Source organism: Mitsuaria sp. CC2 (assembly GCF_048957715.1).
Classification (GTDB): domain Bacteria; phylum Pseudomonadota; class Gammaproteobacteria; order Burkholderiales; family Burkholderiaceae_C; genus Roseateles.
Genome location: NZ_JARVXN010000024.1, coordinates 114,375 through 160,592, shown reverse-complemented (window position 1 = coordinate 160,592; position 46,218 = coordinate 114,375). Strand labels below are relative to the sequence as shown.

Sequence of the window (46,218 nt, the reverse complement as noted above, 5' to 3'; positions counted from 1 at the left end):
GGCGATCGAGAGCTCCGTCTCGTTGGAGCGGAAGAGCACGCGTTCGCCCAAGCGCCCATCGTCGGCACGGTAGACGACGGTGACGGCGTTATCCCCCAGCGGGTCCGCGCTCACGATGCGGGCGACCTTCCCCGGCTCAATGCCGGAGACGAGCGCGCCTTTGGCGATCTCTTCAAGCTTCATATCTTTTCCGTTTCCCGCTCAGCCGATGACGGCCGATTCGAGGACCTCCCTTTGGCCGGGAGCGAGAGCCGCGCTCTCCACCCCATAGAGCGTCTGAGGATTGCGCAGCCACAGGTGATGAATCGAATGATCCAGCCGGTGGTCCGGGCTCGCGTCTACGTTCCATCTCCGCAGCACATAGCCCGCCAGGGCCGCGCGCGCCTTGATTCGCAACACCCCGTCGTGCATGCCGTAATCGGCTTCGATGGCCTTCGGGTGCTCGATGCCGGGATGCGGCGCGAGCTCCATCTCCACCATCCGCGCCCACTGTTCATCGGCTCCCAAGAGCTCTCGCTCCTCGGCCTCGCCCTCGATATCCTGCACCCTGGAGATCCGCGTCAGCACGAAGTCGCCGAAGCGGCCCCGCTCGCGGTCGAACGCCCGCACATGCCAGCGCAGCCCGTTGTCGGCCAGAGCCACCGGCACGATCTCGCGGCGCTTCGAGCCCGACGACAGAGACATGTAGGTGATCCGCGTGGCGCGCTTGGCGCACATGCTGCGCGTGATGGAGCCAAGCACTTGCATGTCCGGCCGCGTGAGCTGGCCTGGGCCCTCGCAAGGCGCCGCCTGCTTCAAGCTCAGGTCCAGCCCATCGCCGAAGCCTTGCAGCAGCCAAGCGAGCACGCGGTCCGGGTTGAACTCGAACACCGGAGCGAAAGACGACGACGGCCGGTAGCACCGGCCCACAGCGTCGTATTCCAGGTTGTCCGGCGCGATCTCGCGATACAGCGCCAGGTCGCGCGACGAGGCCGCCGGCTTGATCCCGAAGCGAGCTTCGATGTCGGAGCGCCTCAGTTCGCCCGTGAAGAACGCGCGCAGCTCCAAGAACGCCAGCCGTTCACGCTGCGCCTGCGAAGCATCTAGTGGTTCTGCCAAGGGCCCTTTCCCGGGCCACCGGCCCGCGCGCGAAGCAAGTGTCGCGCCTTATGAGAAAGATATTATCATGCTCATCAAATTGATAATGACACCTACGCAGCGTCGGACTGCATCTTGGCAGGCTGCCTCACACACGGGAGAAGTGCCTTGTATTTGGGCATCGACACGAACACCGGCCTCGTTTACGAGGGCCTCGGCGCGCCGGATATGCCGGCTATCCCAACGCCCAGCATCGCGCAGGCGAAGCTGATCGAAAAGGATTCCGACTGGGACGACCTGCCTCGCGGCCTTTGGTCGTCTCCCTTGGCTTGGGTCTTCAGGGAGGACTCGTTTGATCCGGTGACGCGCACGCGCCGGGGGCGGCTGTATGAGCCTCAGCCTGGCCAGGGACAGCCCAATGAGCAGGCTGTGTCGCCGCATCCTTACGAAGACCCGCTCGTGCGACAGCTTGGGCGCGAAGGCCGCGCCATCAAGAGGATGAACACATTCACCGCCTGCAACCCGTTGCTCCTACTCACGCAACAGGGCCAGGGCATGACGTTGGCGCTTGGCTCCTCGCGAGCGGCCTCCGGCTGGCGCATCTTGCAAACCGAAGCCCTTGCCAACGGCTGCGTGATGGTGACGCTCAAATCGCTCTCGGCCTTCGGCATCCTTCCGGCCATCGACTACGCGAAGATCGACGAGCCATTTCGGCCCGCAGTGCGGGAGGCAATCGAGCGCGTTCTGAACTCGGCTTTTCGCGAGTCGGGCATCTCGGTCGTCGACCACTGCCGCGCGGCTTTGACCGTGTTGCTGTCGCGTTGGCTGGTGCAAAGCGGCCACGAGGATGCGAAGACTCTGGCGACGGATCTGGGCGAGCTCGCCAAGAAGACCGAAGGGCGAGCCATGGATTGCGTGGGGAAGGCTGCGCAGATCGTGGCTAGGCTGCACGTACGCGGCAAGCCCAATGAGCAGCATGCCAAGGGACTGCGCGCGCCACTCGAAGGCGATGCCGAATTCGCATTGCACGCCGTTGGGCTGGCAATCCGAGATTTCGGTTGGGCCGTCTGAGCGCGATCCTAGGAAACCAATAGAGCGCTGCCGTCGATCGCGACGAGTCTTAGAAATCGTAGCTTCCATCGCAATCTGACCAAGGCCCATTCCAAGATTTGTCCGGCAGTGCTAGCCCTAAGCTTCTTCTATCGCTAAGGAATCAGAACACTGGCACGGTGATATTCGATGTAGCGCAAGTGCGGTGCTAGCGAGATCCTTGAGCGCTGGACGAGATGGAGCCCCATTGCGCCACGGTCAACATCAGCCAATGTGCTTGACACGATTAGTGAACCGTCGTCGTTGAAGGAAATCAGTCCTCTGTCAAACATCTGATCCAAGTTGGGAGCTAGAAGCAGACCGTTTTGCGGGTCCAACCGCTCTGTTGACGTTTCGCAAAGTCGCCAAGGTTTGATATGGCTTGCGCGAAGCAGGCGCGGATCACCTATTCCGCTGACGACGCAACTCCCATGTAGTGCGATTACCCGTTCCCGAAAGACCCCTTGACCCTTCCGAGCGAGAACAAGAGCCTCGCGTTCCGACTGCGACAGAGCTGGGTTCCGATCAATTTCGCCGCACTCCTTCTCTTCGATCAACTCCAGAAGAGCTGCACTGTCGCACGAAGGCTGTACCGCGTCTGTCGTCCCATTCGTCCAGCTTTTGACCAGAGACATGAGGCCCGAATCGATCTCTGACAGGTAGGCGTTCTGATTCCCCTTCCCAGTTGAAGTATTCAATGGCGAGTACTTCTCAGGAAGGACGGGAAGGAGCTCGGCCAGATGATCAGCGGGGCGTGGCTCGGCGTTCACGCGCTGCCATTGAACCGGGAGAAGCCATCCCCAATCCGACCATTTGGATCCAACAGTCCGAAAAGTTGCGGGCTTCGGAGCTGTGGTGGCAGTGTCGGTGACCTCGCCCAAAGCACGAATGCGGCCATCGGCATATGAGACTACCGAGTCGCCTGGCTTGGCGCGACGCATGTTGTCGTAGAACCGATTCGTAGCTCCCGTGGCGGACTTCTTGGGACTCCATAGATAGCCGCCCTCAAACTCCTGCTGGAAGGTCTGCTTGTGGTTGACCCACCAGTACGCTCGTGTGATCTCTGACATTCCTTTGCTCCCTTTGGAGCGGAATGTAGCGCTCAAATGACTTAAATAAGTCAGTCGCATTCTGCTACCGCACGAACTGCTCAAGCCGGCCTCGTCCCTTTGCACACCGGATACGTAGAGCACGCGTAGACCTGCTGCCCCGCCGTCGGCCCTCGTTTCAGCGTCCTCAGCACCATCGGCTGTGAGCAAGCCGGGCAGACCACCATCGTGACGTCCGCTGCCGACCGCTGCGGCTAGGGCTTCGGGGCAGGGGAGGTCGCCAGCAGCGCCGTCAACTTCGGCCCATCGATGAGCCGCATGTTCCGTCCCTCCGCGAACGCCAGCGCCTCCTTCGTGAATCCCCCCGACGTCACCACGAACCCACCCGCGGCCCCGCGCGCCGCCATCACGTCGTAGAGCTCCCTTGGCGCGCCCACACCCACCTTGCGGGCCTTCCAGTGCTTGCACTGGACGAGGAAGGTCTCGTTCCTGGTTTTTGAAGGCTTGCGCAGCACGATGTCCACGCCACCATCTGGGCCGCTGCCGCCGATTTCGACCCCGGTGAACCCCTTCTGCCGGAACGCATCGCCGATCAGCAGCTCGAACTGGTGCCAGGTCATGCCATCGGTCTTGGCGGCGCCATCGCCGAGTGCGGACTGCTCGTGCAACTTCCCCGTCGCGCGCGGTCGGACAACCGACATCACCGCCGCTCCTGCTGAAGCGAACAGACCCAGCAGCCCCTCTCCCGAGGATCTCTTCCTCGTTCTGGCCATGTCGGCTCTCTCCCTGAAAGTCGAAAGAGTATCGCCACGACCTTCCACCGGTGCCAAGCAGGCAAACGTCGAGGGCTGTGATCTCCCGTCCGGCCAGCGCGAATCCCACGTGAACCTTCTCACGCCATCCCGCCTGATTGGGGCCGCTTGCCGTCTCCTGCGGCCGACACTTCCTCCTCGTCGCAAACAACCCAATTGCCACGCACTTCAACCACAACTGGCGCGCCTCACCCGAGGACAAAGCCATCGAGCGATTCAACAAGGAGGGATGGGTGCTTCAAAACTCTCAACAGGGCGTCGTGCACGGCACACCCCCACTGCGGCTTTGCGCCGCCCAGTCTGTCCTTCCGTCGCGTCTGCGCCGCTGCCGATGACGGTTAAATCGTCGCGGGGGTATCAATGACTGAAATCGAACTGATCACCGCTGTCGGCGGCGTTGCGACCGTCATCGTCTCGCTGTGGTCGCTGAAGGTTGCGATGCGGACCGAGCGGGTGCAGCGAGAGGCCGCAGTGATCTCCATCGCGAGAGAACGAAGGAACTCCGCGGCTGTCCATTTCCAGAGGTACAGCGACCTCCTCTCCGAGGTGCGTGATGCCACCAAGGAGGCTAAGCAGGAAATCAAGGACAGCGCCGACGAGGTCCTGAAAAGTTTGTGTTACCTGGTCGACGATGTCGCCGCGCCGAAACCCCCTCGTCACAGCAGGCACCTCTTCCACGAGATGAGCGAACAGGTCTTCGAGGCCCTGGCGCCGGAGCTTTCCTTCCACCATGAGGAACACATCCTCATGCGATATGCCGGAGTGAGACGCAAACTCCGTGAACTGAGCGACGACTGCAAGCACGCTCAACCGACCGAAGAACTCGGATGGTTCGCTGGCGTGCGTGCGCGATTGACATTCGGTCCGGCAGCGCGCAGCGGTCATTTGCCTGAGCAGGCCTTGCTGTCTTCGAGCGCGTTCCTCCGGATCTACAGCGATCTGGATTCGCGCCTGGACAGCGATTCGGGACGAAAGCTTCTGCTTGAATCGATCGACCGGGTCGAGAAGTTCTGCGAAGCACAGCGCAGGCTTCGAGAGGTGTTCGAGAGCGGGAATCAGCGGCTTGCGGCTGCACTCGACAAGAACTCCTCGGAAGAATTCAAGGTCGTGGAGTCTTCCGAGCTCTCGTCGAAGATCCAGGCGGAAATGAGAGCCCTCGGACTGATGAGTCGCCTGGGGCTTAACGATCTCAAGCATTTCCGAAGTCACGACGTCCTCGATGCGTTGCCTGAGTTCGTTTACGCCGGTGCCGTGCTCTACACCGTCGCCAGGGTGGCCGATCAGTCGGCCTTCTCCAGCGAGCCGATGAGGTATTGAATGTCCCCGAACTCCGCCGACCCCGCTCCCCCCGATCTCACCTCCGCTTCCGCGCCAGTCGACCCCCATCGCGAGCGCACCCTCTTCATCGTGTGGGTCCTCGTCATCGCCAGCGTGCTCATCGGCAACTGGCTGGTCCGCGACCTCGAGAAGCGCCTGGGCATCGACCTGATCGGCGGGTTCACCGGTCAGGCCATTTTGTGGTCGCTGCTCCTCTACGGCGTCCTGCGGCTCTTCGGGCTGCGCCGCCGCGGCATCGCGGCCCTCACCGCCGCCATTGCCTTCGCCGGCATCGTGCTCACCCAGTCCATCGTCGTGCGGCTGGGCATGCACGAGGTCGATCAGGCGCGGGCCAACATCGTCCCGATCGTCGATGCCTTGAATCGCGGCGAGACCCCCACCGAGGCGCAGGTCAAGGCCGCCCACACCGGCGCGCTCGAGCCCGTGATGCTGGTTCGGGTCCAGTTGCGCCAGCAACTCAACGCGGTCATGGCGCGCCATCGCTTGAGCAACGTCGAACTCAGCCTGGCGACGATGCTGCTCCCCGAGAATCTCGCCACCGCCGACCGGCGCGCCACCGCGCGCACGCGCATCGCTGGGGCCGCACAATCGCGAGAGACCCTGGAACGCGAGATCAATCTGATCCTGGGCCGGGCCGACCTCCAGTTGGAGGGCATCGTCGTGTCGACGTCGAGGCGCTACGGCCTGACCACCGCGATGATGCGCGACATCACCGACCCAGTGCGCCACGGGGTGGCCGCGTACGTCGCCACCGAGCAGGCGCAGCATGCGGAGGTCCTCGCGCTGCTGAAGTTCCTCGACGACAACGCCGCGCGTTTCCGGCTCGGCAAACCTCCGGATCGTCGCCTGGAATTCTTCAACGAGGCCTTGCTGTCGACCTTTGACGCCCACGCGGCGCGCCTCAATATGCTCGCCCGTCAGGCTGGCGCCGCCGCACAAGGCCAACCATGAGGCCCGTGTCCACCATCCCTCCGCGAGCGCCCGTCTGAAGTCGCGCGCGAAGCTGATCGCCGCCGCGACCTGGAACGGCGACTTCGCGTACAGCAGCGATGGGGTGCTGGACGCGGCGCCTCATCCGATGGCCGAGCAAGTGACTTTTAGCTTCCCGGCTCGACTTAAAGTGGCAGGTCGGCTTCCTTCGCTCATGTGAAGACCTGACCCTTTGGTCGGCCTCCATCTTCCGACATGCGCAGGAAAGTCCATCCTGCTCTGAGGCGCCTTGCGCAGCCTGTCGACATCGCCCTCAAGGACCCACCTCATGAAACGCATCGCCCTCTGGCTGGCCGTGCTCGCCCTCGGACTCTTCACGCTCGGAACCGCCATGGCCTTCTTCAAGCCCTTCACCCTGTTCTCCGCCACGGAGGGCATCGTTCTGCTGGAGGGCCAGCCGGTGGAAGGCGTCGAGGTCCAGCAGTACTACTTCTGGCACTGGGGCGACAAGGAAGCCACCGCCGTGACTCACACCGACGCCAACGGCCGCTACCAGTTCCCCGCGATCACGGGCCGGTCCATCACCGCCAACCTGCTGCCGCACGAGCCGGTCATCCAGCAGAACATCCGCTTCGTCCACCAGGGCAAGACCATCAAGGGCTGGGGGCACAGCAAGCACAACTACGAAGACCTGGGCGAACTCGGCGACCGGACGATCCGCCTGGTGTGCGACCTCAAGGACGAACCCGGACCCCATCCGGAAATCAACAGCTACGGCATCTGCACGGAGCTGAAGTGACCCCCGGACCTCAGGCCGACCTCGTCCCCTTGCACACCGGATACGTCGAACACCCGTAAAACGCCTCTCCCGCATTTGGGCCTCGTTTAGCCCTGCGCAGCACCATCGGCTGCGCGCAAACCGGACAGACCACCATCGTGACGTCCGCCGCCGACTGCTGCGCAGTGGGTTGAGGCGCCGACGTCGCCGCGAGCAGCGCGGTCAACTTTGGCCCATCAATGAGCCGCATGTTTCGCCCCTCCGCGAACGCGCCGGCTTCTTTCGTGAACCGACCCGACGTCACCACAAACCCACCTGCCGCTCCGCGCGCAGCCATCACCCCGTAGAGCTCCCGCACCACGTTCACGCCAACCTTGTAGGCTTTCCACTGCTTGCACTGCACGAGGAACGTCTCGTTCCCATTGGTCGAGGGCTTGCGCAAGACGAGGTCGACGCCACCATCGGGGCCGCTACCGCCGATTTCGACGATGGTGAATCCCTTCTGCCGGAACGCTTCACCGATCAGAAGCTCGAACTGGTGCCAGGTCATGCCATTGATCGCGGCGGCATCCTGACCTTGCGCCGACGCCTCCAGCAACTTCTTCCTCGCATGCCGCTGAAACGCCGACATGACCGCGGCAGCCAGAAGCACGAGCGGCAGCACGTACTGCAAGGCGGTGGCCCCGCCTCGCACCATGGCATCGATGGCGAGCGCATGGAACTGCGATCCCGGAGGCCCCGCTTGCGGCTTCACCGGCGGCTGTTCTGCCAAGGCATGCAGCCCGAAGTACGCGACGACCGCGAGCGCCGCGCACACCCACCACGGCAGCAACGCGAAAAATCCCAACAGACCCTCTCCCGAGGATCCCTTCTTCGTTCTGGCCATGTCGGCTCTCTCCCTGAAGACGTCCGTCCAGTATCGCTCGCCGATCCTCGAGGTCATCGGCCTCTCCGAGGTCTTGGCGATCTCTGACGGCGGCGGAGCAGGGGAGGCGGTCCTTCCGCCAGACCCTCAATACGGGCTGTCCGCCGGCCGGCCGGCACCGTCCGTCCAGAGGTCATCCGGCAGCGAGCGATCTCTCAGGCACACGCGATCGTGGTCGGGATAGGTGATCCGGTCGACCGCGGCCCGGGTGCCGACGACCAGGCATCGCGTGGGCGCGCTGCTCCGGTTCTCGAGGCAATGTCCCACCGCCGTCCCCGCCTGGAAGGTCGCCGCATCCCCCGCACGCAGCAGCGTCTCGGTCGCGCCCTCGATCACGGTGATCTCGCCGGCCAGCACGTAGACCAGTTCGTCCTCGGCGCTGTGCCAATGCTTGATGGAGGAGCGGGACCCCGGCTGCAGCACTTCAATGAAGGCGCCGAACTGCGTGAGGCCGCCTGCCTCGCTGAGCCACTGGGTTTGATTGGGCTCCGCAGAGCCGTCGACGGGTTGGATCTCGGTCACGAACTGCGCAGGGGTGAAAACCGGCATGGCGTCCCTCGGTTGTTGGTCGGGCGGCCACCGCCGCCCACCCATCATCGCCGCATCGCGCCGGCCCTCACTCCTCCGCCGCCAGCAACTGCCCGATCTCGCGGCGCGTGCCCCTCACCGCCTGATCGAGCACCGGCATCAGCGCCGCCAGGCTGCTCCCCCTCGCCGTCACGAAGCGCTCGGCCAGCGTGCCCAGCGGCGACGGCCCGACCTTCAGCCGATCCAGGTTGCCGCCCGCGTCCGCGATGCCCTGCCTCAGCACGCGCACATCGGCATTGACGTGATTCGCCAGCAGCACGTCGCACCGGCCCGCCATGAGCTGCCGGATCCTCGTCCGCAAATCCCCGGACACGTACTCCGCCGCGTAGAGGGCCCCCTTCGCCTGCTCCAGCGCGCGGCCGTAGTCCAGCCCCCGCACCAGGCACACCCGCAGGTCCTTGAGGTCGTCCACCGCGCGCAGCTCCCGATCGACCTCGCTGCGCGCGATCGGCCACACGCCGCTGACGAAGACGTCCTCCGAGAACAGCAGCCGCGACGACCGGCTCGACGACCTCCCGGCCCCGAACCCCAGCGTCCAGCCGTTCTCCACCATCGCCAGCAGGCGCGGCACCGGCACCAACTGGTAGTCCCACGCGAGCGCCGCGTTGCGGCCGATGAGCTCCAGCACCGGCTTGATCTTCGCGAAGTTGATCCCCTCCGGCAGCGCGAGCGGGACCGTCGATCCCGCCGTCGCATTCGAGGCGCCGGCCGCGCTCGCCGCGCTCGGTGCGTTCAGCGACCCCGGCGCTGCCACGGCATTCACCGCCAGCCCGAGGAGCGGCGCCAGCACCATCGCCCGGCGGCTCACTCCCAGCCCCACTTCCAGTCCTACTCCCGGTCCCACTCCGACTCCCACTCCCTCGACGCGCTGCATGGCCACGATCGCTTTCTTGGTCGCCGGTGTGCCCGGCTTTGGCGGACGAGGCTACCCGCGATGGTTGAACACTTGGTGAAGGAAGCGTTGAGGCTCGCACGCGGAATGAAAAAAGGGCGCCGAAGCGCCCTGTGAGTGGTTACCTACGCGGGTTTGAATCACCCCTCTGGTTATTGGATCAGGTGTTTACCAGTTCTCGCTTGCATATTGCTGCAACTGCTTTCCCCCGCAAATCATTGCCGCAATGACCGCGTTGGCCTGGGAAGCCTTGACAGTATCAGGACTCATCATGCACCCCAGCCAACGATCCGGCGAGGGTTCCCATGCAGCTCGGCCCTCGGGCGTGCCCGCCCAACTGTCTCCGCCGGAGACCATGTCAATTTCCGCTTCCGTGAGCACCTGCATATTCCATCCTATTGTTTCTCGCAGATTCGCTCGGCGCGAAATGACCCTTGGCGTCAACAGGCTAACCATATCCATGGTGGCGTCGATTGAAAATAACTTGTCGATGCTAGTTAATGAATGCTATTTATGGATTGGATTTGATCGGGATAGGATGGCTGGTTATTTATTCGAATTTGTCTCAATGAAAAATATTAAATATCCCGCTGACGCTTTGAATCGCGGCGCAAGGCGGTTGGTCGAATTCGTTCTTCTGCTGTTCGCGGTGGCAGCGATTGGCGTCGCGGCGAAGTTCGTGGAAGGAGCGTTCCCGATTCAATCTGGACCCGGCGCGACGCCATTGAATTGGGCGATCCGGAACCTGTCGACGATGTGTTTGTCGATGGTCATCTCACTTTGGATGCTCGCGTTCATCCATCGCGGCCATCCGATGAAGACGCTGTTTCAAGTTCGAGCTCGGATGATGATCGGCTTGGTCGCGGGAGCCGTTGTGTCAATTGCTGTCGCGGCGCTCTTAGTCGACTTCGAGGCCATCCGATCGAATGGATTCCATCCCATCAATCCGAGGGTCCATCCGCAGATCTGGACGGTCACGCTCACGGCGATGTTGTTGGGCGTTCTTTTCGAAGAACTTTTTCATCGCGCCTTGCTGCAGACCTTGATCAGCAGGCTCTTCGGCAACGAAGTGGCAGGGCTCGTGGGGGCGGCCGCGATATTCACGGTGATGCACCCGCTCAAGGACGCCGTCCTGGTCATCCCCGGCGCCTTGTTGTTCGGTGTCGTCTTTTGGCGCACCCGCTCGGTGTTCTGCACGACCGCACTGCATCTGGCGATGAACGTGACGATCGACCTGTTGAAGGGGCGCACCCTGATGGTCTCGCCGTTGCTCAGCCCTGAGGAATTCGCGCCCATGAAGCCAGCCATCGGTCTGGCGCTCATCTTTCTCACGATCGCCTTCGAGCTCGGTCATCGGCGTGCGGAGCGACGGAAAGCCTGCTACGCCTTGAACGACAGCCATGCAACGATCGTGGCGTCATCCGCATTGCTTTGAATTGTTGAATCCCGCCCCAAAGGAGAGAGTCGCAATCGGCCGGCTCGCGCCAACATCGCTGTGACGCCACCTCGCCCGCACCGATGCAGTCCCGTCCTCTCTCCTCATTCCTGTTCGGCGGCCTCGCGCTCATCGCGACCACCACCGCCCACGCCCAATCCACCGTCACGGTCTACGGCCGCCTCAACGTCTCGCTCGAGCACGCCGACGCCAGCCACGCCCCGCGCGACCGCGCCGTCAACCGCGAGTCCAACAACCGCTCCGTCATCGGCTTCCGCGGCGCCGAAGACCTGGGCGACGGCGTCCAGGCGCTGTTCCAGATCGAGGGCTCGCTCGCCCTCGACACCGGCGTCGGTCCGTCCCTCGCCAACCGCGATACGCGTGTCGGCTTGCAGACCCCGTACGGCCTGGTGTTCGCCGGCCACTGGGGCACGCCTTACCTCCTGGCCACCAACACCCTCGACCCCTGGTACCCGACCACCGCCGGCTACATGGCGTTGATGGCCAACGGCTCCGCACCCACCACCAACCACCTCACCAACACCGCATCCTTCGACCGGCGGCAGCAGAACATCGTCCAGTACTGGACGCCCGCCTGGAGCAGCCAATCCTGGCTCAGCGGCCTCACCGGCCGCATCGCCTACGCCTTCAACGACGGCGAGGTCGGCCCGAACGGCGCGAAGCCGCAACTGCTATCCGCCTCCGTCACCTGGGACCAAGGCCCCTGGAATCTCGCGCTCGCCCACGAGCAGCACCGCGATTACCAGGGTCCGAAGCTCACGGACTCCGCCACCAAGCTCGGCGCCGCCTACCGCTTCGGGCCGGGGCGACTCGCCACCGCCGTGGAGCGCCTGCGCTACGAGACGCCGATCGGCGCGTTGACGCGCGACAGCGTCTTCGTCGCCGCGACCTGGCAGCTCGGCGCGACCAGCCTGCGCGCCAGCTTCACCCACGCCGGCGAGGGCAAGGGCCCCGCAGGCACGCGCGTCGGCTTCGTCTCGGCCGGCGACGACACCGGCTCGCGGCAGTGGACGCTGGGCGCGGACTACACCCTGTCCAGGCGCACCGGCTTCTACGCCTATGTCTCGCGCATCGACAACCAGGCCCGCGCCGCCTACGACTTCGCCATCAATCCGTTGGGCGTCGGCGCCGGGGAGAAACCCACCGTCTTCGCGCTGGGGGTGCGGCACGCGTTCTGACCGCCGACGCCTCCACCGCCATCCACTGCCCGTCGCCAGTTGGTCGTGGCCCGCAGGCCGCCGGCCGCAGCCCCTGTCCCTCATGTCTTGCGCGGCATATCCATATGCCCGATGACGGGGTCGACTGGTGGCAACATGAGCCCTTCCTACGAACAACGAGGGGCCCCATGAAAGCACTCCGCACTTCCCTGATCGCAGCCGCGCTGCTCGCCGGCGCTTCGCTGGCGGCCCACGCCGCCGATCTGCTCGACGACGTGAAGTCCCGCGGCACGCTGCGCGTCGCCGTCGAGGGCACCTACCCGCCGTTCAACTTCAAGGACGCCAAGGGCCAGCTCGACGGCTTCGACGTCGACATCGCCAAGGCCCTCGCCGCCAAGCTCGGCGTCAAGCCAGAATTCACCACCACCGAGTGGAGCGGCATCCTCGCCGGCCTCCAGGCCGGCAAGTACGACGTCATCGTCAACCAGGTCGCCGCCACCGACGAGCGCCGCAAGACCTTCGACTTCAGCGCTCCGTACGTCACCTCGTACCCGCAACTGATCATCCGCGCCAACGAGACCCGCCCGCTCAACACCGCCGCGGACCTCAAGGGCAAGAAGATCGGCGTCGGCCAGGGCTCCAACTTCGCCGAACTCGCCAAGTCCTGGGACGGCGCCGAAGTGCGCACCTATCCCGGCGCCACCGAGTACCTCCAGGACCTCGCCACCGGCCGCATCGACGCCGCCCTCAACGACTCGCTGCTGATCCCCTACCTCAAGGACAAGACCAAGCTGCCCGTCAAGGCCGGCGCCGCCATCGGCAAACCCGCCACCAACGCCATCCCGTTCCGCAAGGGCAGCCCCAAGTTCCAGGCCGCGATCGACAAGGCCCTCGCCGACCTGCAGGCCGACGGTACCTACGCCAAGATCTCCACCAAGTGGTTCGAACGCGACGTCAGCAAGCCGATCGACAACAAGTGATCCGCAACTGATCCGCCATCGATCGACGAAAGATCAGCGATCGAACGGGCCGGCGCGATGCCCTCGCGCCGGCCCTTTTCTCTTGGACGTCTGCAAGCCTCTCGCAGACGTCCGGGCCTCAGGGACACGATCAGCGGCTCTTGTTCTGCGTCTTCACCATGGCCATCGCGCCAGCCAGCCCGCCATCGCCTTGCGATCCGCCGATCGCTCCCGGCGAACCGGTCGCGCCCGTCGTTCCCGTCTCGAGCGCGGGCGTCGCCAGGCAGGGCGCGCGTCCGTCCGACGTGCCAGCCCAGCGGTCGCCGCCGCTCACCAGCGCGATTTCCTGCGTCGTCAGCTCTTCAAACATCATCAGCCTTTCAGGTTGAGGTTCAGGTTGTGGGGTGCGATCAACTCTAGGTCGACGAGTCCTCGCTGACACTCCCCCGCGAGAGGGCGTCGAGGGGGGCCATCGAAGGGGGGAGCGGTGCGCCCTCGCGCAGGACGCCGCGCTCCAGCACCACCACGCGCTGCGCGCCGGCGATCGTGTCCGGCCGGTGCGCGATCATCAGCCGCGTCAGCGGCAGATCCGCGAGATTCGCCGCGACCGCGCGCTCGCACGCGATGTCCAGGTGGCTGGTCGCTTCGTCCAGCGCGAGGATGCGCGGCCCGCGGTACAGCGCCCTCGCCAGCAGCACGCGCTGCTTCTGCCCGCCCGACAGCCCGCTGCCGAGATCGCCCACCAGCGTCTCATATCCCATCGGCATGCCCGCGATGTCCGCATGGACCTGCGCCATCGCGGCGCAGAGCCGCACCCGCTCCGGATCCGGCCGCGCGTCGAAGAACGCGATGTTCTCCGCCAGCGACCCCGTCAGCAGCACATCCTCCTGCATCACCGTGCCGATGCGGCCGCGCACGTTCTTCAGCCCCAGCTGCCGCAGCGGCACCCCGCCGTAGCGGACCTCGCCCTCGACGGGCTCCAGCAGCCCCAGCATCACCTTCAGCAGCGTCGTCTTGCCCGCGCCGCTGGGCCCGGTGATCGCCACGCTCTGGCCGGCCGGCACCTCCAGATTCACGTGGCGGAGGATCCACGGCTCGTGCGGGCCGTAGCGGAAGCTGACGTCGCACAGCGCCAGGCTGGCGTCGAGGTGCGCGAGGTCGCTGGCCGGCGCCTCGTCCGGCTCGGGCGGCTCCAGGGCGATGTCGGCCAGGCGCTCGGCATGCAGGCCCAGCATGCGCCACTCGACGGCGTAGTCGATCAGCGCCGAGACGCGTCCGGTGAACTGCATCTTGTAGCTCAGGAACGCGAACAGCATGCCGACCGTCATCGTCACGGCGCCCGCCTGCTGGCCGTCCAGGATCAGCCCCGCGCCGAGGAACAGCACCAGCAGGTTCTCCACCCCGAACAGGAAGGTGTTGGCGGCGCCCGTCGCCATCGCCAGCCTGGCCGTGCGGACGTCCCGGTTCTGCACCTCGACGATCAGGTTCTGCCACTGCGCGCGGCGCTCGTGCTCGCGGCCGAACAGCTTCAGCGGCGTCATCGCGCGCAAGGTCTCGAGGAAGTGCGAGTGCTCCCGCGCCGCGACGACCAGGCGTTCGGCGGAGGCCTCCTTCAGCGGCCGGTAGGCGACCCAGCGCAGCAGCCCGTACGACGCGACCGCGCCCAGCACCACCAGCGCCAGCGGCCAGGCGTAGACCAGCATCATGACCAGGGCCGCCGCGGCCATCAGTCCGTCGAGGACGGCCTCGATCGCGGCGCTGGTCAGCGTCTTCTGGATCGCTTCGACCGCGCCGAAGCGCGAGGTGATGTCGCCCAGATGGCGGCGCTCGAAGAAGGCCACGGGCAGCCGGAGCAGATGGGCGAAGGCGTTGGCACGCCATTGCAGCGACAGCGTCTGCGTGAGCAGGATCAGCAGCCAGGAGCGTGCGACGCCCAGCGCCGTCTGCGTCGCCAGCAGCAGGCCGAATCCGGCGACGAGTACCTTCAGCAGGTCGCGGTCGCCGGAAGTGAGCACGTCGTCGACGATGAGCTGGTTGCACAGCGGCGCGACGATCGCGAAGAGCTCCAGCACCCCCGCGACCAGCACGATCTGCAGCAGCGAGCGACGCAGGCCGAGCACCTTGCCGGTGAGCGCGGAGAGCGACACGCGCGGCGCGGCGGCGGCCGGCTGGAACGCCGCATTCGGCGTCAGTTCGAGCGCGACGCCGGTGAAGTGGGCGGAAACCTCGGCGAGCGTGAGGCGCCGCTCGCCGACCGCCGGATCGAGCACGGTGACGGCGCGTCCGCGGACCTTCGTGAGCACGACGAAATGGCGCAGGTCCCAGTGCAGGATGCAGGGCAGCGACAGCTTGCCGAGCAGCGCGAGGTCCAGCTTCAACGGCCGGCCGGAGAAACCCAGGCCGGCGGCGACCTCGATGAGGTCGCGCAGCTGCATGCCCTTCAGCGCGGCGGGGAAGCGCCGGCGCAGCTCGGGCAGCGTCACCGCATTGCCGTGCGCCGAGGCGATCATGGCCAGGCAGGCCAGTCCGCACTCGGCGATCTCGGACTGGAGGAGGGGCGCGGGACGGACCGTCACGGCCGCACCCGTCGGGCGGTCGCGAGCAAGGGCTCCAGCACCCATTCCCAGACGCGCCGGTGTTCGAGCGTCACGTCCGCATCGAGCGCCATGCCCGCGCGCAGCGGCAGGTCCCGGCCGTAGGCGGCGATGTCCTCGCGATCCAGGCGCACATCGATGCGGTAGAGCGGCTCGTTCGCCTGCGCCGCGCTGACCAGCGCCTGCGCCTGCCCGGCGGGAAGGTCCTGCGGCGCGATGGGCGTGGTGCTCACGCGCGCGACCTCGCCTCTGGCCATGCCGAACTTCTGGTACGGGTAGGCGGCGTAGCGCAGCCACACCGGCTGGCCGGGCTGGACGAACCCCACCGTCCGGCTCGGCGCATAGAGCTGCGCGAGCAGGCGCGGCGGCGGGTGAGGGCGAATCGGCATCGGCGACATCGGTGACATCGGCGTGCTCGAAGCTTCCGGCGTTGGGGGCGGCGTCGGCACGAGCGTCACCAGCGTCTGCCCGGCCTGGACCGCCTGACCGGCGCGCAGGGGCAGGGCGCTCACGCGTCCGTCGCGGGGCGCGGTGAGGGCGACGCTTGCGCGAGCCTGCAGTTCGGCACGTTCCTGCTCCAGCTGCGCCACGACGCGGTCGAGCTGCGTCATCGCCGTCGCCAGGCTTGTCGGAATCGAGGCGAGCTCCGCAGTCAGCGTCCGCGTCTCGCGCGTGAGCGACTCGATCGCCCGCTGCGCGCCGTGCTCGCGCGCACGCAGGTCGAGCAGGTCCTCGTCCTTCTGCTGGATCTGGACCTCGGACAGGTAGCCGCTCGCCGCCAGCGCCGCGTAACGCTTGCGGCTGCGCTGCGCGAGGTCGACACGCTGGCGGATCAGGTCCAGTTCCCCGGCGGCCTGATCCGTCTCGACGCGCAGGCTGCGCAGGCGTCCGACGAGGGTCTCGCGACGCTCATCCGCCTGGCGCTGCTGCAGCCGGCGCTCCGTGGCCAGACTGTCGCGCCTGACCTCGACCGCGCGCAGGGTGAGCGCCGTCATGTCGCCGCCGTCGACCAGGCGCTCGCTGCGCACGCGCGCCAGGGGCTGTCCGCGGCGCACCGCGTCGCCTTCCTCGACGAGCAGCTCCTCGACCTGTCCCGCCAGGGGCGCGGCCACCTGCAGCAGGCCGCCGACCGGCATCAGCAGGCCCGGCACGCGGGCCTTGCGCGAGACCTGTCCGATCAGCGCGAAGGCGATCAGCGCGATCGCCAGCACCACCGCGATCGCCGCGACGATGCCGGCCTCCGGCCGTTGCGCGACGCGGATGCTGCCCATCCATGTGGCCTGCTGAGACTCCCTGACCGCTGCCCGAAACATCTGATGCGATTCCGTCCATGACGCCGCGGTGGCGGCAACGGATCGGATTCTTCGGCGGTTCCGGACGCCGCGGATGTCGGCGGGGAGGGGGCTCCGAAAGAGGATTGATTTCCTTCCGGAGACATGCTTCGGAAAGGTTCACCGCGTCGTCGATGACGCGGATGTGTGGGCGACACCCCCCTCCATGCTGTCCTGGTCCTCAGAGGAGTGGTCGCGCACCGCGAGCGCCCACCTCGACGAGGGAGGGGTGGCGGGAGGGCTGCTGTCGGATCACCCAAAACGGCTGATGACGATCGGGGAGCCAATCGCCTGGTCGGGAGGGAAGATCCGGCGCCGGATGTGGCGCGGCGCCCACGCCGGTGAGAGCGGGGCGCCGCGATGGGGCCAGTCGTTGCCAGTTTTCCGGATTACTTCTTGCGGTCCTTCATCTGGGCGGCCGCGTACTGCTTGACCTGGTCGAGCGTGACCGAGCCGGTCTTCTGCGTGTCGACCTCGTCGAAGTGCTTGGCCAGGCGGGGCATGCCGGCCTCGGCTTCGGCCTTGGTCAGCTTGCCGTCGTGGTCCTTGTCCGCGGCGGCGAACCGGTCCTCGAGTTTCTGGGCGGCCTTGCCGTTCTGCGCCTGCGCGGGCAGGGTGGTGAGGGCCAGGGTCGCGACCACGGCGCCGGCCATGGCGGTCAGGATGGCTTTCATGTGAACTCCGCTGAAGTGGAGCCTGAAGCATCGCCGCGGCATGTGATGCCGTTGATGCGGCGCCGGTAAAGCTTCGTCAACGGATATCGCTGTGGGGGGGGGCCGGTTTTCATGTCCGATCGTGCGGCCACGTGGTCACTTGCAATACAAGCGGAGATCGTTCTGCGCCACCTGGCGGTCGTGCGCGTCGGTCGGGGCCCCATTCGCGTGCTGGACCGCGCCGCTGAGGACGTCCTTGGCCAAGGCGCATCGATAGGCGTCGCTTTCGCGGTTGAGACCTGCCGACAACGACAGCGGCACGGAAGACTCACGCCGTGGGGCGGGAGGGGCGACCGTCTGCCCGGAGGCGTCCGGTTGCGGCCGGTACACGGGCACGGGCGCAGGCACCGGTTGCGGCGGCGGTGGGGGCTTGATCTCGGTCGAGCGGGTGGCGGCGTCGCTGGGCTTGCGCTCCGAATACTGGACGCGGCCGTTCGCATCCACCCATTTGTAGACCTGCTGCGCCTGCGCGGCGATGGCCGGCACGGTCAGCGCGACGGCGATCACCGTCATCCGCAGGCGGCGTTCGAAGCGAAGCCGCCGCACGTTCTTCTGCGCCCGACATGTCATGGCGCCCTCCCTGGCATCGTCTGTTATTTTGGACGGTGGGACTGTACCCAGTCTCTGGCGGACGGCCCATCCCTCCGGAGGGGTGCCGCTGGCTGTCTACACTGACGCCCCCTTTCCGAGCCTCTTCATGCAAGCGCTCCTCGACGCCATCGCCTCCCTCACGCGGCCGACCGACGCCGGCCGCCTCTTCCACGGCCGCGGCGGCCGGTTTCCCGGCTGCGAGCAGTGGGCGCTGGACGCCTATCCGCCGGTCTTCCTGCTGACCAGCTTCGCGCCGGTCACGGAGGAGGAACTCACCCGCATCGGCGACGCGCTGGCCGCGCGCTGGGCCGTGATCGCGCCGGGCGAGCCCTTGAACTGGCTCTTCCAGCATCGCGACGAGAACCGGCCCGCCAACCGCCTCATGGCCGGCACGCTGCCCGACGAGCACGTCGTCGAGGAAGACGGCGTGCGCTTCCACGTCAACCTGCCGCACGGGCAGAACCACGGCTTCTTCCTCGACATGGCCGAGGGCCGTCGATGGGTGCGGCGCTGGGCGCAGGCGCATCCCGGTGGCTCGGTGCTCAACCTCTTCGCCTACACCTGCGCGTTCTCGGTCGTGGCGCGGCACGCGGGCGCCGGCACCGTCGAGAACTACGACATGGCGCGCGGCCCGCTCGCGACCGGGCGGCGCAACCACCAGCTCAACGGCGTGCAGGACCATGCCGCGTTCCACGCGCACGACATCTTCAACTCGTGGGGCAAGATCCGCCGCGGCGCGCCCTACGACCTCGTCGTGCTCGATCCGCCGAGCTACCAGAAGGGCAGTTTCGTCGCGACCAAGGACTACGCGCGGCTCGCGCGAAAGCTGCCCGACCTGCTCGCGCCCGGCGGCCACGCGCTCGTGTGCCTGAACACGCCCAAGCTCGGCACCGATTTCCTGCGCGAGACGCTTGCCGCGGAAGCGCCCGACCTCGAATTCATCGAGCGCGTCGCCAATCCCGACAGCTTCGCCGATGTGTCGGAGGAACGGGCGCTGAAGGTCCTGGTCTACCGGCAGTCCGAGCTCAGAAGCTCCGCGCCTCGATCGCTTCCCTGACGCGATCGAGCGCGACGCGCAGCCGCGCGATGTCCACCGATCCCAGCGCCAGCCGGATCGCGTGCGGCACCTGCTTCGTGACGGCGAAGGGCTCGGCCGTCGAGACCGACACCCGCTCCCGCTGCAGCGCCATCGCGACCTGGTCGGCGCGGACCTCCTCGCCCAGCGGCAACCACACGAAGTAGGACGACGGATGCCCGACGCGCTTCATGGCGCCCAGCCGCTCGACGACGAGCCGCTGCCGACGCTTCGCGTCCTCGCGCTTCTGCGTTTCGAGCCGCGACACCGTGCCGTCCTCCAGCCACCCGGCGGTGATGGCCGTCATCACGCCCGGCGTGTTCCAGGTCGTCGCCCGGATGGCCCGCTCCAGCGCATGGACCCGGTCCGCCGGCGCCACCGCGAAACCCACCCGCAGTCCCGCCGCGACGCTCTTGGAAAAGCCGGAGACGTAGACGGTGCGCTCCGGTGCCAGCATGGCCAGCGGCGGCGGCGGGTCCTCGGCGAGGTAGGCGTACGCGCCGTCCTCGACGATCAGCAGGTCGTGCCGCCGCGCCAGCGCCACCAGCTCGCGACGCCGCGTCGCAGCCATCACCCAGCCCAGCGGGTTGTTGAGCGTCGGCATCGTGTAGATCGCCTTCACGCGACGGCGTCTGCATAGCGCCTCCAGAGCGTCGAGGTCCGGTCCCGCGCCGGCGGACGGCACGGGCGCGAGCTCCAGCCGCTGCATGTCCGCGATCAACCGGAATCCGGGATAGGTCAGCGCGTCGACCGCGACGACGTCGCCCGGCTCCAGCAGCGCCATCAGCGTCACCGCCAGCCCGTGCTGCGCGCCGTCGACGAGCAGCACCCGCTCGCCCTCGACCGCCAGTCCGCGTCGCGCCAGATGACGGGCGATCGCGGCGCGGTCGGCCGGACGGCCGCCGTGCGGCTGGTAGCGCAGCAGCGCCTCCAGGTCGCCCGCGCCGGCCAGCTGGCGCAGCGCGCCGCGCAGCAGTTCGGTCTGACCGGGCAGCGAGGGGTAGTTGAAGCTGAGGTCGACCATGTCCGCCGCCACCGCGTCCAGGTCGACGCCCTGGCCCGTCGCGAGCGCCGTCTCCTTGACGAAGGTGCCGCGGCCGGTCTCGCCGCTGATCAGGCCCATCGCCTGCAGCTCCGCGTAGACCCGTGTCGCCGTCACCAGCGCGAAGCCTTCGCGCCCCGCGAGTTCCCGGTGCGTCGGCAACCGCGCGCCGGGCGGGAGCACGCCGGTCCGGATCTCCGCCGCCAGGCGGTCCACCACCGCCTTGTACCTGGGCTGAGCCATGCCTTGCGCCTGTATCCATGACAATTTCTTGATTGTATTGATGCGCTCGCCTACGCTGCGTCCCCGCTCCCCATCGAGGCACCGAGGACATGGACACCGCATCGCGAGGCTGGCTGAACGGATTCGCCGGCATGCTGATCTTCAGCGGCTCGCTGCCGGCGACGCGCGTCGCGGTGGCGGATTTCGATCCGGTCTTCCTCACGGCCGCGCGCGCCACCATCGCGGGCGTGCTCGCGTTGTCGGCGCTGTGGCTGCTGCGCGCGAAGCGACCGACGCCCGCGCAGGCCGTGCCGCTGGCCCTCGTCGCGGTCGGCGTCGTCATCGGCTTCCCGCTGCTGACGGCCCTGGCGCTGCAGCACGTGACCTCGGCGCATTCGGTGGTCTTCATCGCGCTGCTGCCGCTGTCGACCGCCGCCTTCGGCGTGCTGCGCGGCGGCGAGCGGCCGCGGCCCGTGTTCTGGATCTTCTCCGTCCTCGGCAGCCTGCTGGTCATCGGCTTCGCGGCGGCGCAGGGGCTGACCGCCTCGCCGGCCGGTGACCTGCTGATGCTCGCGGCCATCCTCGTCTGCGGACTCGGCTACGCGGAGGGCGCGAAGCTCTCGCGCACGCTTGGCGGCTGGCAGGTGATCTGCTGGGCGCTCGTGCTGTCGCTGCCGGCGATGTTCGCGCTCGCGCTGTGGCGCCTGCCGGTCAGCGTCGCCGGCATCGGCGCGCCGGCGTGGGTGGGCCTGGGTTACGTGTCCGTGTTCAGCATGCTGATCGGCTTCGTGTTCTGGTACCGCGGCCTCGCGCAGGGCGGCATCGCGGCCGTCGGGCAGCTGCAGCTGCTGCAGCCGCTGTTCGGCCTGGCGCTCGCCGCCGGCCTGTTGCGTGAACCGGTGAGCCCGGTCATGCTCGCGGTCACCGTCGCCGTCATCGGGTGCGTGGCGGGGGCGCGGCACTTCTCGCGCGCGCGCTGAACGCTGAATCGAGACTGCCGCGTCACGACCGCAAACCGGGGACGCGCGCCGACGCCGACGGGAACCGCCCTTGCCCGCCACCGCAGCCGGTGGATCGGGCAAGTTTCCCGTCGCATCAGGCAAGCCGTGACCCCTTGCGCCTTCCTAGACTGCTCGGGGTCGTGACGCCGCAATCAGGAGGTCGACATGGGTGCTCGCTTCGCTCGGGATTCATCGTGGTCAATTCCGCTGTCGTCGCCGCTGTCATCGCCGCTGTGGTCGCCGCTGTGGTCGCCGCTGTCATCGTCCTGCGCGATGGCCTGCGCGGCGGTGCTGGGCCTGGCGCTCGCGACGCCGCTGGTCCACGCGGCCGACGGCCCCGGATCCTTCACGCCGACGCCGATCTCGGCCACGCCGAACCGGCAGGACGGGCTCGCCGCCTTCGCGCAGCTGGAGCGCGTGCTGAAGCATCCGCGATGTCTGAACTGTCATGTGCCGGATTCGCCGCTGCAGGGGGATTTCAGCCGCCTGCATTACCCGCCGGTGCAGCGCGGCGCGGACGGCAAGGGTGTCGCGCCGCTGCAGTGCACGACCTGCCATTCGACGCAGAACAGCCCGCTGCCGCACGCGCCGCCGGGCCTTGAGACCGATGGCAAGCCGGGCTGGCACATGCCGCCCGCCAACATGAAGATGAACTGGGTCGGCCTGCAGGGCGCGGCCCTGTGCAAGGTCTTCCGCGAACCCAGGACCAACGGCAACCGCTCGCTGGCGATGCTGGAGCAGCACATGGTGACAGACCACCTGGTCGCCTGGGGCTGGCAGCCCGGCCCCGGCCGCAGCCTGCCGCCGCTGGACAAGGCGAGCTTCGACGGACAGGTCCGGGCCTGGATCCGCAACGGCGCGCCCTGCGACGCCACCGAACCGCTGCGCAAGTCCGTCGGCACGACGAAGGCCGACGCGACGCAAGGCGTGGTCGAGCATCTGCGCGCGCTTGCCACCGATGCCACTGATGCCACCGGTGTCGCCAACGCCACCGGCGCCACCGCCGCCACCAATGCCACCGGTGCCACCAACGCCCAGCAAGCTTCGAGGAGCCAGCCATGATGTCGTTCCGTCTCAACGGACAAGCGCAACAAGTCGACGTCCCGGGTGACACGCCGGTGCTGTGGGTCCTGCGGGACACGCTGGGCATGACGGGCACGAAGTTCGGTTGTGGCATCGCCGTCTGCGGCGCGTGCACGGTGCACATCGACGGCGAGCAGCGCCGCGCCTGCGTCACGCCGATCGAGTCGGTGGCCGGCCAGCACATCACCACGATCGAGGCCATCGGCGGCGACCGCATCGGCCTGGCCGTGCAGGACGCGTGGGTCAAGCACGACGTCGTGCAATGCGGCTACTGCCAGAGCGGACAGATCATGGCGGCCGTCGCGCTGCTCAAGACCAATCCCAAGCCCAGCGACGCCGACATCGACGCCGCCATGAGCGCCAACCTCTGCCGCTGCGGCACCTATGTGCGGATCCATGCCGCCGTCAAGGACGCCGCGCTCGCGCTGGCCTGAAGGAGCATCCCATGCGACCCATGTTCCAGTACCTGAGCGGTGAGTTGCCCGAGGGCATCGATGATCCCATCGGTTCCGCCGGCGTCGCGACAAGCGGGACCAGCGAGGTGAGCGAGATGCGCGGTCTTGGCCGCCGCGTCTTCCTGAAGATGAGCCTCGCGTCCGGCTTCGCGTTGTACGCGACCGGCGCCGGCGCGCAGGAGGCCGCGGGGAGCGGCGCTTCCGCCGCGGGCGCGCCCGGTGCCTCCGGCGCGCCGGAAGGCCTCAAGCCCTTCCAGCAGCCGTCGGCGTTCGTCGCGATCGACGGCGACGGCGTCGTCACGGTGACGATCGGCAAGATCGATTTCGGCCAGGGCGTGCAGACGGCGCTGCCGATGCTGGTGGCCGAGGAGCTGGATGCGGACTGGAGCAAGGTCCGCTGCGAGCTCGCGCCGGCGGGCGAGGCCTACAAGGATCCGTTCTTCCACATCCAGATGGTGGGCGGCTCCACCAGCATGAAGGCCTCGTGGCAGCAGTACCGCGAGATCGGCGCCCGCCTGCGCGCGATGCTGGTCGCCGCGGCGGCGAAGCAACTGAACGTGCCCGCCGCCCGGTTGCGGACGGAGTCCGGCAGCGTCATCGCGCCGGACGGTCGCCGGCTCGGTTATGGCGTGCTGGCGAAGTCGGCATTCGCCGAGCCGGTGCCCGCGACGGTGCAGCTCAAGGACCCGTCGCAGTTCAAGCTGATCGGCAAACCGGTGAACCGGCTCGACGCTCGGGCGAAGTCGACGGGCCGCCAGGACTTCGGCATCGACGTCAAGCTGCCGGACCTGCGCACGGTGGTGATGGTCCACCCGCCGGTCTTCGGCGGGAAGGTGGCGACCTTCGACGCGACGGCCGCGCTCGCGGTGCCCGGCGTCGAGGAGATCCTCCAGGTGCCGCTGAGCAGCGGGGCGACAGGTCTCGCGATCATCGCCAACGGCTTCTGGCCCGCGCGCAAGGCGCGCGAGCTGGTGAAGGTCGACTGGAACCTGAGCGGCCTGGAGCGCGTCGACAGCGCGTCGCAGCTGGAGCAGTTCCGGGCGCTGTCGAAGCAGCCGGGCGCGTCGGTGCAGAAAGCGGACACGTCGGCGCTGGAGGCGAAGGGCGGGAAAGCTGCCCCGGGCCGCATCACGGCGGAGTACACCTTCCCGTACCTGGCGCACACGCCGATGGAGCCGCTGAACTGCACGATCGACTTCCGGGGCGACCGCTGCACGGTGTGGGTGGGCTCGCAGTTCCAGACGGTGGACCAGGCGCAGGTGGCGGGCGTGCTCGGCCTGAAGCCGGAGCAGGTCACCTTGAACACGATGACCGCCGGCGGCGGATTCGGGCGTCGCGCGACGCCGACCTCGGACTACCTCGTCGAGGCCGCGCAGGTGGCGAAGGCGCGCTACGCGGCGGGCAAGCGCGGTCCGATCAAGATGATCTGGACGCGCGAGGACGACGTGCGCGGCGGCTTCTACCGTCCGACGCACCTGCACCGTGTCGAGATTGCGCATGACGGCAAGGGCCGGGTCCTCGCGTGGAAGCATGTGATCGTCGGGCAGTCGATCACGATGGGCACGCCGTTCGCGGACTTCATGGTGAAGAACGGCGCGGACGCGACCATGACCGAGGGCGTGGCCGAGAGCGCCTATCCCTTCCCGATCGCGCTGGACGTGCATCACCCGAAGGTCAACGTGCCGGTGCTGTGGTGGCGTTCGGTGGGGCACACCCACACGGCTTTCGTGATGGAGACGCTGGTCGACGAGCTCGCGCGCGCGGGGAAGATCGATCCGGTGGCGTACCGGCGGCAACTGCTGGCCAAGCATGCGCGGCACATCGCGGCGCTGGACCTGGCGGTCGAGAAGTCCGGCTACGGCAAGACGAAGCTCGCCAAGGGCCACGCCTGGGGCGTGGCGGTGCACGAGTCCTTCAACACGGTGGTCGCCTACGTGGTCGAGGTGTCGATCAAGGACGGCCGCCCGGTGCTGCACAAGGTGACGGCGGGGGTGCACTGCAACCTCGCGGTGAACCCGCGCACGATCGAGGCGCAGGTGCAGGGCGCGCTGGTGATGGGCGTCGGCATGACGCTGCCGGGGGCGCAGATCACCTTGAAGAACGGCGAGGTCGAGCAGGGCAACTGGAACGACTACCGGGTGCCCATCCACGTGGATGCGCCGAAGGTCGACCTGCACGTCGTGCCGTCGGCCGATCCGCCGACCGGCATGGGCGAATGCGGCGTCCCGCCCATCGCGCCGGCGATGGCGAATGCGATGGCGGTGTTGACGGGGAAGCGGATCAGGAGTCTGCCGTTCCCGGTGTGATCAGGCCGGGAGCCTCGCCACATCCTTCACCCACGGCTGCGCTTCCCAGTGCGCTTTGGCGAAGGCCTCGATCTGCTCGCGGTAGGTCATCGACAGCCCGATCGCGTCCAGCCCTTCCAGCAGCATCCGCTGATGTCGCGGCAGCATGTCGAAACGCGCCTGGACACCGCCCGCGCTGCGCAGCGTCAGCGTCTCGACATCGATGGTGACGGCGTTGCCTGGCACACGGTCCGCCTCGACCATCAGCCGGAGCACGTCCGCTTCCGGCAGCGCCACCAGCAGCAGGCCGTTGCCCATCGCATTCGAATAGAAGATCTCGCCGAAGCCCGGGGCGATGACGGCGCGGATGCCCGCCTGCTGCAAACCCCAGACCGCGTGCTCGCGGCTGGAGCCGCAGCCGAAGTTGTTGCCGCCGAGCAGCACGGACACGCCGGCGTACTCGGGCCTGTTGAGGACGAAGTCCTGGCGCTCGCGGCCGTCGGCGTCGAAACGCAGGTCGTAGAGCAGCCCATCGCGCAGGCCGCTCTTGTCGATGCCGCGCAGGAACTGCTTGGGCATGATCTGGTCGGTGTCGAGGTTCTCGAGACGCAGCGCCGCGGTGCGGCCTTCGACTTGGCGGACGGGATTCATCGCGGGATCTCCTGGGGAGCAGAGGCAGCCTGCGCTGCGGATGCCGATGCGGACGCCGATGCGGACGCCGGAGCCAATCGGCGCACGTCGGTGAGTCGGCCGGTCACCGCGGCGGCGGCGGCCATCGCGGGGCTCATGAGGTGCGTGATCGCGCCGCGGCCCTGGCGGCCTTCGAAGTTGCGGTTGGTCGTCGACGCGCAGCGGATGCCGTCGGCGAGCACGTCGTCGTTCATCGCCAGGCACATCGAGCACCCCGGCTGTCGCCATTCGAGGCCGGCGTCGAGGAATACGCGGTCCAGGCCTTCCGCCTCCGCCATCGCGCGCACGGCGCCGGAACCCGGCACCACCATCGCGCGCACGCCCGGCGCCACGTGACGGCCGCGCAGCACGGACGCCGCCGCGCGCAGGTCCTCGATGCGGCCGTTCGTGCAGGAGCCGATGAACACGTGCTGGATCGGCGTGCCTTCCAACGCCGCGCCGCCGGCGAGACGGGCGTAGCGCAGCGCGCGTTCGGCGCTCGCGCGTGTCGGCCCCTCGTCCATCAATGCCGGATCGGGGATCGGACCGTCGATCGCCGCGACCTGATCGGGGCTCGTGCCCCAGGTCACCTGCGGCGCGACCTCGGCGGCCTCGAAGCGATGTTCGATGTCGAAGTCCGCATCGTCGTCGCTGTGCAGCGTCGCCCAGTGGGCGAGGGCGGGCTCGCGCCAGTCGCCGGCCAGGTCGGGGCAGCGGGCGAGCACGTAATCGATCGCCGTCTCGTCTGGCGCGATCAGCGCGCCGCGCGCGCCGGCTTCCACCGCCATGTTGCACAGCGTGAAGCGGGCCTCGACCGACAGCGCGGTGATCGCCTCGCCGCAGAACTCGACGACGTAGCCGCGCGCGCCCTGCGCGCCGATGCGGCCGATGATCGCGAGGATCAGGTCCTTGGACGTCGTGCCGACCGGCAGCGCGCCGTCGACGCGGATGCGCATGTCCTTCGCGACCCGGTAGACCAGCGTCTGCGTGGCCAGCACGTGCGCCACCTCCGTGGTCCCGATGCCGAAGCCCAGCGCGCCCAGCGCGCCGTAGGTCGTCGTGTGGCTGTCGCCGCAGATCACGACCATGCCGGGGCGGATCATCCCGTGCTCCGGCGCCACGACGTGTTCGATGCCCTGCAGCGCGTCGGTCGTGTCGAACAGCCGGATGCCGTGTCGATCGCAGTTCGCCTTCAGATTGGTCGCCTGCAGCGCCGAGGGGGGATCAGCGATCACGCGCAGCTTGGGTGCCACCGGGTGCGTCGGGATGATGTGGCTCACCACGGCCACGTTCTGCCCCGGCATCGGCACGCCGCGGCCCTGCTCGTGCAGGCCGGTGAAGGCCTGCGGGCTGGTGTACTCGTTCATCAGGTGCAGATCGCAGAACAGCAGCACGTTCTGCGCGTCGAGGGTCGCTACCGTGTGGCTGTCGACGAGCTTGCGATAGAGCGTGCGCGGGGCGGCACCTGCAGGCGTTCCGGCATTCGCAGGCATGGCGACATCCGTGAGCGTGGCGGTCATGGCTGGCTCTCCTTGCCCTGATGGGCAACGACATCGGCGGTGAAGAAGGGAAGCACGCGATCGAGCAGTTGCTCCGGCGCCTCCTCGGGGATGTAGTGGCCGCAGGGCAGGGCCTCGCCGCGCATGTCGTCGGCGACACCGCGCCACAGGGTCAGCGGTTCGAAGCAGCGATGGACGACGCCCTCGCGGCCCCAGAGCGCGAGCAGCGGCATGCGCAGCCGGCGGCCGGCGGCGCGGTCCTCGCGGTCATGGTCCAGGTCGATGCCGGCGCTGGCGCGGTAGTCCTCGCACAGGCCGTGCGCGGTGCCGGGCAGCGCGAGGCAGCGCTTGTATTCGGCCAGCGCGCGTGGGTCGAAAGGCGCCAGGCCCGCGCTGCGCCGGCCCATCACGTCGCGGATGTAGGCGCCGGGATCGGCCTCGATGAGGCGCTCCGGCAGCGGCGCCGGCTGGATCAGGAAGAACCAGTGCCAGTAGGCGCGCGCGAAGGCGACGCTGGTGCCCTCGTACATGTCCAGCGTCGGTGCGATGTCCAGCAGGGCGAGCCGCCGCACCGCCTCCGGCGCGTCCATCGCCAGCCGATGCGCGACGCGCCCGCCGCGATCGTGCGCGAGCACGTCGAAGCGTTCGTGCCCGAGCTGGCGCATCACGCTCAGCATGTCGGCCGCCATCGTGCGCTTGCTGTAGGCGGCGTGGTTGTTCGACGCCGACGCCGACGCCGACGCCGACGCCGACGTTGACGTTGACGTTGACGTTGACGTTGACGTTGACGCCGCGCCGGGCTGCAGCGTGTGCAGGGCTTCGGGCACCTCCGGCTTCGACGAGTCGCCGTAGCCGCGCAGGTCGGCGGCGACGACGGTGAAGTGCTCCGCCAGCGCAGGCGCGACCTTGTGCCAGATCGCGCGCGTCTGCGGGTGGCCATGGAGCAGCAGCAATGCCGGGCCGGTGCCGCCCATCGTCAAGTGGATGCGGACGCCGTCGGCGGTGGGCAGGCTCAGGTGCTGGAAGCCGGGATAAAGCGCATCGAGCGCATCGAGCGCATCTGGCGCATCGAGCGCATCTGGCGCATCTGGCGCAGCGTGGCTGGGGGAAGCGGACATGGGAAGACTCCTCGTTGGTCCCGATTCTGGAAGTGAATGGGGCGCACATAATTTCCGTTTCGGCAGTTCTTTCGTTCCGGAGGTTCATCAATGGACGGCTTCTCCGATCTGGCCTTTTTCGCGCTGCTGGTGAAGCAGGGCAGCCTCGCGGCCGCGGCGCAGCAACTCGGCGTGACGCCGCCGGCGGTGAGCAAGCGGCTCGCAGCGATCGAGCGCCGGCTCGGCGTGCGGCTGCTGCAGCGGACCACGCGCCGCATCGGCCTCACGCCCGAGGGCGAGACCTACCTCGTCGACGGCGCGCGCGTGCTGGAGGAGCTGGAGGCGCTGGAGCGCACGGTCGCCGGCAGCAAGGCGGCGCCCAAGGGGCTGCTGCGCGTCGCGGCAAGCTTCGGCTTCGGACGCAAGCATGTGGCGCCGGCGCTGTCGAAGTTCGCGCGCCAGTTCCCGGATGTCGAGGTGCAGCTGGCGTTGACGGATCGGCCGGTCAACCTGATCGAGCAGGGGATCGATCTGGAGGTCCACGTCGGCGAACCGCCCGATGCGCGGCTCACGGCGCGTCTGCTGGCACGCAACCGGCGCGTGCTGTGCGCCTCGCCCGCCTATCTGAAGCGCGCGGGGGAGCCCGCCACGCCCCGTGAACTCGCGCGGCACGCCTGCCTGTTCATCCGCGAGAGCGACGAAACCTTCGGCACCTGGCATTTCCAGCAAGGGGCGCGCAGGGAGACGGTGAAGGTGCGCGGGCCGCTCGCCGCCAACGACGGCGAGAGCGTGCTCGCGTGGGGACTCGATGGGCACGGGGTGCTGATGCGCTCGTTCTGGGAAGCGGCGCCGATGCTGCGATCGGGACGCTTGCGGCCCGTGCTCGCGGAGTGGTCGATGCCGCCGGCGGACATCCACCTGATCTATCCGCCGCGCGCGCAACTGTCGGCGAAGACGCGGGCGCTCGTCGACTTCCTGATGGCGCGCTTCGAGCCCAACCGCGAGGGCGACGACGGCGGGTGGTGATCGACGGCCGCAGGCCCCGCGCAAGCCCCTCTCCCGCAGTGCGGGAGAGGGAGTAAGGGGAGGGGCATTTCGTCCTAGGGCAATCTGTCCATGGGCAGCTTGTCCTAGGACGATCTGTCCCTTCCGCGAGCGGGCCGCTTTCGGAACACTGCGCGGCCATGGACTCCTTGATCCTCGCGCGCCTGCAGTTCGCGCTCAACATCACCTTCCACATCCTTTTCCCGACGATCACGATCGCGCTGGGCTGGGTCGTGCCGTCGACTGGTGGGCCATCGTCTTCAACCCGTCGTTCCCGTATCGGCTCGCCCACAAGCTGCTCGCCTCCGGGCTCACCGCCGCCTTCCTGCTGGCGGGCGTCAGCGCCTGGCAGATGCTCAAGGCTCGCGAGCAGCCGCACACGCGCCGGGTGCTGCGGCTCGGCCTCACGTTGGGCGCGGTGCTGATTCCGCTGCAGATCGTCGCCGGCGACCTGCACGGGCTCAACACACTGAAGCATCAGCCCGCCAAGATCGCCGCGATGGAAGGCGTCTGGACCACCGAGCGCGGCGCGCCGCTGCTGCTCTTCGCGCTGCCCGACGAGCAGGCGAAGGAGAACCGTGTCGCCATCGGCGTTCCGCGGCTCGCCAGCCTGATCCTCACGCACGATGTCGACGGCGAGATCCGCGGACTGAATGAATTCGAGGGCGCGCATCCGCCGGTGAAGCCGCTGTTCTTCGGCTTTCGCGTGATGGTCGGCGTCGGCCTGCTGATGCTCGTCTTCGCCTGGGGCGGGTGGTGGCTGTTCCGGCGCTCGGGCTGGCGGCGGCTCCCTCGACCGTGGTTGTGGGGACTGTCGCTCATGAGCTTCTCCGGCTGGATCGCCACCGTGGCCGGCTGGTACGTCACTGAAATCGGCCGCCAGCCCTTCATCGTCTACGGCGTGCTGCGGACTCAGGAAGTCGCCGCCAACAACCCGGGATCCCTGGTCGCCGCCTCGCTGGCCGGTTATGCGACGGTCTATCTCGCGCTCCTCATCGCCTACGTCGCCGCGGTCAAGCGCATGGCGGAGAAGGGCGCTGAAAAGGACTCGGAAAAGGGCGTCTCGGCCGGACCGGCTGAACCGGCTGAACCGGCCGGACCGGCTGAACCGGCTGAACCGGCCGTGGGCTCCCCATCGATGCCGATCTCGGCAGCCGTGATCTCGAGGAGCTTCACATGAGCGCGCTGCCGGTGATCTTCATGGCCCTGATGGGGCTCTCGCTGCTGATCTACGTGGTGCTGGACGGTTACGACCTCGGCGTGGGGATGCTGTCCGTCGCGGCGGAGGAGGGCGATCGCGACCGCATGGTCGCGGCCATCGGTCCGTTCTGGGATGCCAACGAGACCTGGCTGGTGCTGGCCGTCGGCCTGCTGCTGATCGCCTTCCCGAAGGCGCAGGGCGTGGTGCTCACCGCGCTCTACGTGCCGGTCGTGCTCATGCTGCTCGGGCTGATCCTGCGAGGTGCGGCTTTCGACTTCCGCGCCAAGGGCGATCCCGCGCACAAGCGATGGTGGGAGGCGGCCTTCGCGGGCGGATCCGCGCTGGCCTCCCTGGCGCAGGGCTGGATGCTCGGCCGCTACGTGACCGGGTTCGAGGACGGCGCGGCGGCGCAGGTCTTCGCTGCGGGCATCGCCATCGCGCTGACGGCCTGCCATGTGTTGCTGGGTGCGGGCTGGCTGCTGATCAAGACGGAAGGCGGGTTGCAGCGACGCGCGGTGGGGTGGGCGAAGCGTGCCTGGCCGGCGGTTGTCGCGGGACTGCTGGTCGTGTCCGTCGCCTCGCCATGGCTGAGCCTGACAGTGCGGGCGCGCTGGTTCGACATGCCGGGCCTGATCGCGCTGGCGCCGCTGCCGTTGACGGCGCTGCTCGCGCTGGCTGTGCTGCGCGGGCTGTTGAACTCGCACCGCGTCCTGGGCAAGCTGAGCTGGGCGCCGTTCGCGCTGATGGTCGTCGTCCTGACGCTCAGCTTCTTCGGACTTTCCTACAGCCTCTATCCGTTTGTCGTCATCGACCGGCTCACGATCTGGGATGCCGCGGCCGCAGATGAATCGCTGCGTTTCCTGCTTGTCGGCGCGGGCCTCACGCTGCCGGTGATCCTGGCTTACTCGATGTTCTCGTACCGAGTGTTCCGTGGGAAGGTGCGCGCGCTCGCGTATTGAGCGAACGCCTGGTTCTCACTGGGGCCGGAGTGATCCTTGGGGTTCGCGGACGCGATGCCCCATGGGTCGCGGAGAGCCCGCGCTTGGCGGTCGCAGTGATTCCCAGAGCCTGCGCTTGGCGGTCGCAGTAATTCCCAGAGCCCGCGCTTGGCGACGGAAGTTCAGGAGATGGCAACATGCCGCCTTCCGCTGAGAAGCGAGCCATTCCAAGAACTCCATGGACTTCCACTCCCTGCTTTCCCTGGCCGAGCTGGCTTGGCCGGTGCTGTTGAAGGGCACCGGCTACACGCTGCTGTTCGCGGTGATGGCGATGATTTTCGGCCTGCCGCTGGCGGGGGTGATCACGCTGGTGCGGGTGCTCAAGCTGCCGCTGCTGGATCGCGTGATGGCGGTCTATGTGAGCGCGATGCGCGGCACGCCGTTGCTGGTGCAGGTGTTCATCGTCTATTACGGGTTGCCGAGCATCGGCATCGAATTTTCCCCGCTGGTGGCCGGCGTGCTGACGCTGACGCTGAACGTTGCCGCCTACATGAGCGAGACCTTGCGCGGCTCGATCGCTGCGGTTGCGCAGGGCCAGTGGCTGGCGGGCACCTCGCTGGGGTTGAGCCGTGCGCAGACGCTGCGTTTCGTGGTCGGCCCGCAGGCGCTGAGAGCGGCCGTGCCCAGTTTGTCCAACAGCCTGATCTCGCTGATCAAGGATACGTCGCTCGTGTCGGTGATCGCCGTGACCGAGCTGATGCTCGCCACCAAGGAGGTCATCTCCACGACCTTCCAGCCGTTCCCGCTCTACGTGGCCGCGGCGCTGATCTACTGGGTCTTGAGCTTCGCGTTCGAGCGGGTGCAGAAGTGGATGGAGAAGCGACTCGCCTATCCGCATTGATCGGCGCTCGCCGATCCCGCTGAACCGATCAGACCGCACTGAGCCCGCCCGTACTGCTGTTGCTGCATTGATGACCACCTCCGTTGCCGTTTCCCCTTCGCTGCTTTCCGTTCACCTGCGGCTCATCGGCATGGCCGTGCTCTGGGGTGCTTCCTGGCCCATGGGCCGCGTGCTCGCCCAGACGATGCCGCCGCTGGCGGCCGCGGCGTGCCGTTTCCTCTTCGCGGGCGCGATCCTGATGTTGTGGCTGGCGCGCACCGGCCGGCTCGCGGCGCTGGCGGACTGGAGCGCCAGACGCTGGGGCGGCATGGTGCTGGCCGCCAGTTTCGGTGTCTTCGGCTACGCGACCTTCTTCATGAGCGGGCTGCGGCATGTGCCTGCTGGCAAGGGCGCGCTGGTGATCACGCTGAACCCGGTGATCACGCTGCTGCTGGCGGCGTGGATCTTCCACGAGCGCCTGAACAAGCGGATCGGACTGGGCATGGCGATGGCCGCGGTCGGCGCCGCCATCGTGATCACGAAGGGCGAGCCCTGGCATGTCCTCGACGGCCGCGTCGGGATCGGCGAAGTGCTATTGCTGGGATGTGTCGGCTGCTGGGTCGCCTACACCCTGATCGGGCGCAAGGTGATGGCCGGCGTCGATGCGCTGACGACCACCGCCGTCACTGCGGCGATCGGTGCCTTGATGCTGCTGGTGCTGACGCTGGCCGTCGACGGGACGGCGGGCGTCGCCGGCGTGCTGGCCGCGCCGCGCCACGCGTGGCTGTGCATGGCCGGCATCGTCGTCGGATCGACGGCGCTGGCCTACGCGTGGTACTTCGACGGCGTGAAGGCGCTGGGCGCCGGCGCGGCGGCCGGCTACATCACCTTGGTGCCGGTGTTCGGCGTGGTGTTCGCAGCGCTGGGGCTGGGCGAGGTCATCGACGCGTCGCTGCTCGTCGGCGGCACGATGGCCATCGCGGGCACGGCGTTGATGAACCTCGGCCGGCGCTGAGGCCGTCGTGTCTCCCGCGGGGGCTTACTTCCGGCCCGCGCCCACCAGCACGACGCCGCCCACGGCGATCGCGGCGATGCCGGCCCACAGCGGCACGTTGACGCGCTTGGTCTCCTCGACCTTCAGCTCGATCGGGCCGACCTTGGCGGCGGTGTTTTCCTTGGTGTACGAGAACCCGCCGTAGACCAGGCCCAGCACGCCCGCGACGATCAGGATCACCGCGATCAGTCGAATGCCACCCATGACGTCCTCCAGTATTTGCGATGTGATGTTGAGATGAGTCGCCCCGGCCGTCGCCTCGCATGCCGTACGGTGTCGGGGTGGCTCATTGAAGCGCTTCGCCGGGCGGACGCACGTAGGACGACGCCGCATCCGGCTGTCGGCCATCGCGGGTGGGCGCGATCAGGCGGCGAAGCGCGACGTTGGGGCCAGCCGAAGCCGACGCGGTGAGAATGCGGCGATGCGCTTCCTTCGAGTCCTCGTCGTCACGCGGCGTCATCCGTCCGCGATCCTGCTGCTCATGCAACTGCTCGGGCTGGTGCTGTACCCGCTGCTCGAAGGGAGCCGGTCGGCGCCTCTGGCGCTGGGTGCGTTCGGGATCGTGGTGCTGATCTTCACCACGCGCATGGTGCGCAGCACGCCGGGGCTGACCTGGCTGAGCGTGACGATCGCGCTGCCGGCGGTGGCGCTCCTGCTGCTGCAGGCGTTCTGGCACATGGAGCAGCTGCTGCCGTGGTCGTCGGCGCTGGAGGCGTTGTTCTACTTCTATGCGGCCGGGAGCCTGATCTCCTACATGATGAGCGACTGGCACGCGACGACGGACGAGCTCTATGCCGCGGGCGCGACCTTCACGCTGCTGGCGTGGGGATTCGCGCATGTGTTCGTGGTGGTGCAGTCGCTGCATCCGGGCAGCTTCGCGGCGGCGGTGGATCCGCAGTCGCCGCGCACGTGGACGGAGCTGATGTTCCTCAGCTTCGCGCTGCTGTCGAGCACCGGCATCGGCGACGTGATCCCCGTGAAGCCGCTGGCGCGTGCGATGACGACGATCGAGATGTTCGTCGGGGTCATGTACCTCGCCGCCGTCGTGTCGCGACTGATCGGGTTGACGCTGATCCAGCACCGGAAGCTGTCCGACTTGGATTGAGCGGCCGGGCCTCCGTACTGCCACGGCCGCTGGCCCTGCCTGAGCCCCTCTCCCGCAGTGCGGGAGAGGGGGCAAGACTTGCGATCGGTCAAGGTTGCGCGGCGTCTGTGCACGCATCGCGCGCGGCGGCGGACGCGCCGCCTATCGTCGCCGCCTTTCACAACGATCCACAGCGATCGGGGAGGCGGACATGCCAATGGAACTCTTCAACCGCGGCGGGCATCGCTGCCTGATGTTCAGCGACTTCGGGCACGGGGACGGGGTGCAGGCCAACCAGTTCCTGATCGTCGACGGCAGCACCGGCGCGGTGATCGATCCGGGCGGCAACCTGGCCTACAACGACCTGTACCTCGGGATGACGAGCTGCTTTCCGCCGCACCGGCTGTCGGCGATCCTGGCCTCGCATGCGGACCCGGACATCATCGCGTCGCTGGACCGGTGGATGACGGCGACGGCGGCCCCGGTCTACATCTCGACGATCTGGGAACGCTTCGTCCCGCACTTCTGCAAGCCGGGGAAAACGGCGGGCCGCGTGATCGGCATCCCGGACCGCGGCCTGCGCATCGCCGTCGGCGCGAGCGAACTCATCGCGCTGCCTGCGCATTTCATGCACTCGGAGGGCAACTTCCAGTTCTGGGACGCGACCAGCGGGATCCTGTTCTCCGGCGACCTGGGCGTGTCGATCGGCGTCGATCCCACGCAGCCGATCACGGCGCTGGCGCCGCACATCGCGTCGATGACGGCCTTCCACCGGCGCTACATGGTCAGCGGCAAGGTGCTCAAGCTGTGGGCGGAGATGGTGCGGCCGCTGCCGATCCGCATGATCGTGCCGCAACACGGCGCGCCGCTGGTCGGCGACGCCGTCGGGCAGTTCATCGACTGGGTGGGGACGATCAGCTGCGGGATCGATCTGGTCACGCAGCGCGATTACGCCATGCCGTGAGCGCGATGCCTTGAACGGGTGCCTTGAACGGGGTGCCTGGAGCGCAACGCCGCGGACGCGACGCTCAATGCTTCGTCGGCGGCTCGTCCCGCTTCAGCAGCTTGTCGACGCCGGTCGTGTCGACCACGCGGATGGTCAGGTCCTTGGCCCAGTTGAGCCCCTTCTTGGCGACATCCACCGCCTGGTTGGCCGCGTCGGCCGTGGTGCTGCGGACCTGCTCGGCGGAGGGCAGCTGCTGCTGCGTCCAGTCCGCCGTCTTGCGCGCGGCGTCCCAGGCCTGGGTGGCGGCGGTGGCCGTCGTGACGCGGACCTGGTCGGCGCTCGGCAGGCGCTGCTGCGTCCAGTCGGCGGTGTCGACCAGCACCGTGCGCACCTGTCCCGCGACCTGTCCGGCGGCGGCGCCGGCGAGCGTCACGGTCTGGTTCCAGCGCTTGGACAACTCGCCCGGCGGCGCGGTCGCGAGCAGGCGCACGACGGTGTCCAGCGACGCGGTCTCCTCCGGCGTCAGCGGGCCGCCCGCTTCGAGCATGCCGCGCATGAACACGCCGAGGTCCTTGGCGATCGCGGCATGGTTGCAGTCGGGGTTCAGATGGAGGAAGCCGGCGCCTTCGATGGCCATGGCCTCCAGCTCGCTGCCGCCCAGACGCGCCTCGACGGCGGCGACGGACTGCTCGACGAAGGCGCGGTTCAAGCCCCAGTCGGCGATCAGGTGGTCGATGAGGTACTGGCGTTCGGCGGGTTCGACGGCGCCGTCGACGGCGGCCAGGCGCAGCGACAGCGGCGCGATCAGGTCGAACAGCGCCAGGCCCAGCGTGTCCAGCGGCGTGTTGAGGTACTTGGGGATCTCGATGACGCGCTCGCCCTTGGTGGAGCTGAGCAGCCGGTACATGCCGTAGCAGGCGCCGCCGGAGGCGAGCGCGGCGAAGGCGACCCAGCCGATGGGCGTGGCCGACGCGCCGAGCAGCGACGCCACCATGCCCGTCTTGGCCACCGCCGCGCCGGCGCCCGCGGCGCCGAGCACGTCCCACACCTCGCGGCCGCGGTTGATCATGCGCAGCGAGGTGTAGGCCGCTTCGCCGATGGCGAGCCTGGCCTTGAAGCGCAGGGGATCGGCGACGACCTGGTCGACGCCCTTCAGCTCGGGCGGGGACAGCAGCAGGGGCGCGGGGGCAGGCATGGCGGGACACTCCAGTCGGATAGGGGGAGTCTAGCGAAGTGCCATGACCCCTCTCCGACGGCCCCGCGCCGCCCTGCCTCCCGACGTCCGGCCTACTGCTTCCCGTAGGCGTCGATCGCCTTCCTCGCCAGGAAGGACTGGTCGCTGAACAGGCCGTCCATGCCGAGCTTGAGGAAAGCCTCGATCTGGCCGGCGAGGTTGCCGATCGCCGTCGGATCGGCGCTGCTGTCGAAGTCGTCGGGCAGGAAGGCGTTCTCCGCGCGGAAGGTCCAGCCGTGGACGATGAGACCGGCGGCGTGCGCGTCCTTCACCAGCGTGGTGGGCGTGCCCAGGCGGCCGGCGACCAGCGGGATCATCAGGCTGGTGTTGGCGCCGATGCCCTGCGCATAGCTGGAGATCTCGGCGAGACCCGCGGGCTTGACGAGGTCCGCATAGGTGCGGGGATCGCCGCTCGCCGTGAAGTCGTAAGGCTGGCCCGATCCGTTGATCAGCTGCACCAGCGGCACGCGCGTCATGCGGTTCAGCTTGCGCAGGTTGCCGACCTCGAAGGACTGGATGAAGACCGCCGAGTCCGGGCTGCGGTAGCCGTACTTGTTGAGCGTGCGCACCAGCGGTTCCTCCAGCGGCTTGCCGATGCCGGCGAAGTAGGTCGGGTGCTTGGTTTCCGGATACACGCCGATCGGCTTGACCCTGGCGCCGTGATGACCGTGGCCGCGGCCGTCCTTGCCGGCCTTCCCGGCTTCTTCCTTGCGACGCTCGTTGGCCTGCGCCACCAGCTGCAGCACCTCCTCGAAGGTCGGCACCTCGAACATGTCGTTGAAGCGCGTGTTGGCCGGGCGGATCTGCGGGATGCGCTCGCGGGCGCGCAGCGTCTTGAGCTCGGCCAGCGTGAAGTCCTCGGTGAACCAGCCGGTGATCGCCACGCCGTCGATGGACTTCGTCGCCTTGCGGGACGCGAACTCGGGCCGCTCGGCGACGTCGGTCGTCGCCTCGCGCACCGAGCCGTCGGGATTCAGGATGGCGATGGCGTTCTCGTGGCGCGCGACCAGGACGCCGTCCTTGGTCAGCACGAGGTCGGGCTCGACATAGTCGGCGCCTTGCTCTATCGCCAGCCAGTAGGCGGCAAGCGTGTGTTCCGGGACGTAGCCGCTGGCGCCGCGATGCGCGATCAGGAGCGGTTCCTTGGCGCGCGGCGGCTGTTGGCCACCGTGGGCGCAGGCGGCCGTGACCAGCGAGGCGGCGGCCACGGTGGCGAGGACGGCAGTGCGAAGCAGTGTCATCGGGTGTCTCCTTCGGTTGGTGTCCCAAGCGTAGGGCCCACTGGATGAAGGTTTGATGATGACCCTGAGGGGCGCAGGTCCCCTGAAACAGGTCTTACACCGCGCCTGCCAGCGGCAGCACCTCGTCGCCTGCGGAGGCGCGGCAGTCGGCAGGAAGCGGCGTCCAACCCCGGCGGACGATGATCGTCGAGCCGGAGGCGCAGAACTCGACGCGTTGCGCGTCCGGCACGAGCCGGTGCGCGAAGGTTTCCAGCGCCGCCGGCGTCGAGACCCTCAGGCGCATGGCGTAGAGGTCGTCGATGGGGTGATCGTCGCTGTGGATCAGCGGCACGAACTGGGCCGCGAACATGACGGCATGCGACGGCACGGCGACCGGCGCGGGGTCGTAACCCAGGTCCTTCAACCAGCGCTGTGCCTGCCCGCGCGTCGGGATGTCGCCCTCGACAGGGACGCCGTCGACGGGGAGGACGCTCTGGACCGGCGCGGCCGCCGCGGCGTGCTCATCGCGCGGCGCCCACGCAAAGCCCATCAGCTCCGCTACCCACTGGTTGCAGTTCTGATACCGCGTGCTGAAGGCGTAGGCGCTGGCGCTGTAGCGTGGCGACAGCAGCGCGAGCGCGCGCCGGTTGTCGAGCGCGCTGGCGGCGAGCCGGGCCCCTTCGCGCTCGGGCAGCAGGACGATGGAGAGCCGGATGGGCTCGGTGCGACCGGCGCTCAGCAGGAAGCCGGCGAGACCCTGGTCGTAGAGCTTCGCCTGGGATTCGTCGCAGGCGTAATAGAGCTGCCGCACCGACCACGGACTGTTGCGGCTGTCCTTCAGCGCGATGCCGCTGTGGGAGTACTGCAGGTGGAAGCGACTCAGGTCCGTGCCGGAGCGCGAGACCAGCGCGGCCGAGGCGCCGCTGGCTTCCAACGCCCGCCGGGCGATCGCAACGACCTGGAGCTGGCGGTCCTGCTCGGTGGCGCTGACTTCGCCGCCGCGATCGCAGAAGGTCGCGGCCTGGGCGGTCGATGCTGCCGTCGATGCGGCGGTGAGCGCCGCCATCGCGACCAGGGCCCGCGTGCGGGGCCCCCTCGGCATCACAAGGTCACCGGATGCGATTCGAGCTCACGGTGCCAGTCGTCGTGCAGCGCGAGCAGGAAGGCCTGCTTGTTCTCGGCACGGGCGAACTCGTAGCCGTAGTCGCGCTTCTGCGCCAGCACGTGGTCACCGACGCGCAGCGGCTGGCCGGCGACGGCCTGCTTGGGCACGTAGAGGAAGAACTCGGTGCCGCCTTCGGCGCGGACCGGCTGGAGGCGCAGGCGCTGCGTGTCGGCGCGGCCGGCGGCGTCCTCGACGGCGAGGACCTTGTACTCGCCCTCGGCGACCTTGCGGTCCTTGCTGGAGCTGTCGCTGGACTGGCCGATCGAGTCGGACAGCTGACGCGAAGAGACCGAGCCGGCGCTGGAGGCGGAGGTCAGGATGCTGTCGGCATGCGCCGGCAGCGCAGCGGCGCCCATCAGCGCGGCGATCGCAGCGGCGGTGGACACGAAGGAAAGGCGGGAAGCAAGGGAAGAACTGTGGCGCATAAAACCGTCCATGAGCTGGTCAGTCCGGCTGCGGAACGGCGGCCGGACGGCGCAAGCATAGGGGATGCAATGACACGTTCAGGTGTCGGTGTGTGCGCAGGTCGCGAAGGTCTCGCGAACGCCCTTGATCTGTTCGTTCATCACTTTTTGATCGACCGGCTTCTGCAACTCGTCATCGGCGTGCGTTTCCGATTCCTTCAACACGGCACTCATCTCGCTCATCTTTTCGATCTGCGAAGTCATCGCCAATGACCAGCAGTTTCGGCAGACGGCGCGATGCAATCACTCCCTCGGAAGAGCGCTTCGATGGGGGATACACCTGTGAGTAGGTCATTCCCTCGACGAATGCAGATTGATGGGATGGGTGTTCGCGGGGTCAGGCGTTGCCTGCCCCGCTGGTCTCACGACAACACCCTCCGCGGAGGGCTCAGTTGAGCTCCCCCGCAGGCACGACGGGCAGCACGAGGCTCGACGGCCGCAGCGGGCCGGCGTGGATCGTCGTCACGTTGCCGTTGGCCTGCTGCTGCAGCGGCGTGGGCCAGATGCCCTGCGCCTGGTTGCTCGCGCTGACCGCGATGCGCAGCCGGTGCCCCGCGCGGACCAGCGCCGCGACCGGGAAGACCTCCACCGGCACCAGCATCGGCTCGTTGGCCACCACCGGCAGCGCCGCGCCCGCCGTGAACGGATGCCAGGGCTGGATCATCGTGCCGTTGACGAAGCGCGAGCGGCTCGTGTCCACCGCGCGGTGCGCCGCGGACATCAGGCCGTGCGTCAGCGGCTTCACCGCGCCGGTGGACGGATCCACGTCGTCGATGCGCACCGACAGCGCCGCCTGCGGGCGCGAGGCCGAGATCCACAGGTCCGCCTGGATCGGTCCGTTCAGGTAGAGGTCCTGCGCCAGCGGCGCGGTCTCGTAAACGGCCGCGCCCTGCAGCGATTCCACGCGCGCGCTGTCCGAGTAGCACGGCTTGGGCAGCAGCCCCGCCAGACCGAGCGTCCATTGCACCTGGCTCGCCGAGCAGTCGCTGTGATCGCGGATCTGCACGCCCGCCGTGAAGATCGTGCCCAGCACCGTGCCGCGCGTGGCCGTCGGCGCGGGCGGCTCCGAGATCGTCCTGCCGGCCTCGGTGGCCGGGATGCGTGAGGTCAGACTGCCGTCCGGCTGCAGGTACCAGCGTTGCGGCGCCATCCTCGGATGCGGCCAGTCGCTCGCCGTCGCGAAGCGCGGCGTGCCGCCGCTGCCGTAGCCGTCGACGAATTGCGTCACCGTCGGCAGCGTGTCGGCTCCGGCCGCGCGTCCCTTCAGGTACTGGTCGAACCACTGCAGCAGCAGCGAGGTCGTGCTCGGCGGTCCGTACGACGGCGCGCCGCCGAAGCCGGCAATGCCGCCCTGCACCGACTGCAGGTGCGAGCCCGGCAGGATCGCGAGCTTGGCGGTCACGTTGCGCTTGAGCTGCTCGTACAGCAGCGGCTGGTCGCGCTGGAAGATGTCCAGCGACGCGCCGACGATGAAGGTCGGCACGCGGATCCGGCCGGCGCTCTCGACCGGCGAACGGCCCGCCCAGAACGAGCCGTCGTCTGTCGCGATGCCGCTCGCGTTGCCGACGAAGCCGTCGAAGGTCGGTGCGTACCAGGTGTCTATCGCCGCGACGTGATCGCCGGTGGCAGCGTTGATCTGGCTCGCGAACCAGGGATTGAGCAGCAGCTCCGGTGCGTTGGCCACGCTCAGCGACTGCGTCAGCGGCAGCCAGGTGCTGAGGAACTGCGCGTTGAACAGGCCGCCCGTCGCCGCGACGCCGCGGTAGGCGTCGCCCATGGGCACCGTCGCGAACGCGGCTTTGATCGCCGGATGCTGCTGCCCCGCCGTCAGCAGCGAGCTGATGCCGAGATAGGACGTCCCCGCCACGCCGATGCTGCCGTTGAAGAAGGACTGACGCGTCACCCAGTCGACGGCCTCGCGGTAGGCCTGCTGCTCGTCGGGGCCGATCAGCTGCGTGACGCCGCCGCTCATGCCGGTGCCGTGGGCGTCGATGGCGACCGTGACGTAGCCGCGGCGCACCATGAACTGGTCGAGTCCGCCGATCAGCAGCGTGTTGCCGCCGGCCGGCGTGAACACGCCGAGGAACTGGCCGACGTCGATCCGGTAGGCCGTCTGCGTCAACACCACCGGATACCGCCCGGACTTCGGGAAGCCCAGGAAGTCCGCCGGCATGGACACCAGCACCGCCAGCTGCTTGCCCGACGACAGCCGGATGAACTGCAGCGGCAGCGTGACCGCGCGGGGATGGTCGGGACCTCGCGTGTAGCCCGTGGATGGCCAGGTGGCGCCGGCATTGGCGGTGACGGCCGGATTGGGCGCGGCGAGCGTGCCGCGCGTGCCGAGTGTGGTGGTCTGAGGGCTGGGCTGCGGGGCCATCTGCGCGAAGGCGCCGAGCGCCGTGCCGGCGGCCAGGGCCACGATCAACTCGCGGCAGCGCGCACGGCTGCGCGCACGCCAGTGGCGGACCGAACCGCGCTGCGTCGGGAAGGCCAGGGTCATGTCTTGTCTCCAGGTCCCGAGGGTCGGGTGGTCGCTGAGCGACTCTGTGGGGCATGAGGCGCCGACTATGCCAGGAGCGCGGAGGAAGTCACGACCCGCCGCGTCGGCGGTGTCGGGTTTCCCGGCGTGCACGCCGCTGTAGGTCAAGCCCCTACAGCAGCAACGGCAGGCGGCGTTCATCGCGAGTGGCAGCCGCTGGATGGCGGCGGCGCCCCCCGGCGGCGACCATGACGTCCATGAACATCGCCGTCATCGAAGACAACGTTCCCGTCCGTCAGCTCCTGGTCCGTCGCGCCCAGAAGATCGGCGGCATCACGGTCGTCGCGCAGGCCTCCGGCGAGGACGAGGCCGTCGACGCCGTCATGGCCACCACGCCCGACGTCGTGCTGCTCGATCTGAACCTGGCGCAGGGCACCGGCCTGTCGGTGCTGTCCCGCCTGCGCGGCCAGGACTACGCGGGCCGCGTCTTCGTGCTCAGCGCCGAAGACGCCGCCACCCATGCCGCGCCGTGCCGCCGCAGCGGCGCCGACGCCTTCTACGACAAGGCCTTCGACTTCGAGCAGCTGCTCGCCGACCTGCACGAGCTGTGCCAGCGCGAAGCCGCGAACGTGCCGCTGAACGCCCCGTTGAATGTGCCGTTGATCGCTGGTCCCCGCGCCGTCGTCAACGGCTGAGCGTCCGATCCACGAACCGGCACCCACAGACCGGCACGATCGTTTCCACCGACCTGGGAGTACCCGCCATGAAGCACCTGATGACACTGCCCCGGCTGCCGTTCACGCGGCCGACCCTGTCGTGGGTGCCGCGCGGTCCCATGGCTTCCTGGCTCATGATCGGCAACCTGCTGGTGGTCGTCGCGCTGGCCGCGATGACCGCGCTCAGCCTGTGGAACCATCGCCAGACGGAGACCGACCGGGCCCGCGACGTGGTCGAGAACCTGGCGCAGAACATCGCCGTCGAGGTCGGCGCCGAGCTGCGCAACACCGACAACGCGCTGGCCACGATCGCGCTGCGGTTCCGCAGCGCTCCCCGATCCGCCGACCAGAGCGCGATGGTCGCGCGCCTGATCGAGGAACAGCGCGGCCTGCTGCCGCAGATCGTCGCGCTGCGCGTGGCCGACATCCACGGCACCGTGACGACGGGCCTGATGCCCGGCGAGCGTCCTTTCAACGTCGGCGACCGCGCCTACTTCGCACAGGCGCGCAACACCGACGCGATGGTCATCTCCGAACCGATGAACAGCCGCGCTCAGAACCACTGGTGCATCATCCTGGCGCGCCGCCTGATCGACCACGACGGCAACTTCGACGGCATCGTCTACGCCGTGGTCACCGCCCAGCACTTCGTGGACCGCTTCAGCGGCGTCGCGCTGGGCCCCTCGGGGGCGGTGTCGCTGCGGTCGGAGGGCATGAACCTCGTGGCGCGCTACTCCGCCAGCGAGCCGGCCTCCACCAAGGGATTCGGCACGAAGTCGCTGTCCGAGCACGCGCTGCGCTCGCTGGCGCAGAACCGCGAGCGCGGCGTCTACATCACGCCGACGGCGATCGACCGCGTCGAGCGCATCACCGCCTTCCGGAAGGTGCCGGGGTATTCGATGACGCTGTTCACCGGCATGAGCAGCAACTACTTCCTGGCGGGCTGGCGCACCCAGGTCGTGCAGCAGTCGCTGCTGGCGGCGCTGGTGGCCCTGGCCGTGGCGGCCGCCTCGGCGCTGATCCACCGCATCCACCGCCGCGAGCGCCGCGCCAAGGACGCGCTGCAGCAGCTGGCCCGCGAGCAGGACGCGATGCTGCGCAACGACCTGATCGGCATGGTCCGCATCCGCGACAGCCACGCGCTGTGGGGCAATCCGGCGATGGAACGCATGTTCGGCGCCGTGCCCGGCGGCATGGTCGGCACGCCGGCGCAGACGCTGTTCCTCAGCCCTCAGGAGCACGCCCGCATCCGCGAGGCCAGCCTGGCGACCATGCGCTCCGGCGGCCGCTTCCACGCGCAGCTGCGCATGCGTCGGCTGGACGGCACCGAGTTCTGGGTCGACCTGCACGGCACGGTGCTGTCGGAGAGCGAATCGATGTGGATGCTGGTGGACATCGACAGCCTGAAGCGCAGCGAGGAACAGGCGCAGCACCTGGCGCTGCGTGATGTGCTGACCGGGCTGCCGAACCGGCGGCTGTTCGAGGAGAAGGTCGGCGACACCATCAACGGCGCGCGCCGCACCGGCCGCGGTTTCGCGGTCTGCTACCTGGACCTGGACGGCTTCAAGGCGATCAACGACCAGCACGGTCACGAGGCCGGCGACGAAGTGCTGACCGAGGTCGCGCAGCGCCTGCAGGCCCTGGTGCGCAGCAACGACGTGGTGGCGCGCCTGGGCGGCGACGAGTTCGCGATCCTGCTCTCCGGCGCCACCCGGCCCGAGGACGTCGAGCAGATGCTGCAGCGCTGCCTGTTCTCGATCCAGCGCCGCATCACGCTGGACAGCGGCGAGAAGGTCTCGGTCGGCGCCAGCATCGGCGCGGTGATCGGCGGCGGTGGCGATGGCTGCCGCGAGCTGCTGCATGCGGCCGACGAGGCGATGTACGCGGTCAAGCGCTCCGGCAAGGGCCAGATCCAGATCGCCGGGCACGTGCACTCCGAGTGGGCCGTGGCGGCCTGACGCCTGACGCCTGACGCCTGACGCCTGACGCCGGATGATTCCCTCTCCCGCGGTGCGGGAGAGGGGAAGAGGAAAGAGGGGAAGAGGGGGCATCTCCCGCTGGAAAGCGCCGCTGCAAAGCCGCATCATGGCAACTCCTTTGGCAAAGGGGGAGGCAAGATGAACTTCGCAAGTTGGCGTTTGTCCACGCAGTTGACCGTGTCCTTCATGGCGCTGGTGGCGCTGTGCGCGCTGGTCGGCGGCATGGGGCTGCTGCAGTTGAACCGCGTGCACGACAGCACGACCGAGATCGCCGAGGACTGGCTGCCCAGCATCCAGAACATGGCGGCGATCCGGATCAAGGCCAACCAGATCCGGCGGATGGAGCCGGATCATCTGCTGTCCGAGGACAGGCAGGAGATGGCCCAGATCGAGCGCAACATCTCGAATGCCCGCCAGGAACTGGCCGCGGCGGAGAAGGCCTATCAGCCCTACATCACCAACGACGAGGAACGCCGGCTCTACGCCGAGGTGATCGCCGCGCGCGACGCCTACTTCGCGGCCCAGGAGCGGCTGCTGCATCTTTCGCGCGGCGACGCCACGAATGCCGAGGCGAAGGCCTTCTTCCGCGCGGACTCGCGCAACAGCTTCAACACCTGGGTCAAGGCGATCGAGCGCAGCGCCGACTACAACGCCGCCGGCAGCGACCAGTCGCGGCTGGACGCCCAGAAGAGCTATGCCGCCGGGCGCGGCTGGAGCCTCTCGCTGACGGTGGTGTCGGTGGGGGTGGCCGTGGGGTTGGCCCTGCTGCTGCTGGCGCACGTGCGGCGCCAGCTCGGCGGCGATCCGGCGGAGGCGGCCCGGCTGGTACGGCAGGTCGCGGAGGGCGACCTCAGCGGCGAGATCCGGGTGCGTCCGGGCGACGACCGCAGCCTGATCGCGGCGCTCAAGGCGATGCAGGTCAGCCTGCGGCAGGTGGTCGGCGGCGTGCGCGAGGGCAGCGAGTCGGTGGCCAGCGCCAGCGGGCAGATCGCGATGGGCAACCACGACCTGAGCCAGCGCACCGAGGAGCAGGCCAGCGCGCTGGAAGAGACCGCAGCGACGATGACCGAGCTCGGGGAGACGGTGCTGCAGACCTCGGAGAACGCG

Annotated in this window: 46 protein-coding genes and 1 pseudogene (1 of these 47 cut by a window edge); 23 read left to right on the top strand and 24 right to left on the bottom strand. The window is 68.4% G+C overall.

Going from position 1 to position 46,218, the window contains the following annotated elements; translation table 11 throughout:
* On the bottom strand, positions 1 to 183 hold a 183-nt coding region (locus tag PV762_RS17550; RefSeq protein WP_421036286.1), incomplete at its 3' end, for a hypothetical protein.
* A gap of 18 nt (positions 184 to 201) precedes the next feature.
* Positions 202 to 1,098 carry a WYL domain-containing protein gene (locus tag PV762_RS17545; RefSeq protein ID WP_421036285.1) on the bottom strand — a complete coding sequence of 299 codons (897 nt, stop codon included), beginning with the start codon at positions 1,096 to 1,098 and terminating at the stop codon, positions 202 to 204.
* Positions 1,099 to 1,245: 147 nt separating this feature from the next.
* Here PV762_RS17545 and PV762_RS17540 point away from each other — a divergent pair, with 147 nt between their 5' ends.
* Positions 1,246 to 2,148 carry a hypothetical protein gene (locus PV762_RS17540; protein ID WP_421036284.1) on the top strand — a complete coding sequence of 301 codons (903 nt, stop codon included), beginning with the start codon at positions 1,246 to 1,248 and terminating at the stop codon, positions 2,146 to 2,148.
* Between the two features lie 134 nt (positions 2,149 to 2,282).
* On the opposite strand, the gene PV762_RS17535 is transcribed toward PV762_RS17540, so the two are convergent.
* The 3 genes from PV762_RS17535 to PV762_RS17525 all read right to left on the bottom strand — a co-directional run bounded on the left by PV762_RS17535 (position 2,283) and on the right by PV762_RS17525 (position 3,916).
* The gene (locus PV762_RS17535) at positions 2,283 to 3,236 is read right to left on the bottom strand and encodes an HNH endonuclease (protein WP_421036283.1); all 954 of its coding nucleotides are present in this window, start codon (positions 3,234 to 3,236) and stop codon (positions 2,283 to 2,285) included.
* 80 nt (positions 3,237 to 3,316) lie between these two features.
* A complete protein-coding gene (locus tag PV762_RS17530) occupies positions 3,317 to 3,442 on the bottom strand; it encodes a topoisomerase DNA-binding C4 zinc finger domain-containing protein (RefSeq protein WP_421036282.1) in 126 nt (41 codons plus the stop codon).
* Between the two features lie 27 nt (positions 3,443 to 3,469).
* Positions 3,470 to 3,916, bottom strand: coding sequence for a restriction endonuclease (locus tag PV762_RS17525; protein WP_421036281.1), 447 nt, complete (start codon positions 3,914 to 3,916; stop codon positions 3,470 to 3,472).
* A gap of 471 nt (positions 3,917 to 4,387) precedes the next feature.
* Here PV762_RS17525 and PV762_RS17520 point away from each other — a divergent pair, with 471 nt between their 5' ends.
* The 3 genes from PV762_RS17520 to PV762_RS17510 all read left to right on the top strand — a co-directional run bounded on the left by PV762_RS17520 (position 4,388) and on the right by PV762_RS17510 (position 7,094).
* Complete coding sequence (locus PV762_RS17520) at positions 4,388 to 5,344, top strand: hypothetical protein (protein WP_421036280.1); 957 nt, start codon at positions 4,388 to 4,390, stop codon at positions 5,342 to 5,344.
* On the top strand, positions 5,345 to 6,316 hold the full coding sequence (locus PV762_RS17515; RefSeq protein WP_421036279.1) for a hypothetical protein: 972 nt from the start codon (positions 5,345 to 5,347) through the stop codon (positions 6,314 to 6,316). It abuts the gene before it with no gap.
* Between the two features lie 307 nt (positions 6,317 to 6,623).
* Positions 6,624 to 7,094, top strand: coding sequence for a DUF6795 domain-containing protein (locus tag PV762_RS17510; protein ID WP_421036278.1), 471 nt, complete (start codon positions 6,624 to 6,626; stop codon positions 7,092 to 7,094).
* Positions 7,095 to 7,104: 10 nt separating this feature from the next.
* Here PV762_RS17510 and PV762_RS17505 read toward each other — a convergent pair whose 3' ends face one another.
* From PV762_RS17505 to PV762_RS17495, 3 genes are all read right to left on the bottom strand, one after another.
* Positions 7,105 to 7,959, bottom strand: a complete 855-nt coding sequence (locus tag PV762_RS17505; RefSeq protein WP_421036277.1) for a restriction endonuclease — start codon at positions 7,957 to 7,959, stop codon at positions 7,105 to 7,107.
* A 126-nt stretch (positions 7,960 to 8,085) separates the two neighbouring features.
* The gene (locus tag PV762_RS17500; protein WP_297532141.1) at positions 8,086 to 8,547 is read right to left on the bottom strand and encodes a cupin domain-containing protein; all 462 of its coding nucleotides are present in this window, start codon (positions 8,545 to 8,547) and stop codon (positions 8,086 to 8,088) included.
* 67 nt (positions 8,548 to 8,614) lie between these two features.
* Positions 8,615 to 9,394 (bottom strand): hypothetical protein, encoded by a 780-nt coding sequence (locus tag PV762_RS17495; protein WP_421036276.1) that lies wholly within the window; start codon positions 9,392 to 9,394, stop codon positions 8,615 to 8,617.
* A gap of 544 nt (positions 9,395 to 9,938) precedes the next feature.
* On the opposite strand from PV762_RS17495, the gene PV762_RS17490 reads away from it, so the two are divergent.
* From PV762_RS17490 to PV762_RS17480, 3 genes are all read left to right on the top strand, one after another.
* A complete protein-coding gene (locus tag PV762_RS17490; protein WP_421036275.1) occupies positions 9,939 to 10,913 on the top strand; it encodes a CPBP family intramembrane glutamic endopeptidase in 975 nt (324 codons plus the stop codon).
* Positions 10,914 to 10,996: 83 nt separating this feature from the next.
* Positions 10,997 to 12,112, top strand: coding sequence for a porin (locus PV762_RS17485; protein WP_421036274.1), 1,116 nt, complete (start codon positions 10,997 to 10,999; stop codon positions 12,110 to 12,112).
* A gap of 167 nt (positions 12,113 to 12,279) precedes the next feature.
* The gene (locus PV762_RS17480; protein ID WP_421036273.1) at positions 12,280 to 13,071 is read left to right on the top strand and encodes a transporter substrate-binding domain-containing protein; all 792 of its coding nucleotides are present in this window, start codon (positions 12,280 to 12,282) and stop codon (positions 13,069 to 13,071) included.
* Between the two features lie 130 nt (positions 13,072 to 13,201).
* Here PV762_RS17480 and PV762_RS17475 read toward each other — a convergent pair whose 3' ends face one another.
* The 5 genes from PV762_RS17475 to PV762_RS17455 form a co-directional block, all read right to left on the bottom strand.
* Positions 13,202 to 13,423 (bottom strand): hypothetical protein, encoded by a 222-nt coding sequence (locus PV762_RS17475; RefSeq protein ID WP_421036272.1) that lies wholly within the window; start codon positions 13,421 to 13,423, stop codon positions 13,202 to 13,204.
* 43 nt (positions 13,424 to 13,466) lie between these two features.
* On the bottom strand, positions 13,467 to 15,626 hold the full coding sequence (locus tag PV762_RS17470) for a peptidase domain-containing ABC transporter (protein ID WP_421036271.1): 2,160 nt from the start codon (positions 15,624 to 15,626) through the stop codon (positions 13,467 to 13,469).
* Complete coding sequence (locus tag PV762_RS17465; RefSeq protein ID WP_421036270.1) at positions 15,623 to 16,915, bottom strand: HlyD family secretion protein; 1,293 nt, start codon at positions 16,913 to 16,915, stop codon at positions 15,623 to 15,625. Before PV762_RS17465 ends, PV762_RS17470 begins: the two co-directional genes overlap by 4 nt.
* Before the next feature lie 449 nt (positions 16,916 to 17,364).
* Positions 17,365 to 17,649, bottom strand: a complete 285-nt coding sequence (locus PV762_RS17460; RefSeq protein ID WP_421036269.1) for an EF-hand domain-containing protein — start codon at positions 17,647 to 17,649, stop codon at positions 17,365 to 17,367.
* 135 nt (positions 17,650 to 17,784) lie between these two features.
* Positions 17,785 to 18,258, bottom strand: a complete 474-nt coding sequence (locus PV762_RS17455) for a DUF4124 domain-containing protein (RefSeq protein ID WP_421036268.1) — start codon at positions 18,256 to 18,258, stop codon at positions 17,785 to 17,787.
* 127 nt (positions 18,259 to 18,385) lie between these two features.
* On the opposite strand from PV762_RS17455, the gene PV762_RS17450 reads away from it, so the two are divergent.
* Positions 18,386 to 19,336, top strand: coding sequence for a class I SAM-dependent methyltransferase (locus PV762_RS17450; protein ID WP_421036267.1), 951 nt, complete (start codon positions 18,386 to 18,388; stop codon positions 19,334 to 19,336).
* On the opposite strand, the gene PV762_RS17445 is transcribed toward PV762_RS17450, so the two are convergent.
* The gene (locus PV762_RS17445) at positions 19,305 to 20,639 is read right to left on the bottom strand and encodes a PLP-dependent aminotransferase family protein (RefSeq protein ID WP_421036266.1); all 1,335 of its coding nucleotides are present in this window, start codon (positions 20,637 to 20,639) and stop codon (positions 19,305 to 19,307) included. The two genes, PV762_RS17450 and PV762_RS17445, sit on opposite strands and share 32 nt — an antisense overlap.
* Before the next feature lie 89 nt (positions 20,640 to 20,728).
* Here PV762_RS17445 and PV762_RS17440 point away from each other — a divergent pair, with 89 nt between their 5' ends.
* The 4 genes from PV762_RS17440 (at position 20,729) to PV762_RS17425 (ending at position 25,463) form a co-directional block, all read left to right on the top strand.
* Positions 20,729 to 21,598 (top strand): DMT family transporter, encoded by an 870-nt coding sequence (locus PV762_RS17440; protein ID WP_421036265.1) that lies wholly within the window; start codon positions 20,729 to 20,731, stop codon positions 21,596 to 21,598.
* A gap of 186 nt (positions 21,599 to 21,784) precedes the next feature.
* Positions 21,785 to 22,681 carry a hypothetical protein gene (locus PV762_RS17435; protein ID WP_421036264.1) on the top strand — a complete coding sequence of 299 codons (897 nt, stop codon included), beginning with the start codon at positions 21,785 to 21,787 and terminating at the stop codon, positions 22,679 to 22,681.
* On the top strand, positions 22,678 to 23,136 hold the full coding sequence (locus PV762_RS17430) for a (2Fe-2S)-binding protein (RefSeq protein WP_421036263.1): 459 nt from the start codon (positions 22,678 to 22,680) through the stop codon (positions 23,134 to 23,136). The genes PV762_RS17435 and PV762_RS17430 overlap by 4 nt, the downstream gene beginning before the upstream one ends.
* A 116-nt stretch (positions 23,137 to 23,252) precedes the next feature.
* Positions 23,253 to 25,463 (top strand): molybdopterin cofactor-binding domain-containing protein, encoded by a 2,211-nt coding sequence (locus PV762_RS17425; RefSeq protein WP_421036291.1) that lies wholly within the window; start codon positions 23,253 to 23,255, stop codon positions 25,461 to 25,463.
* Here the strand turns inward: PV762_RS17425 and leuD are convergent, their stop codons facing one another.
* Genes leuD through PV762_RS17410 form a run of 3 tightly spaced genes read right to left on the bottom strand, consistent with a single transcriptional unit; the run spans position 25,464 to position 28,728 of the window.
* A complete protein-coding gene (gene leuD, locus PV762_RS17420) occupies positions 25,464 to 26,093 on the bottom strand; it encodes a 3-isopropylmalate dehydratase small subunit (RefSeq protein ID WP_421036262.1) in 630 nt (209 codons plus the stop codon).
* The gene (leuC, locus tag PV762_RS17415; protein ID WP_421036290.1) at positions 26,090 to 27,604 is read right to left on the bottom strand and encodes a 3-isopropylmalate dehydratase large subunit; all 1,515 of its coding nucleotides are present in this window, start codon (positions 27,602 to 27,604) and stop codon (positions 26,090 to 26,092) included. The genes leuD and leuC overlap by 4 nt, the downstream gene beginning before the upstream one ends.
* Before the next feature lie 23 nt (positions 27,605 to 27,627).
* Positions 27,628 to 28,728, bottom strand: a complete 1,101-nt coding sequence (locus tag PV762_RS17410; protein ID WP_421036261.1) for an alpha/beta fold hydrolase — start codon at positions 28,726 to 28,728, stop codon at positions 27,628 to 27,630.
* 90 nt (positions 28,729 to 28,818) lie between these two features.
* Here PV762_RS17410 and PV762_RS17405 point away from each other — a divergent pair, with 90 nt between their 5' ends.
* The 6 genes and pseudogenes from PV762_RS17405 (at position 28,819) to PV762_RS17380 (ending at position 33,785) form a co-directional block, all read left to right on the top strand.
* Positions 28,819 to 29,733, top strand: coding sequence for a LysR family transcriptional regulator (locus PV762_RS17405; protein ID WP_421036260.1), 915 nt, complete (start codon positions 28,819 to 28,821; stop codon positions 29,731 to 29,733).
* A gap of 158 nt (positions 29,734 to 29,891) precedes the next feature.
* Positions 29,892 to 29,951: pseudogene (locus tag PV762_RS17400) on the top strand (hypothetical protein); the annotation flags it as partial.
* A 26-nt stretch (positions 29,952 to 29,977) separates the two neighbouring features.
* Positions 29,978 to 30,931 carry a cytochrome ubiquinol oxidase subunit I gene (locus tag PV762_RS17395; protein ID WP_421036289.1) on the top strand — a complete coding sequence of 318 codons (954 nt, stop codon included), beginning with the start codon at positions 29,978 to 29,980 and terminating at the stop codon, positions 30,929 to 30,931.
* Entirely contained in the window at positions 30,928 to 31,911 is a 984-nt protein-coding gene (locus PV762_RS17390) for a cytochrome d ubiquinol oxidase subunit II (protein WP_421036259.1), read from the top strand. The genes PV762_RS17395 and PV762_RS17390 overlap by 4 nt, the downstream gene beginning before the upstream one ends.
* Before the next feature lie 217 nt (positions 31,912 to 32,128).
* On the top strand, positions 32,129 to 32,791 hold the full coding sequence (locus tag PV762_RS17385; protein WP_421036258.1) for an amino acid ABC transporter permease: 663 nt from the start codon (positions 32,129 to 32,131) through the stop codon (positions 32,789 to 32,791).
* 70 nt (positions 32,792 to 32,861) lie between these two features.
* Complete coding sequence (locus PV762_RS17380; RefSeq protein WP_421036257.1) at positions 32,862 to 33,785, top strand: DMT family transporter; 924 nt, start codon at positions 32,862 to 32,864, stop codon at positions 33,783 to 33,785.
* 24 nt (positions 33,786 to 33,809) lie between these two features.
* Here the strand turns inward: PV762_RS17380 and PV762_RS17375 are convergent, their stop codons facing one another.
* On the bottom strand, positions 33,810 to 34,028 hold the full coding sequence (locus PV762_RS17375; RefSeq protein WP_088409127.1) for a hypothetical protein: 219 nt from the start codon (positions 34,026 to 34,028) through the stop codon (positions 33,810 to 33,812).
* 217 nt (positions 34,029 to 34,245) lie between these two features.
* On the opposite strand from PV762_RS17375, the gene PV762_RS17370 reads away from it, so the two are divergent.
* The gene (locus PV762_RS17370) at positions 34,246 to 34,929 is read left to right on the top strand and encodes an ion channel (RefSeq protein WP_421036256.1); all 684 of its coding nucleotides are present in this window, start codon (positions 34,246 to 34,248) and stop codon (positions 34,927 to 34,929) included.
* A gap of 190 nt (positions 34,930 to 35,119) precedes the next feature.
* Entirely contained in the window at positions 35,120 to 35,872 is a 753-nt protein-coding gene (locus PV762_RS17365) for an MBL fold metallo-hydrolase (RefSeq protein WP_421036255.1), read from the top strand.
* 64 nt (positions 35,873 to 35,936) lie between these two features.
* Here PV762_RS17365 and PV762_RS17360 read toward each other — a convergent pair whose 3' ends face one another.
* The 6 genes from PV762_RS17360 to PV762_RS17335 all read right to left on the bottom strand — a co-directional run bounded on the left by PV762_RS17360 (position 35,937) and on the right by PV762_RS17335 (position 42,437).
* Positions 35,937 to 37,049, bottom strand: a complete 1,113-nt coding sequence (locus PV762_RS17360; protein ID WP_421036254.1) for a hypothetical protein — start codon at positions 37,047 to 37,049, stop codon at positions 35,937 to 35,939.
* Positions 37,050 to 37,141: 92 nt separating this feature from the next.
* Positions 37,142 to 38,329, bottom strand: a complete 1,188-nt coding sequence (locus PV762_RS17355) for a glycerophosphodiester phosphodiesterase (protein ID WP_421036253.1) — start codon at positions 38,327 to 38,329, stop codon at positions 37,142 to 37,144.
* A 94-nt stretch (positions 38,330 to 38,423) separates the two neighbouring features.
* Complete coding sequence (locus PV762_RS17350; protein ID WP_421036252.1) at positions 38,424 to 39,410, bottom strand: DUF2145 domain-containing protein; 987 nt, start codon at positions 39,408 to 39,410, stop codon at positions 38,424 to 38,426.
* Positions 39,410 to 39,859 carry a hypothetical protein gene (locus tag PV762_RS17345; protein ID WP_421036251.1) on the bottom strand — a complete coding sequence of 150 codons (450 nt, stop codon included), beginning with the start codon at positions 39,857 to 39,859 and terminating at the stop codon, positions 39,410 to 39,412. The genes PV762_RS17350 and PV762_RS17345 overlap by 1 nt, the downstream gene beginning before the upstream one ends.
* 117 nt (positions 39,860 to 39,976) lie before the next feature.
* On the bottom strand, positions 39,977 to 40,141 hold the full coding sequence (locus PV762_RS17340) for a hypothetical protein (RefSeq protein ID WP_421036250.1): 165 nt from the start codon (positions 40,139 to 40,141) through the stop codon (positions 39,977 to 39,979).
* 184 nt (positions 40,142 to 40,325) lie between these two features.
* Positions 40,326 to 42,437 (bottom strand): CocE/NonD family hydrolase, encoded by a 2,112-nt coding sequence (locus tag PV762_RS17335; protein WP_421036249.1) that lies wholly within the window; start codon positions 42,435 to 42,437, stop codon positions 40,326 to 40,328.
* A gap of 227 nt (positions 42,438 to 42,664) precedes the next feature.
* Between PV762_RS17335 and PV762_RS17330 the strand changes: the two genes are divergently transcribed.
* The 3 genes from PV762_RS17330 to PV762_RS17320 form a co-directional block, all read left to right on the top strand.
* Positions 42,665 to 43,111: a response regulator gene (locus PV762_RS17330; protein WP_421036248.1), complete on the top strand. Its 447-nt coding sequence runs from the start codon at positions 42,665 to 42,667 to the stop codon at positions 43,109 to 43,111.
* Between the two features lie 68 nt (positions 43,112 to 43,179).
* Positions 43,180 to 45,090 (top strand): diguanylate cyclase, encoded by a 1,911-nt coding sequence (locus PV762_RS17325; RefSeq protein WP_421036247.1) that lies wholly within the window; start codon positions 43,180 to 43,182, stop codon positions 45,088 to 45,090.
* A gap of 159 nt (positions 45,091 to 45,249) precedes the next feature.
* On the top strand, positions 45,250 to 46,218 hold the 5' portion of the coding sequence (locus PV762_RS17320) for a methyl-accepting chemotaxis protein (protein WP_421036246.1). It continues 588 nt past the right edge of the window; only the first 969 of its 1,557 coding nucleotides appear in the window; the start codon lies at positions 45,250 to 45,252; its stop codon lies beyond the right edge, outside the window.

Coding starts and splice junctions, on each gene's coding strand:
- PV762_RS17535 (WP_421036283.1), bottom strand. CDS start 3,236: ATGTCAGAGATCACACGAGCGTACTGGTGGGTCAACCACAAGCAGACC.
- PV762_RS17530 (WP_421036282.1), bottom strand. CDS start 3,442: ATGGTGGTCTGCCCGGCTTGCTCACAGCCGATGGTGCTGAGGACGCTG.
- PV762_RS17525 (WP_421036281.1), bottom strand. CDS start 3,916: ATGTCGGTTGTCCGACCGCGCGCGACGGGGAAGTTGCACGAGCAGTCC.
- PV762_RS17520 (WP_421036280.1), top strand. CDS start 4,388: ATGACTGAAATCGAACTGATCACCGCTGTCGGCGGCGTTGCGACCGTC.
- PV762_RS17515 (WP_421036279.1), top strand. CDS start 5,345: ATGTCCCCGAACTCCGCCGACCCCGCTCCCCCCGATCTCACCTCCGCT.
- PV762_RS17510 (WP_421036278.1), top strand. CDS start 6,624: ATGAAACGCATCGCCCTCTGGCTGGCCGTGCTCGCCCTCGGACTCTTC.
- PV762_RS17505 (WP_421036277.1), bottom strand. CDS start 7,959: ATGGCCAGAACGAAGAAGGGATCCTCGGGAGAGGGTCTGTTGGGATTT.
- PV762_RS17500 (WP_297532141.1), bottom strand. CDS start 8,547: ATGCCGGTTTTCACCCCTGCGCAGTTCGTGACCGAGATCCAACCCGTC.
- PV762_RS17490 (WP_421036275.1), top strand. CDS start 9,939: ATGGTGGCGTCGATTGAAAATAACTTGTCGATGCTAGTTAATGAATGC.
- PV762_RS17485 (WP_421036274.1), top strand. CDS start 10,997: ATGCAGTCCCGTCCTCTCTCCTCATTCCTGTTCGGCGGCCTCGCGCTC.
- PV762_RS17480 (WP_421036273.1), top strand. CDS start 12,280: ATGAAAGCACTCCGCACTTCCCTGATCGCAGCCGCGCTGCTCGCCGGC.
- PV762_RS17475 (WP_421036272.1), bottom strand. CDS start 13,423: ATGATGTTTGAAGAGCTGACGACGCAGGAAATCGCGCTGGTGAGCGGC.
- PV762_RS17465 (WP_421036270.1), bottom strand. CDS start 16,915: ATGGGCAGCATCCGCGTCGCGCAACGGCCGGAGGCCGGCATCGTCGCG.
- PV762_RS17460 (WP_421036269.1), bottom strand. CDS start 17,649: ATGAAAGCCATCCTGACCGCCATGGCCGGCGCCGTGGTCGCGACCCTG.
- PV762_RS17455 (WP_421036268.1), bottom strand. CDS start 18,258: ATGACATGTCGGGCGCAGAAGAACGTGCGGCGGCTTCGCTTCGAACGC.
- PV762_RS17450 (WP_421036267.1), top strand. CDS start 18,386: ATGCAAGCGCTCCTCGACGCCATCGCCTCCCTCACGCGGCCGACCGAC.
- PV762_RS17445 (WP_421036266.1), bottom strand. CDS start 20,639: ATGGCTCAGCCCAGGTACAAGGCGGTGGTGGACCGCCTGGCGGCGGAG.
- PV762_RS17440 (WP_421036265.1), top strand. CDS start 20,729: ATGGACACCGCATCGCGAGGCTGGCTGAACGGATTCGCCGGCATGCTG.
- PV762_RS17435 (WP_421036264.1), top strand. CDS start 21,785: ATGGGTGCTCGCTTCGCTCGGGATTCATCGTGGTCAATTCCGCTGTCG.
- PV762_RS17430 (WP_421036263.1), top strand. CDS start 22,678: ATGATGTCGTTCCGTCTCAACGGACAAGCGCAACAAGTCGACGTCCCG.
- PV762_RS17425 (WP_421036291.1), top strand. CDS start 23,253: ATGCGCGGTCTTGGCCGCCGCGTCTTCCTGAAGATGAGCCTCGCGTCC.
- leuD (WP_421036262.1), bottom strand. CDS start 26,093: ATGAATCCCGTCCGCCAAGTCGAAGGCCGCACCGCGGCGCTGCGTCTC.
- leuC (WP_421036290.1), bottom strand. CDS start 27,604: ATGCCTGCGAATGCCGGAACGCCTGCAGGTGCCGCCCCGCGCACGCTC.
- PV762_RS17410 (WP_421036261.1), bottom strand. CDS start 28,728: ATGTCCGCTTCCCCCAGCCACGCTGCGCCAGATGCGCCAGATGCGCTC.
- PV762_RS17405 (WP_421036260.1), top strand. CDS start 28,819: ATGGACGGCTTCTCCGATCTGGCCTTTTTCGCGCTGCTGGTGAAGCAG.
- PV762_RS17390 (WP_421036259.1), top strand. CDS start 30,928: ATGAGCGCGCTGCCGGTGATCTTCATGGCCCTGATGGGGCTCTCGCTG.
- PV762_RS17385 (WP_421036258.1), top strand. CDS start 32,129: ATGGACTTCCACTCCCTGCTTTCCCTGGCCGAGCTGGCTTGGCCGGTG.
- PV762_RS17380 (WP_421036257.1), top strand. CDS start 32,862: ATGACCACCTCCGTTGCCGTTTCCCCTTCGCTGCTTTCCGTTCACCTG.
- PV762_RS17375 (WP_088409127.1), bottom strand. CDS start 34,028: ATGGGTGGCATTCGACTGATCGCGGTGATCCTGATCGTCGCGGGCGTG.
- PV762_RS17370 (WP_421036256.1), top strand. CDS start 34,246: ATGCGCTTCCTTCGAGTCCTCGTCGTCACGCGGCGTCATCCGTCCGCG.
- PV762_RS17365 (WP_421036255.1), top strand. CDS start 35,120: ATGCCAATGGAACTCTTCAACCGCGGCGGGCATCGCTGCCTGATGTTC.
- PV762_RS17360 (WP_421036254.1), bottom strand. CDS start 37,049: ATGCCTGCCCCCGCGCCCCTGCTGCTGTCCCCGCCCGAGCTGAAGGGC.
- PV762_RS17355 (WP_421036253.1), bottom strand. CDS start 38,329: ATGACACTGCTTCGCACTGCCGTCCTCGCCACCGTGGCCGCCGCCTCG.
- PV762_RS17350 (WP_421036252.1), bottom strand. CDS start 39,410: ATGCCGAGGGGGCCCCGCACGCGGGCCCTGGTCGCGATGGCGGCGCTC.
- PV762_RS17340 (WP_421036250.1), bottom strand. CDS start 40,141: ATGACTTCGCAGATCGAAAAGATGAGCGAGATGAGTGCCGTGTTGAAG.
- PV762_RS17335 (WP_421036249.1), bottom strand. CDS start 42,437: ATGACCCTGGCCTTCCCGACGCAGCGCGGTTCGGTCCGCCACTGGCGT.
- PV762_RS17330 (WP_421036248.1), top strand. CDS start 42,665: ATGACGTCCATGAACATCGCCGTCATCGAAGACAACGTTCCCGTCCGT.
- PV762_RS17325 (WP_421036247.1), top strand. CDS start 43,180: ATGAAGCACCTGATGACACTGCCCCGGCTGCCGTTCACGCGGCCGACC.